This is a genomic window from Aquiluna borgnonia, assembly GCF_013283855.1.
Classification (GTDB): domain Bacteria; phylum Actinomycetota; class Actinomycetes; order Actinomycetales; family Microbacteriaceae; genus Aquiluna; species Aquiluna borgnonia.
The window spans coordinates 571581-629251 of sequence record NZ_CP054056.1; the positions used below are offsets into that span (position 1 = coordinate 571581).

54 protein-coding genes, 3 tRNA genes and 1 other RNA gene (2 of these 58 cut by a window edge) are annotated in these 57671 nt (G+C 54.6%); 39 read left to right on the forward strand and 19 right to left on the reverse strand.

Annotation, left to right across the window (positions count from 1 at the left end):
- Both HRU87_RS02975 and HRU87_RS02980 read right to left on the reverse strand, forming a co-directional pair.
- Positions 1-521, reverse strand: the 5' portion of a protein-coding gene (locus tag HRU87_RS02975) for an SOS response-associated peptidase (RefSeq protein WP_173493466.1). The gene continues 181 nt to the left of window position 1, outside the view; only the first 521 of its 702 coding nucleotides appear in the window; its start codon is at positions 519-521; its stop codon lies off the left edge, out of view.
- Between the two features lie 32 nt (positions 522-553).
- Positions 554-1348: an aminotransferase class IV gene (locus HRU87_RS02980; RefSeq protein ID WP_173493467.1), complete on the reverse strand. Its 795-nt coding sequence runs from the start codon at positions 1346-1348 to the stop codon at positions 554-556.
- A gap of 33 nt (positions 1349-1381) precedes the next feature.
- Between HRU87_RS02980 and pabB the strand changes: the two genes are divergently transcribed.
- The 5 genes from pabB to holA all read left to right on the forward strand — a co-directional run bounded on the left by pabB (position 1382) and on the right by holA (position 8590).
- Positions 1382-2656, forward strand: coding sequence for an aminodeoxychorismate synthase component I (gene pabB / locus HRU87_RS02985; protein WP_173493468.1), 1275 nt, complete (start codon positions 1382-1384; stop codon positions 2654-2656).
- 28 nt (positions 2657-2684) lie between these two features.
- A complete protein-coding gene (leuS, locus tag HRU87_RS02990; protein WP_173493469.1) occupies positions 2685-5153 on the forward strand; it encodes a leucine--tRNA ligase in 2469 nt (822 codons plus the stop codon).
- Between the two features lie 61 nt (positions 5154-5214).
- Entirely contained in the window at positions 5215-5784 is a 570-nt protein-coding gene (locus HRU87_RS02995) for a helix-hairpin-helix domain-containing protein (protein ID WP_173493470.1), read from the forward strand.
- Positions 5781-7640 (forward strand): ComEC/Rec2 family competence protein, encoded by a 1860-nt coding sequence (locus tag HRU87_RS03000; protein ID WP_173493471.1) that lies wholly within the window; start codon positions 5781-5783, stop codon positions 7638-7640. The genes HRU87_RS02995 and HRU87_RS03000 overlap by 4 nt, the downstream gene beginning before the upstream one ends.
- Positions 7637-8590, forward strand: a complete 954-nt coding sequence (gene holA, locus HRU87_RS03005) for a DNA polymerase III subunit delta (RefSeq protein WP_173493472.1) — start codon at positions 7637-7639, stop codon at positions 8588-8590. The genes HRU87_RS03000 and holA overlap by 4 nt, the downstream gene beginning before the upstream one ends.
- Positions 8591-8630: 40 nt before the next feature.
- Here holA and rpsT read toward each other — a convergent pair whose 3' ends face one another.
- Complete coding sequence (gene rpsT / locus HRU87_RS03010) at positions 8631-8891, reverse strand: 30S ribosomal protein S20 (protein WP_173493473.1); 261 nt, start codon at positions 8889-8891, stop codon at positions 8631-8633.
- 136 nt (positions 8892-9027) lie between these two features.
- Here rpsT and lepA point away from each other — a divergent pair, with 136 nt between their 5' ends.
- The 20 genes from lepA (at position 9028) to HRU87_RS03110 (ending at position 28655) form a co-directional block, all read left to right on the forward strand.
- Entirely contained in the window at positions 9028-10881 is a 1854-nt protein-coding gene (lepA, locus tag HRU87_RS03015; RefSeq protein WP_173494242.1) for a translation elongation factor 4, read from the forward strand.
- Positions 10881-12083, forward strand: coding sequence for a radical SAM family heme chaperone HemW (gene hemW, locus HRU87_RS03020; RefSeq protein ID WP_173493474.1), 1203 nt, complete (start codon positions 10881-10883; stop codon positions 12081-12083). Before lepA ends, hemW begins: the two co-directional genes overlap by 1 nt.
- Positions 12084-12125: 42 nt before the next feature.
- The gene (gene hrcA / locus HRU87_RS03025; protein WP_173493475.1) at positions 12126-13148 is read left to right on the forward strand and encodes a heat-inducible transcriptional repressor HrcA; all 1023 of its coding nucleotides are present in this window, start codon (positions 12126-12128) and stop codon (positions 13146-13148) included.
- On the forward strand, positions 13145-14194 hold the full coding sequence (dnaJ, locus tag HRU87_RS03030; RefSeq protein WP_173493476.1) for a molecular chaperone DnaJ: 1050 nt from the start codon (positions 13145-13147) through the stop codon (positions 14192-14194). Before hrcA ends, dnaJ begins: the two co-directional genes overlap by 4 nt.
- Complete coding sequence (locus HRU87_RS03035) at positions 14194-14883, forward strand: RsmE family RNA methyltransferase (protein ID WP_173493477.1); 690 nt, start codon at positions 14194-14196, stop codon at positions 14881-14883. Before dnaJ ends, HRU87_RS03035 begins: the two co-directional genes overlap by 1 nt.
- Before the next feature lie 25 nt (positions 14884-14908).
- Positions 14909-15223, forward strand: coding sequence for an HIT domain-containing protein (locus tag HRU87_RS03040; protein WP_173493478.1), 315 nt, complete (start codon positions 14909-14911; stop codon positions 15221-15223).
- Positions 15223-16170: a PhoH family protein gene (locus HRU87_RS03045; RefSeq protein WP_246247342.1), complete on the forward strand. Its 948-nt coding sequence runs from the start codon at positions 15223-15225 to the stop codon at positions 16168-16170. Before HRU87_RS03040 ends, HRU87_RS03045 begins: the two co-directional genes overlap by 1 nt.
- Positions 16160-16621: an rRNA maturation RNase YbeY gene (gene ybeY / locus HRU87_RS03050; RefSeq protein WP_173493479.1), complete on the forward strand. Its 462-nt coding sequence runs from the start codon at positions 16160-16162 to the stop codon at positions 16619-16621. The genes HRU87_RS03045 and ybeY overlap by 11 nt, the downstream gene beginning before the upstream one ends.
- Complete coding sequence (locus tag HRU87_RS03055; protein WP_173493480.1) at positions 16614-17687, forward strand: hemolysin family protein; 1074 nt, start codon at positions 16614-16616, stop codon at positions 17685-17687. Before ybeY ends, HRU87_RS03055 begins: the two co-directional genes overlap by 8 nt.
- On the forward strand, positions 17680-18564 hold the full coding sequence (gene era, locus HRU87_RS03060) for a GTPase Era (protein ID WP_173493481.1): 885 nt from the start codon (positions 17680-17682) through the stop codon (positions 18562-18564). Before HRU87_RS03055 ends, era begins: the two co-directional genes overlap by 8 nt.
- A 120-nt stretch (positions 18565-18684) precedes the next feature.
- Entirely contained in the window at positions 18685-20415 is a 1731-nt protein-coding gene (gene leuA / locus HRU87_RS03065) for a 2-isopropylmalate synthase (RefSeq protein WP_173493482.1), read from the forward strand.
- A 40-nt stretch (positions 20416-20455) separates the two neighbouring features.
- Entirely contained in the window at positions 20456-21172 is a 717-nt protein-coding gene (gene recO, locus HRU87_RS03070; protein ID WP_173493483.1) for a DNA repair protein RecO, read from the forward strand.
- Positions 21172-21930: an isoprenyl transferase gene (locus tag HRU87_RS03075; protein ID WP_173493484.1), complete on the forward strand. Its 759-nt coding sequence runs from the start codon at positions 21172-21174 to the stop codon at positions 21928-21930. Before recO ends, HRU87_RS03075 begins: the two co-directional genes overlap by 1 nt.
- 34 nt (positions 21931-21964) lie before the next feature.
- Entirely contained in the window at positions 21965-23341 is a 1377-nt protein-coding gene (locus tag HRU87_RS03080; RefSeq protein ID WP_173493485.1) for a glycine--tRNA ligase, read from the forward strand.
- The gene (gene dusB / locus HRU87_RS03085; RefSeq protein ID WP_281359132.1) at positions 23342-24496 is read left to right on the forward strand and encodes a tRNA dihydrouridine synthase DusB; all 1155 of its coding nucleotides are present in this window, start codon (positions 23342-23344) and stop codon (positions 24494-24496) included. It begins immediately after the preceding gene.
- A gap of 1 nt (position 24497) precedes the next feature.
- The gene (locus tag HRU87_RS03090) at positions 24498-25757 is read left to right on the forward strand and encodes a deoxyguanosinetriphosphate triphosphohydrolase (protein ID WP_246247345.1); all 1260 of its coding nucleotides are present in this window, start codon (positions 24498-24500) and stop codon (positions 25755-25757) included.
- Positions 25758-25767: 10 nt separating this feature from the next.
- A complete protein-coding gene (gene dnaG, locus HRU87_RS03095; protein WP_173493486.1) occupies positions 25768-27582 on the forward strand; it encodes a DNA primase in 1815 nt (604 codons plus the stop codon).
- 41 nt (positions 27583-27623) lie between these two features.
- Positions 27624-27699 (forward strand) — tRNA-Asn (locus HRU87_RS03100).
- A gap of 18 nt (positions 27700-27717) precedes the next feature.
- Positions 27718-28356: an AzlC family ABC transporter permease gene (locus HRU87_RS03105; protein WP_173493487.1), complete on the forward strand. Its 639-nt coding sequence runs from the start codon at positions 27718-27720 to the stop codon at positions 28354-28356.
- Positions 28353-28655, forward strand: a complete 303-nt coding sequence (locus HRU87_RS03110) for an AzlD domain-containing protein (protein ID WP_173493488.1) — start codon at positions 28353-28355, stop codon at positions 28653-28655. The genes HRU87_RS03105 and HRU87_RS03110 overlap by 4 nt, the downstream gene beginning before the upstream one ends.
- Here HRU87_RS03110 and def read toward each other — a convergent pair.
- A complete protein-coding gene (def, locus tag HRU87_RS03115; RefSeq protein ID WP_173493489.1) occupies positions 28644-29207 on the reverse strand; it encodes a peptide deformylase in 564 nt (187 codons plus the stop codon). The genes HRU87_RS03110 and def overlap by 12 nt on opposite strands.
- A 75-nt stretch (positions 29208-29282) precedes the next feature.
- Between def and HRU87_RS03120 the strand changes: the two genes are divergently transcribed.
- The 3 genes from HRU87_RS03120 (at position 29283) to HRU87_RS03130 (ending at position 31700) form a co-directional block, all read left to right on the forward strand.
- Positions 29283-30179: a DMT family transporter gene (locus HRU87_RS03120; protein ID WP_173493490.1), complete on the forward strand. Its 897-nt coding sequence runs from the start codon at positions 29283-29285 to the stop codon at positions 30177-30179.
- Positions 30180-30187: 8 nt separating this feature from the next.
- A complete protein-coding gene (locus HRU87_RS03125) occupies positions 30188-31603 on the forward strand; it encodes a glycosyltransferase (RefSeq protein WP_173493491.1) in 1416 nt (471 codons plus the stop codon).
- A 20-nt stretch (positions 31604-31623) separates the two neighbouring features.
- Positions 31624-31700, forward strand: a tRNA-Ile gene (locus HRU87_RS03130).
- Positions 31701-31704: 4 nt separating this feature from the next.
- On the opposite strand, the gene HRU87_RS03135 is transcribed toward HRU87_RS03130, so the two are convergent.
- On the reverse strand, positions 31705-32304 hold the full coding sequence (locus HRU87_RS03135) for a thymidine kinase (protein WP_173493492.1): 600 nt from the start codon (positions 32302-32304) through the stop codon (positions 31705-31707).
- 138 nt (positions 32305-32442) lie between these two features.
- Here HRU87_RS03135 and HRU87_RS03140 point away from each other — a divergent pair, with 138 nt between their 5' ends.
- Complete coding sequence (locus HRU87_RS03140; protein ID WP_246247347.1) at positions 32443-32886, forward strand: DUF3145 family protein; 444 nt, start codon at positions 32443-32445, stop codon at positions 32884-32886.
- On the opposite strand, the gene fabF is transcribed toward HRU87_RS03140, so the two are convergent.
- The 6 genes from fabF to aceE are packed head-to-tail and all read right to left on the reverse strand — an operon-like array spanning position 32883 to position 40170.
- Complete coding sequence (gene fabF, locus HRU87_RS03145; RefSeq protein ID WP_173493494.1) at positions 32883-34115, reverse strand: beta-ketoacyl-ACP synthase II; 1233 nt, start codon at positions 34113-34115, stop codon at positions 32883-32885. The genes HRU87_RS03140 and fabF overlap by 4 nt on opposite strands.
- A 6-nt stretch (positions 34116-34121) precedes the next feature.
- Positions 34122-34370: an acyl carrier protein gene (locus tag HRU87_RS03150; RefSeq protein WP_173493495.1), complete on the reverse strand. Its 249-nt coding sequence runs from the start codon at positions 34368-34370 to the stop codon at positions 34122-34124.
- 31 nt (positions 34371-34401) lie between these two features.
- Positions 34402-35400 (reverse strand): beta-ketoacyl-ACP synthase III, encoded by a 999-nt coding sequence (locus tag HRU87_RS03155; protein ID WP_173493496.1) that lies wholly within the window; start codon positions 35398-35400, stop codon positions 34402-34404.
- Positions 35397-36290: an ACP S-malonyltransferase gene (locus HRU87_RS03160; protein WP_173493497.1), complete on the reverse strand. Its 894-nt coding sequence runs from the start codon at positions 36288-36290 to the stop codon at positions 35397-35399. Before HRU87_RS03160 ends, HRU87_RS03155 begins: the two co-directional genes overlap by 4 nt.
- Before the next feature lie 3 nt (positions 36291-36293).
- Entirely contained in the window at positions 36294-37475 is a 1182-nt protein-coding gene (locus HRU87_RS03165; protein WP_425483686.1) for a PucR family transcriptional regulator, read from the reverse strand.
- Positions 37441-40170 (reverse strand): pyruvate dehydrogenase (acetyl-transferring), homodimeric type, encoded by a 2730-nt coding sequence (gene aceE, locus HRU87_RS03170; protein WP_173493498.1) that lies wholly within the window; start codon positions 40168-40170, stop codon positions 37441-37443. Before aceE ends, HRU87_RS03165 begins: the two co-directional genes overlap by 35 nt.
- A 127-nt stretch (positions 40171-40297) precedes the next feature.
- On the opposite strand from aceE, the gene HRU87_RS03175 reads away from it, so the two are divergent.
- From HRU87_RS03175 to rnpB, 7 genes are all read left to right on the forward strand, one after another.
- On the forward strand, positions 40298-40753 hold the full coding sequence (locus HRU87_RS03175) for a peroxiredoxin (RefSeq protein WP_173493499.1): 456 nt from the start codon (positions 40298-40300) through the stop codon (positions 40751-40753).
- 28 nt (positions 40754-40781) lie between these two features.
- A tRNA-Val gene (locus tag HRU87_RS03180) sits at positions 40782-40854 on the forward strand.
- Between the two features lie 25 nt (positions 40855-40879).
- A complete protein-coding gene (locus tag HRU87_RS03185) occupies positions 40880-42406 on the forward strand; it encodes a hypothetical protein (RefSeq protein ID WP_173493500.1) in 1527 nt (508 codons plus the stop codon).
- 2 nt (positions 42407-42408) lie between these two features.
- A complete protein-coding gene (locus HRU87_RS03190; RefSeq protein WP_173493501.1) occupies positions 42409-43206 on the forward strand; it encodes a Nif3-like dinuclear metal center hexameric protein in 798 nt (265 codons plus the stop codon).
- Positions 43203-43916: a zinc ribbon domain-containing protein gene (locus HRU87_RS03195; protein WP_173493502.1), complete on the forward strand. Its 714-nt coding sequence runs from the start codon at positions 43203-43205 to the stop codon at positions 43914-43916. Before HRU87_RS03190 ends, HRU87_RS03195 begins: the two co-directional genes overlap by 4 nt.
- Positions 43913-45025, forward strand: a complete 1113-nt coding sequence (locus HRU87_RS03200) for a histidine phosphatase family protein (RefSeq protein ID WP_173493503.1) — start codon at positions 43913-43915, stop codon at positions 45023-45025. Before HRU87_RS03195 ends, HRU87_RS03200 begins: the two co-directional genes overlap by 4 nt.
- 14 nt (positions 45026-45039) lie before the next feature.
- Positions 45040-45379, forward strand: an RNA gene (gene rnpB, locus HRU87_RS03205) — RNase P RNA component class A.
- Here the strand turns inward: rnpB and ppgK are convergent.
- Both ppgK and map read right to left on the reverse strand, forming a co-directional pair.
- Positions 45379-46137: a polyphosphate--glucose phosphotransferase gene (gene ppgK, locus HRU87_RS03210; RefSeq protein ID WP_173493504.1), complete on the reverse strand. Its 759-nt coding sequence runs from the start codon at positions 46135-46137 to the stop codon at positions 45379-45381. The two genes, rnpB and ppgK, sit on opposite strands and share 1 nt — an antisense overlap.
- Positions 46138-47001 carry a type I methionyl aminopeptidase gene (gene map / locus HRU87_RS03215; RefSeq protein ID WP_173493505.1) on the reverse strand — a complete coding sequence of 288 codons (864 nt, stop codon included), beginning with the start codon at positions 46999-47001 and terminating at the stop codon, positions 46138-46140.
- Positions 47002-47045: 44 nt separating this feature from the next.
- On the opposite strand from map, the gene HRU87_RS03220 reads away from it, so the two are divergent.
- Complete coding sequence (locus tag HRU87_RS03220; RefSeq protein WP_173493506.1) at positions 47046-47225, forward strand: methionine aminopeptidase; 180 nt, start codon at positions 47046-47048, stop codon at positions 47223-47225.
- Here HRU87_RS03220 and panB read toward each other — a convergent pair.
- Both panB and HRU87_RS03230 read right to left on the reverse strand, forming a co-directional pair.
- Positions 47222-48007, reverse strand: coding sequence for a 3-methyl-2-oxobutanoate hydroxymethyltransferase (panB, locus tag HRU87_RS03225; RefSeq protein ID WP_173493507.1), 786 nt, complete (start codon positions 48005-48007; stop codon positions 47222-47224). The genes HRU87_RS03220 and panB overlap by 4 nt on opposite strands.
- Positions 48004-49605 carry an NAD+ synthase gene (locus HRU87_RS03230; RefSeq protein WP_173493508.1) on the reverse strand — a complete coding sequence of 534 codons (1602 nt, stop codon included), beginning with the start codon at positions 49603-49605 and terminating at the stop codon, positions 48004-48006. The genes panB and HRU87_RS03230 overlap by 4 nt, the downstream gene beginning before the upstream one ends.
- Positions 49606-49640: 35 nt before the next feature.
- Here HRU87_RS03230 and glnA (HRU87_RS03235) point away from each other — a divergent pair, with 35 nt between their 5' ends.
- Complete coding sequence (glnA, locus tag HRU87_RS03235) at positions 49641-50981, forward strand: type I glutamate--ammonia ligase (RefSeq protein ID WP_173493509.1); 1341 nt, start codon at positions 49641-49643, stop codon at positions 50979-50981.
- Entirely contained in the window at positions 50981-53866 is a 2886-nt protein-coding gene (locus tag HRU87_RS03240) for a bifunctional [glutamine synthetase] adenylyltransferase/[glutamine synthetase]-adenylyl-L-tyrosine phosphorylase (RefSeq protein WP_173493510.1), read from the forward strand. Before glnA (HRU87_RS03235) ends, HRU87_RS03240 begins: the two co-directional genes overlap by 1 nt.
- A 43-nt stretch (positions 53867-53909) precedes the next feature.
- Here the strand turns inward: HRU87_RS03240 and glnA (HRU87_RS03245) are convergent, their stop codons facing one another.
- The 4 genes from glnA (HRU87_RS03245) to lipB form a co-directional block, all read right to left on the reverse strand.
- On the reverse strand, positions 53910-55334 hold the full coding sequence (gene glnA / locus HRU87_RS03245; RefSeq protein WP_173493511.1) for a type I glutamate--ammonia ligase: 1425 nt from the start codon (positions 55332-55334) through the stop codon (positions 53910-53912).
- An 82-nt stretch (positions 55335-55416) separates the two neighbouring features.
- On the reverse strand, positions 55417-56109 hold the full coding sequence (locus HRU87_RS03250; protein WP_173493512.1) for a DUF4191 domain-containing protein: 693 nt from the start codon (positions 56107-56109) through the stop codon (positions 55417-55419).
- Between the two features lie 13 nt (positions 56110-56122).
- Positions 56123-57115 (reverse strand): lipoyl synthase, encoded by a 993-nt coding sequence (lipA, locus tag HRU87_RS03255; RefSeq protein WP_173493513.1) that lies wholly within the window; start codon positions 57113-57115, stop codon positions 56123-56125.
- Positions 57102-57671, reverse strand: partial view of a lipoyl(octanoyl) transferase LipB gene (gene lipB, locus HRU87_RS03260; RefSeq protein ID WP_173493514.1) — the 3' portion only. The gene runs 66 nt beyond the window's last position; the window shows 570 of its 636 coding nt (coding positions 67-636); its start codon lies beyond the right edge, outside the window; it ends in the stop codon at positions 57102-57104. Before lipB ends, lipA begins: the two co-directional genes overlap by 14 nt.

The window sequence follows — 57671 nt, forward strand, 5'->3', positions numbered from 1 at the left end:
ACTGGATTTCGATCGTGAATTCCAGCGAGTTCAGGAGCCGAGTCCTTCGTCAAAAGTGAGCAGGTTAGAACCCAGCGGGCTGGATCGCTAGCTAGTTTGCTCGGGTCACGCCACCACCAGTAAATTCCTGCGAAGGCAAGCATGCCATCGCTTGGAAAAATGTAATAGGGAACCTTGCTGTTAGGAACTGTGCTCTGCCACTCAAAATAGCCATCTGCTGGAATGGCACAGCGTTTGGCCAGAGCGGCTTCCTTGAAACTGGGCTTTTCAAGCACTGATTCGATCCGAGCGTTTATCAGTGGGCTAGCCCCCGGGGACTTTGCCCAGGAGGGAATCAGTCCCCATCTGGCTGCGTGAATCTCTCTAGAGGGCAAACCGTCCACTTCTCGTTCAACGATTATCGGAACCTCAATGGTTGGGGCGATGTTGTAGCTGCGGAAATCCTGCTCAGGTGCTTCATCAACCTCGAAGTACTCGGTAATCAAATCCGTGGTCTTGGCGATTACAAATCTTCCGCACATCTAAGCGACTCTCCAGAGGCTAGCCCTGCACACTAGGCTGCCCAGCTAACGTTATCGATTGAGCTGGCTAGCAATGCCAGACGCTTTCGGAACGAGGACGCGTGACGGCTCTCACCGAGCTTCAGGTCTCCCCAAGCGGTCACGTATCTGATGCCCTGCAAGCTACTCAGGCTCCACACCTCGCAGTTTTCTAAATCTGAGGGCTTGGCTCTTTTTTCCAGGGTTTGATAGCCGGCTTCGCGGGCCAATTCAAAGACCAGCTGACGAGTTATGGAGGGTAGCCAATCGGTGGTGTCGTCTGGAGCGCAAAGTGTCTCCGACTCCCACCACATGATCGAACTAAGCGCTCCATCCGCGATGAAGCCATCCTGGCTCAGGATGACGGCTTCATCGGCCCCGTGAAGGTTTGCGGCTCTTCTGAGCCTTTGGCAGACCGACAAATCAGGTCCTTTTACCCCGGCTTGTTTTCTCGGATCTGGCTCATCAGAACTCCAAAGGCTAAGGGTTGCGGTTCGCTCGGGAGCCTCCCTTAGTCGCAATACAAGTCGTTCAGATTCGGGTTGATGTTCGCGGTATTCAAGCCTGGGGAACCAGCTCCCAGAGCGGGGTAGCTCAGCGAGCACGGCCGAAAAGAATTCGGGAAGCACCGCCTTGACCTCGGGGCTAGCAATGGACTTTTCAAAGCGTTCAAAGTGTCGATTTATTTGCCGAACTCGACCCTCCTGGATTAGAAAGCTGTCGGCAACGGTTAGAGTCTCGCTGAGCGTGTCATTGAGCGGGCGCAAAGCGCCATCGCTGAAGACGTAAAACTCACCGAAACTGCTCATCGCATCTAGATTAGGTCCAGAAAAGGAGGCTGAATGCCACTGCATCACGAATCTCTGCACTCATGGACTTCTGTGGCCGACACATTCAGCATTTTCTTTGCCCACCACCCAAATAGCTTCTGGCTGGACCGGGAGCACCACCCAACCGCACGGTTCTCAATTATTGGCGTTGGCACGATTAGCGACAGTCCAGATTTTTCATTCTCGGGTGAGGAAGCGGACTTACCCTTTCCTTTTAGGCCGCACCTGGTTGGCGTGGTTCACTACTCAACTGAACCCGGGCAAATCCAAGGGTTTGACCTCCTAGAGGTCGATCGGGCCTTTGTTTTTGATCACGATCGTCGGAGGCTGCATTTTGTGGGGCGCTTTGACACCAGAAAAGAATTTGAGGCTTGGCACCATGCCGCGCTGTTGAGGCTCGCTCTAATTGGTGGTGACTCAGCTGCACATCAGTTAAATCGTCCAGCCGCGACTTCTGCCAAGCTCGTGTGCCTTGACCAAGTAGCTGGCTATAAGCAAAAAATTGAGGCTTCAAAAGATGCGATTGCCAGGGGAGAGGTTTATCAGATTTGCCTCACCACTGCCCTCGAGGGGGACTATCAGGGGGATGAACTGTCATTCTTCCTAAGGCTCAGAAGGCAAAATCCAGCGCCCTATGCGGCGTTTATCCGAGTTGGGGGAAGGACCTTCGTTTCAATTTCTCCCGAACGCTTCATCACCGTCACCGGGTCAGCCGTAACATCCAGCCCCATCAAGGGCACCCGGCCCAGAGGAAACTCATCAGAGGCAGATGAGATTTTGCGCAGCGAGCTTTCGCTGAGTCAAAAAGAGCAGGCCGAGAACCTCATGATTGTGGACCTGGTCAGAAATGACCTGTCTAAGGTTTGTAAGCCCGAGAGCGTCGCGGTGTCAGGTCTCATGCAGGTTCAGAGTTATTCAACCGTGCACCAGCTAGTCTCCGATGTCAGAGCTGAGCTCAGAGATGGGCTGGATGGAACGGCTGCTCTCAGGGCTTTGCTGCCTGGAGGTTCAATGACTGGCGCTCCAAAGCGGCGTGCCATGCAACTTCTGGCAGAGCTGGAGTCTCGTGATCGCGGCCCGTATTCCGGTGGAATCGGATGGATTGGCTACGGCGGGGAGATGGATTTGGGCATGGTGATTCGAACAGCCATTTTCGAAAACGGTAAGGTCCGAATCGACATCGGAGGCGGCATAACCTCAGATTCCGAACCTGAGGCTGAGCACCAGGAAATTCAAGTAAAGGCCAGAGCCTTGGTTGCGGCCCTCTCAGCTTCAGTGGATTGGTAACCTTTACCAGTTGAAATAGAGGGTTTTAGTGAGCGCAGATTACAACTTCCAAGCAATTCAAGACAGGTGGCTTCCGGTCTGGGACCAGATCAAGCCTTTTGACTCTTCGGTGCCGGGCGATGACCGCCCCACCAAGTATGTGCTGGACATGTTCCCGTACCCATCGGGTGATCTTCACATGGGCCACGCTGAGGCCTATGCCCTCGGGGACGTGATTGCTCGCTACTGGGTGCAGCGCGGTTACAACGTCATGCATCCGATTGGCTGGGATGCCTTTGGCCTGCCTGCAGAAAATGCGGCCATAAAGCGCGGGCTTGACCCGAGAAATTGGACCTACGAAAACATCGACCAGCAAAAGTCTTCGATGCGCCGCTATGCCTGCAGCTTTGACTGGGACCGAGTGCTCCAGACTTGCGATCCGATTTATTACCGCTGGAATCAGTGGCTGTTTTTAGAGTTTTACAAGCGCGGACTCGCATACCGCAAGAACTCAAATGTGAATTGGTGCCCATCTTGCCAAACCGTTTTGGCTAACGAGCAGGTGGTTCAGGGGCTCTGCGAGCGCTGTGATTCCCAGGTAACCAAGAAGGCTCTGACGCAGTGGTACTTCAAGGTCACTGATTACGCCGATCGCCTCCTGGATGACCTCGACACCCTCGAGGGGAAGTGGCCCGGCAAGGTGCTCACTATGCAGCGCAACTGGATCGGAAGATCACAGGGGGCAAACGTCGAATTCGCGATTGACGGCTCCGAGCGCAAGCTTGAGGTCTTCACCACCCGACCTGACACGCTTTACGGAGCCACATTTATGGTGGTGGCTGTCGACAGTGACCTTGCGGCTGAACTAGCCTCCGGGGCTCAGCCAGAGACCAGAATGGCGTTCCAGGACTATCTGGATAAAACCAAGCAATCCAATGACATTGAACGTTTAGCAACCGACCGACCAAAAACCGGGGTGTTCCTGGACCGATTCGCAATCAATCCGCTATCGGGCGCCAAGATCCCAATTTGGGCCTCCGACTATGTGTTGGCAGACTACGGCACCGGCGCCATCATGGCGGTGCCGGCTCACGATGAGCGCGACATGGCATTTGCAAATGCCATGCAGCTTCCGGTAATTGACGTTTTGGACACCGGTGACCCGTTGCCCTCCGAGTCTCGAGTTGCTACCACCGGTGATGGCACAATCATCAACTCCGGTGAGCTGAACGGTCTATCCAAGGATCAGGCGATTCTTAGGGCCATCGAGATTCTCGAGGCTAAGGGGCTTGGTCGCGGGTCTAAGAACTTTAGGCTTCGCGACTGGCTAATTTCACGTCAGCGCTACTGGGGCACCCCGATCCCGATCATTCACTGCGAGGCTTGCGGTGAGGTGCCGGTTCCTCAGGAACAACTTCCGGTTGAGCTTCCAAGCAGTGCCGGACTAGATCTTTCACCAAAGGGGTCATCTCCGCTGGGGGCTGCTCAAGACTGGGTGAATGTTAGCTGCCCGAGCTGCGGTGGGGCAGCTAGACGCGATTCCGACACCATGGACACCTTTGTGGATAGCTCCTGGTACTTCCTGCGCTATTTGAGCCCAAACAGCACCGAATTCGCCTTTGACCCTGAGCAGGTCAAAAAGTGGGCACCAGTAGACCAGTACGTTGGGGGTGTAACCCACGCAATTTTGCATCTGCTTTACGCACGTTTCTTCACCAAGGTGCTTCACGACATGGGCATGGTTGACTTTGAGGAGCCCTTCACCAGGCTGCTAAACCAGGGGATGGTTCTAATGAACGGCTCCGCCATGAGCAAATCCCGCGGAAACCTAGTTCGTCTCTCTGAGCAACTTGATGAGCACGGTGTTGATGCGGTCAGGCTCACTATGGCCTTCGCTGGCCCTCCAGAGGATGACATTGACTGGGCGGATGTTTCCCCTTCGGCAAGCAGCAAGTTCCTGGCACGCGCATGGCGAGTCGCTTCGGATGTCTCGAGCAGTGTCGGGTCTGATGTGACCGCGGGAGATCAGGGAGTTAGAAAAGCCACACATCTGTTCCTGCAGCAGTTTGGTGAGGCTATCGAAAGTTTCAAGTTCAACGTTGGAGTCGCAAAGGCGATGGAGTTGACCAATTCTCTTCGCAAAGCGATTGACACGGGTTGTGGACCGGCAGATCCTGCGGTTCGCGAAGGTGCCGAAGAGTTGAGCAAGGCACTTTCTCTCTTTGCACCCTATGCGGCCGAGGATATGTGGTCGATTCTGGGTCACGAACCTGCGGTTGCCCTTGCTCAATTCCGCGCTGTGGAGAAATCCCTGCTGGTTGAAAGTTCGGTTGTGGCAATTGCTCAGGTAGATGGAAAGCTTCGGGATCGCTTCGAGGTGCCCGCGGACATCAGCGAGGACGCCCTCAGGGAGCTGGCGCTGGCCTCGGATGCGGTCAAACGAGCAATCGGCGATAAGGAGCTGGCTCAGGTAATTGTTCGAGCTCCCAAGCTTGTCAACATAGCCACCAAGGGTTAGTTTCTCCACGAGTATTCCAAGGCCCTGCAAGGAGCCCTAGGTTCTTGGCGAGGCTAACGCCATGAAAAATGCTTTGGAATGGTTTAGTCAGCTCTCCCTAATTCAAAAAGTTGTTATCGGGTCGCTGGCCGCGGGCCTAGTTGTGATTCTGGGTAGCTCATTCTCCAGTTCAGACCAGGCCTATGAATTTGAGAGCCCGGAGCTCGCAGATTCAACGACGCTGAATCTCGGGATGATTTACGTTCATGTTGCGGGAGAGGTAGCGAGCCCAGGTCTTTATCAACTTGAGGCTGGTTCCCGGGTCGAAGATGCCATTTCTGTCGCAGGAGGGATGACAGCCGAGGCTTTTGAGCAATCAGTTAATCTCGCCCGAATGGTCTCCGATGGCGAGCAAATTGTGGTCTTGGCCAAAGGCCAGATTGCCTCAGGTTCTGCTGGTGGATTCATCTCACTGAACTCTGCCGATCAAGAGCAATTGGAGTCGCTGCCCGGGGTTGGCCCCGCACTGGCGAGTGCGATTATCGAATACCGCAGCCAGATCGGTTCATTTGCGGATCTTGAGCAGCTTCGAGAGGTGAGTGGGATTGGACCAAAGCTGTTTGCGAAGATAACCACCCAGCTCACGTTGTGAACCTGGTAATCGCTTCAGCCCTTTGGCTATTTCTCTGGATTAGCGCTCCCGAAAACGATGCATCGGCTATCAAGAGCTCCTATCCAGACTTAGCCCCTATCGAGACGTTGCGGGCAAAGTTCCTGGCAAATTTGGCGGGCGTTTCTTCCGACGCGAAGGGTCTGGTCGCTGGTCTCACCATCGGTGAGCGGGGACTAATTTCTGAAGAGTTAACCGCTCAAATGAAGGAGCTTTCACTCACGCACCTCGTGGCAGTGAGCGGGGCAAATTTCGCGATTGTAACGGCCAGCATTTTCTTTCTAATGTCGGCTTTGGGTTTGGGCAGAAATCTTAGATTCGCCATTGCAGTTCTTGCCATGTTTGCCTATGTATTGCTGGTAGGTCCGGAGTCATCGGTGTTGCGCGCTGCAACGATGACGTTATTTGTCATCGTTGGTCTGTGGCTGGGAAGACGGGTAAATCCGATTCATCCGCTTTCCTGGGCTGTAATTTTTTTGCTCGTGGCCGACCCTGGACTAGCGGTCGACTTTGGATTTGGGCTATCAGTGTTTGCAACGTTGGGATTGTTGCTGTTGGCAACGGAGCTATTTGAGAAACTTGCGCCCAAAATGAATCGTTGGCTTGCGCTGGGCTTGGCGGCAACGATGTCAGCCCAGCTCTTCACCATGCCGATTCTGCTCATGTTGGAATCCAGCATTCCGGTTTATTCAATCATCGCGAACCTGCTGGTTGAGTTTGCAGTTGCGCCGGTGACTATTTTGGGGATTGCTGCGGTGGTAGCGGTAATACCGTTTCCCCCAGTTGCCCAACTGCTGAGCTTTTTGGCATCCTTGGGTGCCTGGTGGATAACGGAGGTTGCAGCGAGGCTCTCCGCATTGCCTCTCACGCGTTTACCCTTTGTCCCTGGACCTCATGGTGTTGCGCTAATGGTCTTGCTGGTTGCTGGGATAACTACCTGGTTACTTGGCAAAACAAATCGGCTGAGAATCATTGGTTCGACCGCAGCTTTCATCTCCATTTTGCTTCCCGTCGGCTGGGTTGGGAGCGCACTTTTTCAGAGAACAGCCCTCGCTGGAAACTGGACGGTGTTCAACTGCGATGTTGGCCAGGGGGACGCCCTACTAATCAAGAGTCGTGGAAAAGTCGCACTAATTGACGTAGGTCGCGAGCCCGAGCGAATTGACTCCTGCTTAGATTCGCTCGGTATATCAAAAATTGACCTACTGGTTCTAACTCACTTTGACGCCGATCACGTGGGAGGAATTTTCGGAGCGGTATCAAATCGCAAAATTGAACGCGCTCTGATTTCTGGATTTTCGGATGACCGACCGTTGGTAGGAAGTGTTGAGACTGCACTCGCAGCGCAAGGGGTGACCCCGGAGGTGGCTTTTCGAGGAATGGTGGAGATTTTTGGCGACGGTAAATTCACTGTTCTCTCACCGACATTTGAAGCAAGTGAGGCAGAGGATTCTAACGACGCATCCATAATCACCTATTGGGAGCTACCGGGCTTATCTATCCTTGCCCTAGGGGACCTTGGGGAGCCAGGGCAAATTAGGCTGATGCGGAATTCTTACGGATATCTCGAGCAGATGAGGGCGGAAACTCTACTGGTGAAAGTCGCTCATCACGGGTCTGCAGATCAGTCGAGAGAGTTTTACGAACTTGTGCAGGCTGAGCTGGCGGTGTTATCGGTGGGGGAGGGAAACGACTACGGTCACCCATCAGAGCGAATTCTTCGAATTCTGAATTCAAGCGCTACGGCCATTTACCGGACCGATACTCAGGGCCCGATTGCATTTGAGTTGGAGGCCACCGAGGTCAAGGTCCGGGCCGCAGGTAAGCTTTCGCTGTGATTGGAAAAACCGTCTATTGGCAGGATGCTGCACCCGCTCAATTAGTCCTAATCACCGGTTCCGAGTCTTATTTAGCCTCAAAAGCGATGGCTAGAATCAAGCAAATTTTGCGAACTGAATCTCCAGAGCTCGAAGTAACCGAAATTGACGAGGGTGAATACTCCCCGAGCCTGCTATTGACAGTTGCAGCCCCATCGCTTTTCGCGGAGCCGCGGCTCGTAATCATTCAGGGCGCTCAAGAGGGTCTCCTTGAGGATCTAACTAAGCTGACTGAAGATCCCATAGAGGCCTGCACCGTGGTGGTCAGAGTACCCAACAGCGTTGGGCACAACCAAAAGCTGAAGCAATCGCTCTCAAAGCAGGCTCTTGTCGTTAGCTGTGAGGAATTGAAGAAGGACAGTGAACGTGCAGACTTCGTCAAGCAAGAGCTGGCAAATTCAGGAAAGAAGATCGATGCCTCAGGTCTCAAGGCATTGCTGGCAGCTTTCAACCAGGACCTTGCCGAGCTTGGCGGTGCTTGCGCCCAGCTGGCTGCAGCTGCCGAGGGCACGATCACCCAAGAGGTGGTGGAGCGAAACTTTCAGGGGCGAGTCGAAACCAATGCTTTCAAAATTGCCGATGCAGCGCTTGCTGGAAACGCGGCTGAGGCGATTCGGTTGTTCCGCCATGGCTTCACAACGGGAATTGATCCTGTTGCCCTGAATGCGGCGTTAGCCATGCGAATTCGCCAATTGGCCAGGCTTTATAACGATAGGAATGCGTCTCCAGCAGCCTTGGGGATGCAGCCCTGGCAGTTGGACAAGGCTCGCAGGGAATTGCAAGGCTGGGATGAGTCTGCGCTGGTGTCTCTTGTGCAGCTTGCTGCCCAAACTGACGCGGATGTTAAGGGAGCAAGCCGGGACCCAGAATTTTCTATTGAGCGCCTGCTGATGGCCATGGCTAGGAAATAAAAAAACCGGGCCGAAGCCCGGTTTTCAAAGTTTCGAATCTTTAGAGAGCTGCAACCTTCTTGCTGATTGAGCTCTTACGGTTGGCAGCCTGGTTCTTGTGAACGACACCCTTAGAAACAGCCTTGTCTAGCTTGCGGGTAGCGTGTGCCAGAGCAGCAGTTGCAGCGGCCTTGTCTCCCGACTCAACGGCCTCACGGGCGGCGCGGACAGCAGTCTTTAGCTCGGAGCGGACAGCCTTGTTGCGCTCTTCAGCCTTACGGTTGGTGCCGATGCGCTTGATGTTCGACTTGATGTTTGCCATGTTTCACTTTCCTAGGCGAAAACTTTTTTGAGGTAGTGCACCTCAGAACAAGGGGAAATCCTATCAGTTGGACGTCTCAGGGGCAAGCTCCGTGAGAGAATACCTACATCCATTCACCCAGCAAATTGAGGTTAGCTTGTCGCCACGTGCTCAGAACGCCCTTGTGCCGTCGCAAACGCCGCCAAGCCTGATTCGCAATTTTTGCATCATCGCTCACATTGACCACGGTAAGTCCACCCTTGCCGATCGCATGCTTCAGCTGACCGGAATTGTGAACGATCGCCAAATGCGAGAGCAATACCTCGACCGCATGGACATCGAGCGTGAGCGTGGAATCACCATCAAGTCTCAGGCCGTGCGCCTGCCGTGGGAGGTTGACGGAACGACCTACGCATTGAACATGATCGACACGCCCGGTCACGTGGACTTCACCTATGAGGTTTCGCGGTCGCTCGCCGCCTGTGAGGGCGCAGTGTTGCTTGTCGACGCCGCACAGGGTATTGAGGCTCAAACGCTGGCAAACCTCTACCTGGCTCTTGAAAACGACCTCGAGATCATCCCGGTCCTCAACAAGATTGATCTGCCCGCGGCACAGCCTGAAAAGTATGCGGAGGAACTAGCAAGTTTGATCGGTGGTTCTCCAGAAGACTGCCTGCGGGTTTCGGGAAAGACCGGAGCTGGAGTTCCTGAGCTGCTCGATCGCATCATTAACCGAGTACCGGCCCCAGTGGGAGATCCAGACGCTCCGGCCCGAGCAATGATTTTTGACTCGGTTTACGATTCCTACCGCGGCGTTGTGACCTATGTTCGAATGATCGACGGAAAACTCCACCCGCGCGAGCAAATTCAGATGATGTCAACCAGGGCTGTCCACGAGCTTCTTGAAATCGGTGTTATCTCTCCTGAGCCAGAACCAACCAAGGGACTATCCGTTGGTGAGGTCGGCTATCTAATCACCGGTGTGAAAGATGTCCGTCAGTCGAAAGTTGGCGACACTGTAACCACCAAACTAAAGCCAGCCACCGAAGCGCTCAAGGGCTACGCAGAGCCAAAGCCCATGGTGTTCTCGGGTATTTATCCAATTGACGGAAGTGACTATCCAAACTTGCGCGAGGCACTGGACAAGCTTCGCCTTTCGGATGCGTCACTTGTTTATGAACCTGAGACTTCCGCTGCACTGGGATTTGGTTTCCGCTGCGGCTTCCTTGGGCTGCTGCACCTTGAGATCATCACTGAGCGACTTGAGCGAGAGTTCAATCTCTCGCTGATTGCAACATCGCCATCGGTGATTTACCGAGTTACAAAGGATGATGGCGGAGAGCACATTGTCACCAACCCTTCCGAATTCCCAGAGGGAAAAATTCGTGAGGTCTTTGAGCCCATGGTCAAGGCGACCATCCTCAGCCCCAAAGATTATGTTGGAACGATCATGGAGCTGTGCCAGTCTCGTCGAGGCTCTCTGATTGACATGCAGTACTTAGGTGAAGACAGGGTCCAACTTCGCTACAAGCTTCCGCTGGCTGAAATCGTGTTTGATTTCTTCGATCACCTGAAGAGCAAAACCCAGGGCTACGCATCCCTAGATTATGAGGACGATGGCTTTGCCGAAGGGGATTTGGTCAAGGTTGACCTGCTGCTCCAGGGTGAAAAAGTCGACGCCTTCAGCTCGATTGTTCACCGTGACAAGGCTTACGCGCAGGGCACCAGGATCGCAACCAAGCTTCGGGAGCTAATTCCTAGGCAGCAGTTTGAAGTTCCAATTCAAGCTGCCGTCGGAGCCAGAATCATCGCCAGGGAAACCATCAGGGCTATTCGCAAGGACGTTCTTGCCAAGTGTTACGGCGGTGACATTTCTAGAAAGCGCAAGCTTCTCGAGAAGCAAAAAGAGGGCAAGAAGCGAATGAAGATGGTGGGCAGGGTTGAGGTTCCCCAAGAGGCTTTCATTGCTGCGCTCTCTACCGAAGAAGCCAAGCCCGACAAGAAGAAATAGTGGCTGCCTCGTTGCCCCACGGCGACCCTTGGCCTGACGACAACAGGCTAGAGGTTGAGGTGAGAAACGACTCAACTTTTCATGTTTATCTTCATGTTCCTTTCTGCGTTGTCAGGTGCGGGTACTGCGACTTCAATACCTACACGGCAAATGAAATCGGTGACATTTCTCAGTCCACATTCCACGAGTCTCTAATTCGTGAGATTGAATTCGCTGACTCCGTCCTGTCAGGCTCCGGTATTCCAAAGAGAAAGCTGGAGACTGTTTTTATCGGTGGTGGCACCCCATCACTGTTTTCGCCGTCACAAATCGGGGCTCTGCTAACAAGGCTCGAAGAGGCGTTCGGTTTTGGGGAAGATGTTGAAATCACGATGGAGGCAAATCCTGAGGGGCTGACCAAAGAGCGGCTCGCAGGCTTTTACGAATCCGGGATCAACCGTTTCAGCATCGGGGTTCAATCTTTTGATGAGCAGGTTCTGAAGACACTGGACAGAGTGCACACGGCCGATAAGGTTCGGAGTGCAGCGCGAGATATTCGTGAGCTTGGGGCAAGGCTAAGTCTGGATTTGATCTACGGCGCCCCTGGCGAAAGCTTGGAAAGCTGGTCTAAAACGTTAGATCTGGCACTGGAACTAAAGCCCGAGCACGTTTCTGCGTATGCGTTGATCGTTGAAGAGGGCACTGCGTTAGCCCGGAGAATCTCCAGGGGTGAAATGCCTGACATTGATGAAGATCTCAATGCTGATAAGTACCTCCTAGCAGAGCAAAAACTAACCGAGGCTGGCCTGGAGAACTATGAAGTCTCTAATTGGGGGGAGCCGTGCAGGCACAATCAGGCTTACTGGCGTTCAATGGATTGGTGGGGATTTGGACCGGGCGCACACTCTCACATTTCAGGCACAAGATTTTGGAACCACAAATACCCGGCCAACTACTCGAAGCTACTGCTTCAGGGCAGTCCAATTCACTCGATGGAGAGCCTTGACGCTCGGACCCGCAGTGAGGAGCGGCTGTTGCTAGAGCTTAGGACATCGGATGGGGTTGATCGCAAACTTCTACGGGACCTTGGCGTCTCACCACAGCGCGTTTCGGAGCGGATCGCCTCTGGTCACCTGAGACTTGAACCCGGTGGTCAAATTGTCCCAACCCTGGAGGGAAGGCTACTGGTGGATGGGATTGTGCTGGATTTCCTGACCAATTAGCTCAGTTGTTTTAGACTTGGCACTCGAGGTAGGTGAGTGCCAATGATTCCAGAGAGATCCCTAGAGGTTCTTAGGGCTATTGTTCAGGACTTTATATACTCCTCACAGCCCGTGGGCTCAAAGTCACTGCTTGATAGACATCCCCTGGGAGTCTCAGCAGCCACAATTCGTAACGACATGGCGCTTTTGGAAGAAGAGCAGCTGATTGTTGCGCCTCACACCTCAGCCGGACGCATCCCAACCGAAAAGGGCTACCGCCTTTTTGTTGACAAGCTTTCAGACCTTAAGCCACTTTCGCAGGCCGAAAAGAGTGCAATTGAGAATTTCTTGGTGGGTGCAAACGACATCGATGACATCGTGGAGCGGACTGCAAGGCAACTGGCGCAGCTGACCAACACTCTCGCTCTTGTTCAGTACCCATCGCTCGGAAAGTCCCGCGTCCGCCACATTGAACTAATCCCGTTGAATTCAGCCCGCGTGCTACTGATGCTCATAACTGACTCTGGTCGGATTCAGCAGCACCAGGTTGAAGTTGCCGAGCTGGATGATGCGGTGGTTCAAGAGTTGCGCGGCAGGCTAAACGGAACCCTTGCCGGGTTGCCGCTGGCTGAGGTTAAGGCCAAGGTGTCGGGTTTGGTGACGGAGTTTTCTCCCGCGCGACGCGCTGCAATCGATGTTTTGATATCCGCTTTGCTGGAGCTGGTTGACGAGAATCGACTCGAAAAGATCATGATTTCAGGTGCTGCCAACCTGGTTAAGCAGGAGCAGGATTTCTCAGGCGATCTCTCACGCGTTTTGCAAGAGATTGAGGAGCAGGTTGTGCTACTCAAGCTCCTCGAGGAATTGAGTGCAGATCAGCACGGCGTGGGCTTGCGAATTGGCAGTGAAATCGGAAACGAGAATCTAAGGAGTGCCTCAATTCTGGTCACCGGCTATGAGAATAACGGTGCCGAGATAGCCAAGCTTGGTGTTTTGGGTCCCACGAGAATGGACTACTCGGGGAACATCGCGGCCGTCCGGGCAGTTGCTAGATACCTGACCAAAATTTTGGAGGGAAACTCTTGAGCGATCACTACGAGGTGCTCGGCGTCTCTCGGACCGCTTCCACCGATGAGATAAAAAAGGCCTATCGAAAACTCGCCCGTGAGCTTCACCCGGATGTAAATCCAGACCCTAGCGCTTCAGAAAAATTCAAGCTGGTAACGCACGCCTACGAAGTCCTCTCGGATGAAAATCAGCGGGCAAGCTACGACCGCGGCGGCGATGCTGGCTTTGGCCTGGGGGACATTTTTGAGTCATTCTTTGGGGGCGGGGCCCGTGGGCCTCAGTCAAGGGCTCAGCGTGGGCAGGACGCTTTGCTTCGGGTCGACCTAGAACTTGACGAGGCTATTTTTGGAGTCGAAAAGACTCTCAACATTGACACTGCAATCCTGTGCGAGACGTGCCACGGATCCTGTTGCAAACCGGGCACCTCTGCGCGCGTGTGTGACATATGTCGAGGGTCTGGTCAAATCCAACGACAGGTACAGTCTTTTATGGGAATGATGGTCACGACCACCCCTTGTGGATCCTGTCGAGGAACCGGTGAAGTCATTCCGGATCCCTGCATTTCCTGTCGCGGGCAGGGTCGAGTAAGAGCCAAGCGCGAACTCGACCTAGAGATTCCCGCCGGAGTGGCCGACGGAATGCGCCTCCACCTTGCCGGTCAGGGTGAAGTTGGTTTTGCCGGCGGTCCAGCGGGTGACATCTACCTTGAAATCTCTGTTCGGCCGCATCCTATTTTTGGTCGAGATGGTGATGACCTGGTGGCTGTATTGGAAGTTCCGGTGGCAGATGCCGCTCTCGGGTTCAAAACGGAGATTGACACATTTGACGGTTCCACATCCATTGAGGTCAAGCCGGGTGCCCAGCACGGTGACACCATCACTGTCAAGGGTTTGGGGGCGACTCGAATTCGAGGCCGAGGTCGAGGAGACCTGAACATCCAGCTCAAGGTGCTAACGCCGACCCGACTGGACTCTGGCGCCAAGGCGCTGTTTCAAAAGCTTCGCGAGCATCACCAGGAGGATTCACCAAGGCTCGGCTCTCGCAGGACCAAGGGCCGGTTCTAGTGCATTGGTTTTATGACCCCGCGCTGACCGTATCTTCCGTTCGGCTTCCCGAGCAAGAGGCAAAGCACGTCAAATCGCTGCGATTGGAAGTCGATGAGGAAATTGCCATCACAAACGGTCTGGGTTTGGTGTTGAAGGCACGCCACCAGGGAGATTCTGATTATCAGCCGCTCGACAACTACACAGTGCAGGAACCAAAACCTCGGTTTCATCTAGTTCAGGCCCTTGCCAAGGGGGACAGGGACGAAATGGCCCTGCAGGCTTCCGTGGAACTTGGTGTCAGCTCAGTAACACCCCTGCAGTCCGAGCGCTCTGTGGTGAGGTGGGACGGCAAAGCGGAAAAAAACCGTGAGCGTTGGCAGCAGATCGCGCTGGCCGCAATGAAGCAGTCCCAGCAAGCTCACCTATGCGCCATAAGAGAGCTACAAACAACCAAGACTGTTCGGCCAGTTGGGCTTGGTTTGGTCCTAGATCCTGCCGCCAGTCAGACGATTAGCTCGGTTAGATTCGAGCTTGATGACATTACTTTGGTTGTCGGGCCTGAGGGTGGACTTAGTGATGCCGAGATACAAAAGCTCTCAGAATCGGGTTTCACTCCGGTTCGCCTGGGAACCTCTGTGCTCCGCACATCAACTGCAGGTCCCGCTGCCATCGCCGCCCTCATGCTCGCTGTTGGGGCTTGGGACTAAGACCTAGGATTGGGCTGGAGGAAAAATGGACTGCATCTTTTGCAAAATCATCTCGGGGGCACTTGGCACTGAGTTGCTGGCCGAGAATGAGCAGGCGGTCGCCTTTGCGGACATCAATCCACAGGCTAAAACTCACATTTTGGTGGTTCCAAGACAGCACACCGTCAACATCTCCGAATTAGAAAACGACACCGTTCTTCTGGGTCTTTTCAGCCTCATCAGAGAGGTATCTGCTCAATTTACCGATGGTCAATTTAGATTGCAGTTCAACGCGGGCGAGCGCGAGGGGCAATCGGTGTTCCACACTCACGCTCACATCTTGAGTCAGTCGGGAAATTAGTGGCTCAGCTGAATTTTGAAATCTCAAGGGTCAATGTTGCAGACCTCCTCGGGCCGCAGGATCGACTCGTGAAGAAACTTGAAAAAGACTTCCCGGGACTCAGGGTTCAAAACCGCGGCAACGCGTTCATGCTCGAGGGCGAGCCTTCCCAGCTGGAATCCGCAAGGCAGGTCCTAGAGGAGTTAGCTGACCTTATCGCCCAGGGAGTGGTCCCGGATGAACGCTCGGTAACTGAGTCAGCGCGCATTCTGGCTTCAGGCTCGGAGGTTCCATCAAAGGTGCTCGGTGCAGGAGCGATTGTTACCCCTGGTAAAACCGTGCGAGCCAAGACCCTGGGTCAAAAGCAGTATTTGGAAGCCATAGACGAGCACACGATAACTTTCGGAATTGGCCCGGCTGGAACAGGAAAAACCTACCTTGCGGTAGCCAAGGCCGTGTCTGCGCTTTACGCCAGGCAGGTTAGTCGAATCATCCTTACTAGGCCCGCCGTTGAGGCTGGTGAGCGACTTGGTTTTCTACCCGGAACCCTAAGCGAAAAGATTGACCCTTACCTGAGGCCGCTATTTGATGCCATTCAGGAGATGTTGGAACCAGAGGCAACAGCCAGAATGCTTCAGGCCGGTGTGATTGAGGTGGCACCGCTGGCCTACATGCGTGGCCGCACTCTGAATGACTCATTCATTATTTTGGACGAGGCACAGAACACTACCGCCGAGCAGATGAAAATGTTCCTGACCCGACTTGGTTTTAATTCAAAAATGGTCATCACCGGAGACACCTCGCAGGTTGATCTTCCCGGTGGGAAATCTGGTTTGAGCATCGCAACCAAAATTCTTTCGGGGGTGGAGGGGCTGCACATTTCGAAACTCTCCAGCAAAGACGTGGTGCGCCACGAGCTGGTGACTCGAATTGTTGAGGCATACGATAGGGCCCAAGATGAGCATTGAAATTTCCAACGAGTCCGAGGTAGCGGTCGACACTGACCGCGTGCTCGCGCTTGCCTCGAGTGTCCGGGATGCCTTGAAGCTTCACCCAATGGTTGATGTCGGCATCATTTTCGTTGACGAGGGTCCAATGACCGATCTCCACATCAAATGGATGGATGAAGAGGGGCCGACAGACGTGCTCAGTTTCCCCATGGATGAATTGCGTCCGGGGTCTGATCTGGTTCCCTCCCCAGAGGGAGTCCTCGGCGACATTGTGGTTTGCCCGCAGGTTGCAACCAGGCAGGCCATAGCCGCTGGTCACGAGCCGATCAACGAGGTGCTGCTTTTGGTGACCCACGGCATGCTGCACTTGGTTGGCTTTGACCACGCCGAACCAGAGGAGGAGCGCGAAATGTTCGCCCTTCAGAAAAAGCTCCTTGAAGAGTTTTATCAAGGGGAGTCGCTTGCTTGAGTTTGCGATTGGGCTGGTGGCGCTGGTATTGCTAGTTCTTCTGGCTGCCGCCCAAACTCATCTGGAAGCCGAGTCAGATCCTCGAGCCGGCTCGCTTTCCTTGGCCAGGGCGCTGCTGCTGGCCGGCGTGGCCGCCAGTTGGCTTGTTGCCTTAGCTCCGCAGGCACCGTTTGCTCTTATCCTTGCGGTCTTCATTCTTGCTATCTGGTTCATCCAGCAGGCCCTTGGGAAACTGATTGGAAACCGGAACCCGGGAAAGCGCTTGGCGAGTTGGCTTGACAGCTTTATTTCGCGGTGGTCGAAGCTTGTAGAACCGATTCGCTTGAGCGCACCGCAGATCGTTGAGGACTACGAGGCTGAACTGATCGAGTCCGTTGAAGAGTTCGGCGAGCGCATCGTCCGTGAGGTGATGGTTCCCAGGGTGGACATGGAGGTGGTTCAAGCGGATGATTCGCTTGAACGAGCACTCGCTGTATTCATCTCCTCCGGTTTCTCACGTCTTCCTGTTATTGGGGAAGACGTTGATGACGTGGTTGGAATTCTTTATCTAAAGGACCTTGCCCGCTACATGCATCAAAACCCCCTGCAACTCTCCGAGGTAAAAGCCAGCGAGGCCTCCAGGCCAGTGCTCTTTACCCCAGAGTCAATCCCGGTAGCTCAACTTCTGCAGCAAATGCAGCGCAGCGGAACTCAGATTGCTGTGGTTTCCGATGAGTACGGTGGGGTGGCTGGAATCGCGACGATCGAGGACCTGCTTGAGGAACTGGTTGGTGAGATTAGCGATGAGCACGATCGAGAAACAGCTGACATAGAACTAGTCGGCAGCGACCTCTTCCGGGTTAACCCCAGAGTTACGCTCGATGAGCTCTCGGAGCACTGCGAACTTGAGATTGAAGATGAGGACGTTGACACCGTTGGAGGATTGCTAATCAAGGCGCTGGGAAATTTGCCCAAAGGTGGTGAAGTGGTCAGCTCATCGGGTCTGGAACTGACTGCGGAGCGGGTCGATGCCAAACGAGGCCGTATTCTTAGCGTCTTGGTGCGCAAGCAGGAGATCAATGACTAATCGCCATTCTGGGTTCGTTTCCTTTGTCGGTCGGCCCAACGTTGGGAAGTCGACTCTGATGAACGCGATGGTGGGGCAAAAATTCGCCATCACCAGCTCCAAGCCTCAAACCACTCGTAAGGCGATTCGGGCGATTTTGAATCACCCCGAGGGCCAACTTGTCATCGTTGATCTCCCAGGGGTCCACCGCCCTCGAACACTCCTTGGGCAACGCCTAAACGATTTGGTAACCTCGACCCTTACCGATGTCGACGTGATTGCCTTCTGCACGCCAGCTAACGAAAAAATTGGCCCGGGGGACGCTCACATTGTCGCGGATCTCTCACGCTTTCCAAAGGCTAAGAAGATCGCCCTGGTTACCAAGGTTGACACGGTGAGCAAGCAGCGTCTGGCCGAGCACCTGATGGAAGTTTCTGGCATGGCGGATTGGGCTGAAATCGTGCCGGTCTCGGCACTGACTGGAGATCAGGTTCACTTGGTTTCCGACATCATTGTGAAGCTACTTCCAGTCGGCCCAGAGCTCTACCCGGACGACATTGAGACCGAGGAGACCTCCGAGGACCTGATTTGCGAGTTTGTTCGAGAGGCCGCTCTGGAACTGGTAGATGATGAGTTACCGCACTCCCTAGCCGTAACCCTGGATGAGATTGTTGACGGGGAGAACAAGCCCAATGTCCACGTCAGCCTTTGGGTTGAGCGAGACAGCCAAAAGGGCATCGTGATTGGAAAAGCCGGGTCGATGCTGAGAACAATCGGCGCAGCCGCCCGAAAGCAAATTGAAAGCCACCTGGGATATCCAATCCACCTCTCAATTCAGGTGAGAGTAGCTCAAGACTGGCAAAGAAGCGCAAAGCAGCTGGGCAAACTCGGGTTCTAGTGCTAGCGTAGGAACATGCGTTTCGCTCTCCTGCTTAGCGGCCGCGACGAGGCCTAATCCGGCCCCCTCTCGTCGCGGAGCCTTCTAGCGGCCACCAAACCAATCAGGCGGAGAGAAATAATGCAGAACAATCAGAAAACTTCGGGAATGCCCTTTGGGCGCTACCAGCCATACCACGAGCAAATTCAAGTCAATCTTGCGGATCGAACCTGGCCTTCAAAGCGCATTGAGGTTGCGCCGAGATGGTGTGCTGTTGACCTTCGGGACGGCAACCAGGCACTTATTGACCCCATGAGCCCAGAGCGCAAGCTCAAGATGTTCAAGCTTCTGGTCGACATGGGCTACAAAGAGATTGAGGTGGGTTTTCCCTCTGCATCTCAGACCGATTTTGACTTTGTGCGGATTCTGATTGAGGACAAGCACATCCCCGAGGACGTCACGATTCAGGTCCTGACCCAGGCCCGGGATCACCTTATCGAACGCACTTACGAATCTCTGCAGGGGGCAAATCGAGCAATTGTTCACTTCTACAACTCGACCTCAGTCCTTCAGCGCCGAGTTGTCTTCGGTCAGGACAAGGAGGGCATCAAGCAAATTGCCTTGAATGCGGCACGAAAGTGCCTCTCGCTAGAGGCAACCCTGCCCGACACCGAGATTTTTTACGAGTACTCCCCAGAGTCATACACCGGCACAGAGCTGGAATATGCAGTTGAGGTTTGCAACGCGGTGGCCGAGATAATTCAGCCAACCCCCGAGCGCAAGTTGATTATCAATCTGCCCGCAACCGTCGAAATGGCAACCCCGAACGTTTACGCAGATTCGATTGAGTGGATGTCTAGGCGTCTTGCTCCCAGGGACAGCATTTTGCTTTCGCTGCACCCGCACAATGACCGCGGCACAGCTGTCGCTGCAGCTGAACTGGGTTACATGGCAGGTGCAGACCGAATTGAGGGATGTCTGTTCGGCAACGGAGAGCGAACCGGAAACGTTGACCTGGTAACACTCGGCCTCAATCTTTTCTCTCAGGGAATCGACCCTCAGATCAACTTCAGTGACATTGACTCAATCAAGAGAACCGTGGAGTACTGCAATCAGCTTCCAGTCCCAGAGCGCTCTCCATACGGTGGCGACCTGGTCTACACAGCATTCTCTGGAAGCCACCAGGACGCCATCAAGAAGGGCTTCGAGCATCTTGAGCGGGATGCGGCTGCGGCTTCTATTCCAGTTTCGGAATTCACCTGGGCAGTTCCCTACCTGCCAATTGACCCTAAGGATGTGGGCAGAAACTACGAGGCGGTAATTCGGGTTAACTCACAATCAGGTAAGGGTGGCGTTGCCTACCTGCTGAAAACTGACCACCAATTGGATTTGCCGAGAAAACTGCAGATCGAATTCTCCAAAGTTGTACAAAATCACACCGACTCCCAAGGTGGGGAGGTCACCAGCGAGGAACTTTGGTCGATCTTCCAGGACGAGTATTTACCCTCTAAGGCGCAGGAGCAGAAGTGGGGTCGTTTTGAACTAAAGCGTCTCAAGACAGCCTCTGACATGGACGGCGTGGTTAATCTCGAAGCCATTTTGCGTGACGGCACCGGTGAGCTATCGGTCAGCGGAGTCGGTAACGGCCCAATCTCTGCCTTCTCCGACGTGCTTCGAAAGCAGGCTGTCGATGTGAAGGTAAACGACTACCTTGAGCACACCCTCAGTGCCTCCGGTGACGCTCTAGCTGCCGCCTACATCGAGCTAGAAGTACACGGCCAGAGTCTCTGGGGTGTGGGAATTGATGGTGACATCACGATTGCCTCCATCAAGGCGCTGATCTCTGCTGTGAATCGAGCCCTAAGGGCCTAGCCTGAGGGTAAAAGCCAATCGCGATTGAGATACTTCTTTCATGCCTCACTACCGCGATGAAGGGATTGTGCTTCGCACCCACAAGCTGGGCGAAGTCGATCGAATTCTGACCATCCTCACCAAGGATCATGGTCAAGTTCGTGCGGTCGCGAAGGGTGTTCGCAAGACCTCAAGCCGCTTCGGTGCTCGACTAGAACCCTTTATGGTTTGCGACCTCCAGCTTTTCGAGGGCAAAAATCTGGACACGGTTTCTCAGGTGGAGCAGCTTTCCAATTACGGCGCCGCTATTGTCGCGGATTACCCGCGATACACCGCGGCCAGTGCAATGGTTGAGGCTGCCGAACGTTTGACCCGTGAATCGTCTAATTCTCAGCAGTATCTGCTTCTGCTTGGCGGGCTCAGAACTCTCGCGGCCGGTGTTCATCAGTCCTCTCAGGTCTTGGACTCTTACCTGCTTCGCGCGCTTGCACTCTCTGGTTGGGTGCCTGAGTTCGACCGCTGTCAGGGATGCGGTGGCGAACCCATTTCCTTCTCAGTTCATACCGGGTTTGTAAGCTGCAGCACTTGCCTTGCTCCGGGGTCCGTCCGGTTGGGGGCCTCTGGCTTGGCTCACATGACCGATCTGCTCGGTGGTAATTGGGAGGGTGTCGGTAAAGCGAAGCAGGAGACCAAGGAGGCAGTTTCTTCGGTAATCTCTGCATACCTGCAGTGGCAAATTGAGCGAGGTCTGAGATCTATGAATCTGGTTGAGCGCTAATGGTGCAGCTATTTGATCCACAGCGCAGACCGCCGGTTTTCTCCAAAGTACCAAAGCACATTGCGGTCGTGATGGATGGGAATGGGCGGTGGGCCAACGCCCGGGGACTCACCCGCACCGAAGGTCATAAGGCCGGTGAGGCTGCACTTCTGGAGGTCATTGCAGGGGCCATTGAAGCCGGAGTAACCCACGTCACTGCGTATGCGTTTTCAACCGAAAACTGGAAGCGTTCTCCCGACGAGGTTCGATTTCTCATGGGCTACAACAAGGAAGTGCTCAGGAGAAGACGTGACCTGCTTGACAGCTGGGGTGTAAGGATCCGCTGGGCGGGCCGCAGACCCAAACTCTGGCCTACGGTCATCAATGAATTGCTTGAGGCTGAAAAACGAACCAGGTCAAATTCGCGACTCACGCTAACGATGGCGGTCAACTATGGCGGTCGTCAGGAGATCTTAGATGCCGTGAATCGAATGGCAGATGAGGTTTCCGCCGGAAAACTCAAGCCCGGTTCAATAACTGAAAAAACTATGCAGAGGTTTCTTTACGTCCCGGAGCTACCAGATGTCGATCTCTTTCTGAGATCTAGTGGTGAAATGCGCACTTCTAATTTCCTGCTGTGGCAATCCAGCTATGCCGAAATGATGTTTCTTCCGACTCTCTGGCCTGACTTCACAAGGGAGACCATTTGGGAAGCCATTGATTCCTTCGCGAATCGGGATAGGCGCTTCGGCCAGGCCACTGATGCGCCGCTAAACTAGCACTTCAGCTCATAGCGCTACCCACTGGAGACCAATGGCAACCCAAAAATTAGATCAGGTTATTTCGCTTGCAAAGCGTCGCGGTTTTGTCTTTCAAGCCGGCGAGATTTACGGCGGGTCCCGTTCTGCATGGGATTACGGCCCGCTCGGTGTTGAACTCAAAGAGAACATCAAACGGCAGTGGTGGCGGTCGATGGTCTCTGGTCGCGAAGACGTCGTTGGTTTGGACTCCTCAATCATCCTCCCCAAGAAGGTTTGGGAGGCATCCGGTCACGTTGAGGCGTTCGTTGACCCGCTTATTGAGTGCACCAGCTGTCACAAGCGTTTCCGTGCCGATCACCTGGAGGAGGCCTTCCAGGAGAAAAAGGGTCGAGCTGCCACTTCGATGGCGGAAATCCCCTGCCCCAACTGTGGAAACAAGGACATTTGGACCGAGCCTAAGAATTTCAATGGGCTACTAAAGACCTCGCTTGGACCAGTCGAGGATGAATCGGGTCTGCACTATCTTCGACCAGAGACCGCCCAGGGCATCTTCGTCAACTTCAACAACGTTCTCAACGCCTCGAGAATGAAGCCCCCGTTCGGTATTGGGCAAATGGGCAAGAGCTTCCGTAACGAAATCACCCCGGGAAACTTCATTTTCCGCACCCGTGAGTTCGAGCAAATGGAAATGGAATTCTTTGTCAAACCTGGTGAGGATGAGACCTGGCACGAGTACTGGATTCAGCAGCGCTACAACTGGTACGTCGACCTCGGTATCAATCCCGAGAACCTTAGGCTGTTTGAGCACCCCAAGGAAAAGCTTTCCCACTACTCAAAGCGCACCGTAGACATCGAGTATCGATTCGGATTCCAGGGCAGCGAATTTGGCGAGCTCGAGGGCATTGCCAACCGAACTGACTACGACCTCAGAACCCACTCCGAAGCTTCCGGTGTTGACCTGAGCTACTTTGACCCGCAAGAGGAAAAACGTTGGACGCCTTACGTTATCGAGCCGGCTGCGGGTCTAACCAGGTCACTCATGGCATTCCTGGTTGATGCCTACGCCGAGGACGAGGCTCCAAACGCAAAGGGTGGCGTTGACGTCCGTACGGTTCTAAGACTTGATTACCGTCTTGCTCCCGTGAAGGCTGCGGTTTTGCCGCTCAGCAGAAACGATGAGCTAAACCCAATTGCCAAGAATTTGGCCGCTGAGCTAAGAGGAATCTGGAATGTGGATTACGACGACGCCGGTGCCATTGGTCGTCGCTACCGCAGACAAGATGAGATCGGCACGCCATTCTGCATCACAGTTGACTTCGACACTCCCAACGATCAGTCAGTAACCATTAGGGAGCGAGACTCGATGGCTCAGGAGCGCGTGGCGCTTTCTCAGGTCAAGTCCTACATGTTTGAAAGAATTAACGGCTAGTTGGCTCTGAAATATGGCAAGCACGAGATAGCCATCCCGGTGGTTTTGGCCCCGATGGCTGGAATCACCAACACCGCGTACCGAAGGCTGTGCCAAGAATACGGTGGCGGTTTGTTCGTCTCGGAAATGGTCACCTCAAGAGCTCTGGTCGAGCGGACCCCTGAGTCCATGAGGCTGATTGGCCATCACGAGAGTGAGAAAATCCGCTCCGTTCAGCTCTATGGAGTTGACCCAAAGACAATCTCTGAGGCCGTAACCATGTTGGTCGCAGAAGACCGAGCTGATCACATTGATTTGAATTTTGGCTGCCCGGTCCCGAAGGTTACCCGCAAGGGCGGGGGAGCTGCACTGCCTTGGAAGTCAGATCTGTTTAGCTCAATCGTTACATCTGCCGTGAAGGCAGCCGGGGATGTCCCCGTGACAGTCAAGATGCGCAAGGGCATCGATGCTGATCACATCACCTACTTGGACGCCGGTAAGTCCGCCCGTGATGCAGGTGTGGCTGCGGTAGCGCTGCACGGCAGGACCGCAGAGGAGTACTACTCGGGAATCGCGGATTGGGATGCAATTGCCCAGCTCCGAGCAGCGCTTCCTGATGTTCAAGTGCTAGGTAACGGTGATATTTGGTCCGCTGAAGATGCGGTGCGAATGATGGAGCAAACCGGCGTTGATGGAGTTGTAGTGGGCCGTGGTTGCCTAGGTAGGCCTTGGCTTTTCGGTGACCTCGAGCAAGCGATTGGGCGGTATCTCCAGGGGGAGAAATCGCCTGAGATAGCTACCGCGATGCCAACTCTCGGCGAGGTGGCTGAGGCCTTCTATCGTCACATCGAGCTCCTGGTTGAATTTTTTGAGGATGAGGGTCGGGCCTGCAGGGATGTTCGTAAGCATGTGGCTTGGTACTTTAAAGGATATCCGGTCGGTGGTGACTTCAGGGCTCGTCTAGCCCAGGTTGAATCGTTAGAGCACGCCAGGGAAATCCTCGGTGAACTGGATGGCACAGTGGCTTATCCGGGAGAGGATGCGGAGGGTCCAAGGGGTAGGCTCGGCTCCGTGAAGAGCTGTGCGCTACCGGAGAACTGGCTTGATTCGAGAGAACTCAGCCCCAGCCACAAGCTTCAGCTTCAGCAGGCTGAACTTTCGGTTTCGGGGGGCTAGCGTGAAGCCCATAACTCCAGAGGAACCTGGTTACAGCGATCTAGATCGCGAACGATTTGTGCCTCAGGCGTCTTCATCGATGGTCAGGCGCGGTGAGTTTGCCAGAGATCGCGCCCGGGTGCTGCACTCCGCCGCCTTCAGGAGATTGAGCGCGAAGACGCAGGTGCTTTCACCGAGCTCGGGTGATTTTGCCAGAACGCGACTTACTCACTCTCTGGAAGTAGCACAGGTTGGCCGGGAGCTGGCGAGTGTGCTGGGCATAGATCCCGATTTGGTAGACATGGCCTGCCTGGCACATGACCTAGGTCATCCACCCTTCGGACACAATGGTGAATCAGCTTTGAACTTCTGGTCTGCGGAGATTGGTGGCTTCGAGGGAAACGCCCAGACCTTCCGAATCCTCACCCGCCTGGAGCCCAAAATTTACGATGAGCAGGGTAGGGCCAGGGGTTTGAATCTAACCCGCGCCTCCCTTGATGCTTCGACCAAATACCCCTGGCGGCTGTCCGAAGCTCATGAGTTTGGAAACGCCGTCAAGTTTGGCGTCTACGAAGATGACCTAGAGGTTTTCCAGTGGATGAGGGCCGGGGCTCCTGAGGGCGCCAAATGCGTTGAGGCTCAAATCATGGATTTCTCGGACGATGTCGCCTATTCCGTGCACGATTTTGAGGATGCAATTGTTGAGGGTTTCATAGACCCAGCCACTATTTCAGACCCTCAGGCCCGAGAGGCTCTGATTGAAGAGGTTGGGAAGTGGTCCGGGGGAATGCTCGCGAAGGTCCAGCTCGAAGAAGCGTTTCACTTGCTGATGGAATCCAAGTACTGGCTCTACAGTTTTGATGGCTCACCCAGGGACCTTGCTCAACTGAAGAATCTCACGAGTGACCTAATCGGATCCTTTGTTTCTAGGACCACGGATTCGATCTTGGAGAATGCTTCAAGGGCGAAACTCACGCGATTCCGTGCTGGAGTAATCATTCCTTCAAAGGTTCGGAGCGAGATAGCTGTCCTGAAGGGCATTGTCGCTTCTGCGGTCATGACGCACAATTCCAGAGCGCGCTACTACGAGCAGCAGCGTGAACTTCTGATTGAGCTTGCGGATCGACTATTTGAAACCGGCTCTGAGCATCTCGATTCAATTTCTCGTTCGGCATGGCAGCAGGCGTCGAGTGAGATTGCGAGGCGCCGAGTAATTGTGGATCAGGTGGCTTCACTGACAGATCCTGCTGCCATGGCACTGCATGCCAAGCTGACAGCCTAGGATTCCTTACATGGCAGGCCGAGTAAAGCAATCAGACATCGAGGAGCTCAAGGCCAAGCTCGACTTGGTTGAGGTGGTCTCTGCCTACGTTTCTCTGAAACCTGCCAGTGCGGGCTCCTTCAAGGGGCTTTGCCCGTTTCACTCGGAAAAATCCCCGAGTTTTAACGTTCGCAGCTCACCGGCCTTCTACCACTGCTTTGGATGCGGCGCGGGAGGCGATGTTTATAAGTTCGTTCAGGAGATAGAACACGTCGGTTTTACCGAGGCCATCGAGAAACTAGCGGAACGCTCTGGCTTCACCCTTACTTACGAGGATGGGGGAAACCAGGAAACCAGTGGAAGAGCACGACTGCTTTTAGCGAATAATGCAGCGGCTACCTTCTACCAATCGCAGCTTCAGACTCCTGAAGGGGAAACCGGATTCAAATTTCTGCTTTCACGAGGTTTTGATGCCAAGGCAATAGAGCAATTCGGCATTGGCTACGCCCCAAAGGGCTGGCAGTCGCTATTGGAGCAGCTAAAGAAACAGGGCTTTTCCTTGGAAGAGTTAGTCACGGCTGGTTTGGCCATGCCCAGTGAAAAGGGTGGCTATGACCGTTTCAGGGGTCGAGTGCTCTGGCCGATCCGGGACGCGAATGGTCAGGTTCTGGGATTTGGCGCCCGAAAGCTTTACGAGGAGGATCAAGGGCCAAAATACCTCAACACCCCCGAGACGCCGGTATACCACAAGGGGTCGGTGCTCTACGGGCTGGACTTTGCGAGAAAAGAGATCATCAAGCGCAAGGAAATTGTCGTCGTTGAGGGTTACACCGACGTCATGGCCTGCCATTTAGCCGGGTTTCCAAATGCCGTCGCAACCTGCGGAACTGCTTTTGGTGAGGATCACATCAAGTTAATTAATCGGCTCTTTGGCACCTCTGACGAACCGGCTTCGGTGGTGTTCACTTTTGACCCCGATGCCGCCGGGCAAAAGGCCGCCCTACGAATGTATTCCGACACTTCTAAATTCAATGCCCTCACCTTCGTGGCATCGGGTCCCGATGGTTTGGACCCTTCCGATCTTCGTCAGCAGCGTGGGGATGCTGCGATTGGCCAAATGCTGGAGGCAAGAAAGCCGCTGTTTGAGTTTGTCATCAGGCACCGCATCGCAAAGTTCTCGCTCGCTGACCTCGACTCAAGGGCTGCTGCGGCTCGCGCTGCCGCACCCGTGGTCGCCGAAATTGTAGATCCGGCTTTGCGTGCCGGTTACACAAGACAGTTAGCCGATTGGGTTTCACTGGACATCTCAGAAGTGTCTCAGCTGGTCTCGCAGGTTGGTAGAAGTCAGGTTGTGGAGCGGGTGACCCCATTGAGGGCCGAGGCAAAGCCGGTGCAAGATTCGCCAGCTTCCAAGTTTGAGCGGCAGGTATTAGAAGTCTTGGTTCAGGCACCAAAGGCGTTTGACGGGGACAAATTGGCTCGCATCGTTGGGGCGGGTTTTCAAAGCTCCAGCTACCAACTTGTCGCTGACGCCGCTAACCGAATTTCTCAGAATTTAGGATCGCCGGATTGGGTCAACCAGCTCGCCAATCAGCTCTCAGGTGAAGAGTTAGACCTGCTCAGAGCACTCGCCCTTGCACCCCTTCCGGCCTCGACCGCAGCGGAAATTGAGCGCTATGCCAAAGGTGTCGTTGCTGGGGCCATGTTGCAAGCCCTTGCAAGGGAGAAGACTGACTTGCTAGCAGCCCTCAAACGCATCGACATGTCTAATCAAGCGGACGCGTATGCCATGGTTCAGCGTCAGCTCGTTGAACTTGAGACAGAGCGCAGAACCTATATGCAGTAGCGAAAATTCTGCTAATGTTGTCGGGCACCCAGCGGTGCTTTTCCTCGGTAGCTCAATTGGCAGAGCAATCGGCTGTTAACCGATAGGTTCTTGGTTCGAGTCCAAGCCGGGGAGCCACTTCCCTAAGGAATCTCCTTGAAGAGTGTTCTCTCCACATCAATCTCCGTGGGCCTGGCAACGGGTCTCTATGGAATTTCCTTTGGTGCTTTGGCTGCGGCAAGCGGTCTCGATCTTCTCTCGGTAATGCTCTTGAGCACGCTGATGTTTTCAGGTGCCTCGCAGTTCGCTTTCGTCGGTGTTATCGCATCTGGGGGCAGTGATCTTTCAGCCATAATCAGCTCCTGGTTGCTGGGTGTGAGGAATCACTTCTACGCGTTGCGACTTAACCCAGTGATCTCACCCAATGCTTTTTGGAAGCTGCTGGCTGCTCATCTCACCATCGATGAATCCAATGCCGTCTCTGCAGCCCAGGATGATTTGAAAAAGCAACGCGTTGGTTTCTGGGCGACGGGGCTGGCTGTATTTGTCTTTTGGAACCTGGCCACTTTGATGGGTGCACTGCTCGGAGACTTCTTGGGCTCAATTGAAACTTGGGGTCTCGACGCAGCAGCAGTAGCTGCATTCTTAGGTTTGGTTTGGAATCGCCTACGCGGAAACGAGCTCTTGGCAATCTTGGCAGTAGCAGTTGCGCTGCTGGGGTCGCTGTTTTTGCCAGCGGGAGTGCCAATTCTCCTGACTGTGGTGGTCGCACTTCTGCCGGTGGGTAAGAAATGATCTGGGCGGTTGTGGCAGCAAGTCTCGCGGTTTTTAGCTGGAAATACCTCGGATACCTGGTTCCTGAGAGGTACATAAAAGGTTGGGTCAGAGATTTTGCCTCGAGGGTGACTGTCGTAATGCTGACGGGTTTGGTTGCGGTTCAGACCTTCGCTGTTCAAGGGGGCCTGGCGATCGACGCTCGAGCTGTTTCCCTCGCACTGGCGGCTGTTCTGTTTGCGTTGAGGGTGCCCTACATCGTTGTCGTGGTAGCTGCTGCGGCAGTTGCAGCGATTCTGCGCAACTTCCTAGGGCTCTAGGTAATCCTCGCCAGGCATCCAGCTCTGGTCAGGAGTACCCCAGCCTTCGTACTTGATGGTTTTCTTGACCTCGCGAGCGTATGGCTTGAGAAGGCGATCCGCATAAAGCAGACCGTCCAAATGATCAAACTCGTGTTGGAAAATTCTTGCAAGCCAGCCTTTGGCATCAATCGAATACTGCTCACCCTGCAGGTTTGTGGCGGTTAGCTTTGCGGTCATTGCCCTCTTGAGCGGATAGCGCTCTCCGGGGATCGAGAGGCAACCCTCTGATTCGGAATCTTCGTCTGGCCAATCGGCTGAAACAGGTCCAAGTTCGAGCGTCGGGTTAATGGCTTCACCCCGATAGCGATGCTCGCCGTCGTGCCAATCAAACACAAAAATGCGAAGCCCAACACCAACCTGCGTTGCTGCCAAGCCAACCCCGGGAGCTTTCTCCATGGTCTCGTACATGTCCTCAACGAGGGTGACAATTTCGGGCGTGATTTCACGGACCTCGGCCGCTCTTTGGTGAAGAACGGGGTTACCGGTTATTACAATTCTGCGCACTGACACGCAGCAAGATTACTCAAGGTTTTCCAAGGTAGGTGGTTTAGGCTTGCCAAGCTGCACTTAGACAAGGAGAGCAGTTTGTTGATTCCCGAGTTCGCTCGCCCAATTGCGATCGGCCTAGCGGTCATGGGTGCAGTGTTTTTAGCCCTCGGTGCACAGTTCCAGAATGATGCCGTGACCGAGCATCATGCCCCCAAACAATTCAAGCTTCGGTCTCTCCATCTCAGGCAAGTTTTGGATTTGCTGAGACGTCCGAGGTGGCTCACCGGAACAACGTTTATGGCCCTGGCGATAATCGTGCAACTAGGTGCTCTAGCGTTGGCACCCCTGATTGTCGTCCAACCGATTGGAGCCATCGCCCTAATTATTACTAGCATCCTCAACGCTCGCATTTACAAGCTAAAGCTCGACCCAAAGACCTTTGGCGCAATTGCTCTAACAATGCTTGGAGTTGCCGGTTTCGTCTTGTTTGCAGCCACAAGTGCAACCCAGGTAAAGCTCGATGACGCCATGCTGTTGCAAGTTGTCGGTGTCTTGATTGTCGTCTTGGTTATTTTTGGATCACTCTTTTATTTTTCCAGGGGCAAGGTAGGGCCGCTTCACTACATCTTTGGGGCCGGCGTCCTCTATGGTTTCGTCGCTTCCTTAGCCAAGGTTGTAATTCAGAGAGTCATTCAAGCCGACATCAACTGGCTAACCCTGCTCGCCCTGGTGGCACTAGCCGCCGCAGCAATTTTGGGGGGCTGGTTCGTGCAAAATGCCTACGCGGCTGGCCCACCAGACCTTGTTATCGCAGGCCTAACGGTTATCGACCCAGTCGTTGCTGTGGGAATAGCCATCGTGATTCTGGGGGAGGCCTCGATGGCGGAACTTGGCCAGGTGCTAGGGTTCGGTGTGTCCGGATTGGTGGCCATAGCTGGGGTTTTAGTACTCTCTAAAGTCCACCCTCAACTATCCAAAAAGTTAGAGGTTTAGTTTCGCATATGAAGGTTGTGATTGCCTGCGATACCTTCGCCCCAGACATAAATGGAGCGGCTAGGTTTGCCGAGCGACTCGCTGCCGGGCTTGTAAGGCATGGCCACGAAGTCCACATAATTGCTCCAAGCTATGACGAATCCGCCGGTATGCGAATCGAGAACCACGACGGCTCAAAAATGTTTGTTCACCGGATGCGCAGTCATCGCATGCCTCAGCACAAGTCCTTGCGCTGGCCGGAACCATGGGGCCTTACCGGGAACATTCGTAAGGTACTAAAGGACGTCCAACCTCAAGCCCTTCACATCCAATCTCACCTGATTATGGGCAGATTTGCGGTTCGGGCAGCTAGGGGCACCGGGGTAAAGCTCATTGCCACCAACCACATAATGCCTGAAAATCTCGTCAAGTATTCACTCCTCCCTAAGTTCCTGCACCCTTTGGCTATGAGAATTACTTGGGCCGACGCAGGCAGGATTCTGAAGAAAATGGACGCGCTAACAACTCCAACCAGGCGAGCCGCTCAACTCTTGGAGCGCGCTGCCGGTGTTAGCAACGTGCTGGCAATTAGCTGCGGGATAGATGCTTCGCGATTTGCTAACGAGACCCCAGTGGACAACACATCAAACCAAAGGTTTCTATTCCTTGGTCGGTTGGACGATGAAAAACGCATTCACATTCTGCTTGAGGCTGTAGCTATGTTGACCGAGCACCCAAACGTCTTGGTTGAGCTGGTTGGGGACGGTGGTGAGCGTGAGAATTTGCAACGTTTGGCTAAGTCACTGGGCATTGCAGACCGAGTTATTTTCACTGGTCACATTTCTGATGCCGAACTACCCAAGGCCTACGAGCGTGCAACCGCCTTTGTCATGCCATCAATTGCTGAACTGCAGTCAATCGCAACAATGGAGGCCATGGCCTCGGGTCGTCCTGTGATCGGCGCAAACGCCATGGCGCTACCTCACCTGGTGCACGACGGCGATAACGGATACCTATTTGAGCCTGATGACCCTGCAGATCTCGCATCAAAGCTTCGACTTATTCTTGAGGCCGACTCTGAAGAGCTGCAGCGTTTGAGCGATAACAGCCTGCACCTAATCCAGTCCCACGACATTGAGAAAACTCTTCGGATTTTTGAGGGCCTGTATCTGGGAACTTCGGATGATGAAAAAACTACGGACGATAACTCCGAGGGTTACCTGCTTCCGATTGGAAGACTCAACGATGCAGTAAGTGAGCGCTTGCGGCAGTTGCGACACTCAGCTGTAGAACTTCGGCAGCGGGCCGAGGAGATTGGCCTTGAGGCCAGGGAAAAGATTGCCGAGGTCCGCGAGGATGTCATTGAGCAGTTAGAAGAGCTGAAAGATGAAGTCAAGGAGCAGATTTCCGAAGCAGCGAAACGACTCCGCAAGAAGCGCGATTAGCTAGACTTACTCAGTCGCAAGGGGCGTTAGCTCAGCCGGTTAGAGCAGCGGACTCATAATCCGTCGGTCGCGGGTTCAAGTCCCGCACGCCCCACCAAAACCTACAGCGACCCTCTGCGAGACAGATAGCAGCTGGCACATAGAGATTCATAGCTGACCTGGTCGCCGTCGATGGCTACCTGCTCCCCGTCAAAAGTGAAATCACCATTGATCAGGCGCCCGTTGAACATGGCCTTGCGGCCGCAACGGCAGATTGTTTTCAATTCCTCAAGTGAGTGACTGATCTCTAATAGACGCCTTGAGCCGGGAAAAGCTACGGTTTTGAAGTCTGTTCTGATTCCATAGGCAAGAACCGGAATGCCATCTAAAACCGCAATCTCAAGACATTGATCGACCTGCTCGGGAGTCAAAAACTGGGCTTCGTCAATTAGTAGGCACGCGATTTTCTCTCCAGTTGCCGAGTGGAAGTCATCGGCACGTTCCCTGAGCTTTTGTCGAAGGTTCTCTGCTGGTTCGACCAGGAAGTCAACCTCTCTTGTGACGCCGAGTCTCGAGACGATGTTCCGATCGCCTTTGTAGTCAACCGCTGGTTTTGCAATCAGAACGTGTTGGGAGCGCTCCTCGTAGTTGAAGGCCGCCTGCAAAAGCGAGGTTGATTTGCCGGAATTCATGGCTCCGTACCGAAAATAAAGTTTGCTCATCGACTCAAATGCTAGTTACTGAGGCAGCTGTTTGTTTGACAACTCACAGATTGGTGTTTTATCTTTTTCGAACCGGTTCAGGACGTTTGGGAAGACGGCACTGGATCGGAGGAAGAGCTGCCTACCGCACACCTGTGGGTGTTTAGCGCACCTAATGAGCAATTGGCCCAGATTGATCAAATCTTGGGGGAGTTCGGTGCGTCTGGAACGTGGAGGGTGCAGCCCCTCGAAATCTCTGGTTACCAGTTGAAAGCTGAAATTGCCTTTTCACCGCTCCAGGCTGCCGAACTAGTTTCGCTGCTAGCCCGAACGAAGTCGATCTTTGAGCTTGAATTCAACACATTGCCATCGGAGCGCTACCTGCACCATCCTGCCCTTGGTATTTGCCGCCAAGAATTAGATGAGGCTGGTGAGCAGCTAATTCGAGCAGGTGTAATTGAGAATCTTCTTATGGAGACTGCCGGAAATCTATCCGAATTTTCCCGAGGATTCAGGCGCCTAACCGGGGTGGCATGGATGGATCTAATTGAGCCTTACCGAAAGAGTGCTGAGTACCTGATCGCCCTTCCCAGGGCTGTCTAGAGGTTTCTGAAGGCCAACACGGCGTTGTGACCCCCAAAGCCAAAGCTGTTACTGATTGCGACCGCATTTGGTCTAGAGAGTTTTGTTGGGACCCTGGGAACATTAAGTTCAATTGCAGGATCTTGATTGTCCAGATTGATGGTCGGGGGAGCGAGCTGCTCTTTCAGGGCAAGGATTGTGAAGATCGCCTCAATAGCCCCGGCACCACCCAGTAGGTGGCCGGTGGCAGCCTTGGTTGCAGAAACAATAAGTTCGCCGGTGTGGTCACCGAATACCCGCTTAATCGCGGTGTACTCCGCAATGTCTCCGACCGGAGTTGAGGTTGCATGGGCGTTCACGTGCTCGACATCCGTAACCGAGGCTCCAGCCTGCGACAGGGCTGCAAGCACAGCTCTGGCTGCCCCGGAACCCTCTGGGTCTGGAGCAGTGATGTGATAGGCATCCGATGTTACGGAGCCACCGACAATTTCGCAGTAGATTTTGGCCCCGCGTGCTTGAGCTGATTCGAGTGTTTCAAGCACCAGCGCACCTGCGCCTTCGCCCATGACGAAACCATCGCGATCGGTGTCGTAGGGCCTGGAGGCCTTGGTTGGGTCTTCGTTGCGCTTGGATAGTGCGTGCATAGCTGCAAACGCAGAAATTGGTAGCGGGTGAATGGCCGCTTCAGCTCCGCCGCAAACTACGACGTCGGCTTCACCCGTTTGAATTCGGTGGAAAGCATTCGCGATCGACTCGTTGCCCGAGGCGCAGGCGCTGACTGCGGTCCTAACGCCGGCCCTTGCTCCCAGATCCATTCCGATTGCTGCCGCTGGACCATTTGGCATGAGCATTGGAACGGTCATGGGTAAAACGCGCCTGGGTCCGCGCTCCTTGAGAGTGTCGAAAGCATCCAGTAGCGTCCAAACACCGCCGATTCCGGTGGCAAAGTCAACGGCTAGTCGCTCAGGTTCAACCTCAGGTGAACCTGCGTCCTCCCATGCCTGTCGCGCAGCTATCAGAGCGAATTGGCTGGAGGGGTCTAGCCTTTTAGCCTCCTGAGGGGTGAGCACTTCGCTCGCTAGAACTTTTGCTTGGCCTGCAAAGGTCACTGGGATTTCATACTGCTGCACCCAGCTCTGGGTCAGTGTGGAAATGCCCGACTCTCCAGCTAGAAGTGCGCTCCAGGTGCTCGCGACGTCGCCACCCAGGGGAGTGGTGGCTCCCAGTCCGGTAACGACGACGCGACGCATTGGGAATTAGGCCTGAGCTGCGGTGATGAAGTTGACAGCGTCTGCCACAGTGATGAGGTTCTTTACTTCCTCGTCTGGAATCTTCACGCCAAACTTGTCCTCGGCGTTGACCACGATGGTCATCATGGAGATCGAGTCGATGTCTAGGTCATCGGTGAACGACTTTTCCATTTGTACCGCGTCAGTTGCGATACCAGTCTCGTCGTTTACGAGTTCTGCAAGTCCTGCTAGGACCTCTGCTTGTGAAAGAGCCATTTTTCTCCTTGGGTGATTTATTCGCTTTATTTTAGGGCAGTTCAACGACTTGAGCCGCGAAGGCGAGGCCCGCGCCGAAGCCGATTTCAAGTGCGTAGCCGCCGGATTTCACTTGCCCCTCGGCGAGTAGTCGGTGCATTGCAAGCGGGATTGAAGCCGCCGAAGTATTACCGGTATCGACTATGTCCCTCGCTACCACCACGTGCTCAGGAAGCTCCAGTTGCTTAGCAAACTCGTCAATTATTCGAATGTTGGCCTGGTGGGTTACCAGCGCACTTAGATCGGCAGCTTCTAACCCTGCCTCAGCTAGTGCTTGCTTTGCGACTTTAGCCATTTCCCAAACCGCCCAGCGAAAGACCGACTGTCCTTCCTGCACCAGGGTTGGCCATGCTGCTTTGCCGTCTCGGAAATCGATAAGGGATCCTGTCATTCCAACCTTGTCCCAGTTTGCCCCGTCACTGCCCCAGACGGACTTGGAGATTCCGGGATGGTCACTTGGTCCAACAACTGCGGCGCCGGCACCATCACCGAGCAAGAAGCTAATGGACCGGTCGGTTGGGTCTATAAAGTCACTGAGCTTCTCTCCACCCACGACCAGGACATACTTTGCCGCTCCACTTCGGACCAGGGCATCCGCCTGGGCAATCCCATAGCAGTAGCCGGCGCAGGCCGCGGAGATGTCGTAGGCAGCGGCCCCGTGGGCCCCAACCAGCTCTGCCAGCAGCGAAGCTCCGGAGGGGGTTGAGTAGGGGAAAGTAATGGTGGCCAGGATAACGGCATCTATTTGGGCCGGGGCTATGCCGGATTTCGCAATAGCCTCATTGGACGCTTGCAAGGCCATGTCCATCAAGCTCTGCTCTGCGCCGGCACGCTTTCTGGTAACAATCCCAGTGCGCTGACGGATCCACTCGTCTGAAGAGTTGATTGGGCCCGCGATGTCATCGTTTGTGACTGTGGTGTTACCCCTGCTTGCTCCGAGGGCATAGATTCGGGTAAACGGGACCGGCTCAGTCTGATTCAAAGTCTTCATTGTGCAATCTTCTCAAGGTCGGCCGGGGTTTTAAGCGCAACCGCTACGGTATTTGGCATTCCACGCTTAGCCAATCCGGCAAGCGCCCCAGCAGGAGGAAGCTCAACGACCTGCACACCCTCGGCATCAATGCTCGCCATGCACAGATCCCAGCGCACCGGACTAGCAACCTGGCTCACTAATAGTCGGAGAAATTCGTCCCCGGACTCCACCAACTGGCCCGAGTTATTGCTCCAAAGCTGGAGCGTTGGGTTGCCGGTTTGAATACCCTGGGCCGCATCTCTCAGTTCAGTTTCGGCAGATTGCATGAATGTTGTGTGGAAAGCTCCAGCGACCTTTAGCTCAATCGCACGTGAACGCTCTGGGGGAGCTTCCAGCAGAGCTTTGATAGCTGAGACCGGGCCGGCAACCACTATTTGGCCGGCACCGTTGTAGTTAGCAACTTGGAGTCCGAGTTGCTCGGATACAGCTTCAACAACCTCTACTTCAGCGCCTAGGATGGCAGCCATTGAGGTTTGGGTTAGCTTCGCCGCCTTGGCCATTGCATTTGCTCGCACGGCCACCAGCTCCATGGCCTGCGCATCGGTTAGCACGCCGGCGATTGCGGCAGCTGCAAACTCTCCGACCGAGTGCCCCACCACTGCATCAAAATCCTTCACGTGCAGTGCACTTCGGGCCGCTGCCAGGCTTGCTCCGACTATTAGAGGCTGGGCATTGGCCGTGTCCTTAATCTCCTCCTCACTAGCTAAAGTTCCAAGGTGCACAAGGTCACGCTTGCAGTACTCCGAGAGCACCTCTAACTGGTCCTTGAAGCCTGATATCTCGGCGATCCAAGGATTGAGGAAGCCTTCGGATTGTGAACCCTGGCCCGGACACATCAAAACTCTCATTGTCTATCTCTTCATTCCGTATTCGTTGTCGTTGATTGATCCAAGCAGCAGTGCGACCTGGAGCACGAAGGCCGTTCTGGGTTCTGTCGCGTCTGCGGAGATCTCTTCGAATATGCGTTTTAGGCGATAGCGAACAGTGTTGGCGTGCACAAACAAAGTTTTTGAGGTTTGCTCCAACGACCTGCCGCATTCGAGGTAAGTCTTGAGGGTCTCCAGCAGCTCCGGATTGCTTGCTGCCAGTGGGTAGTAGTAACGCTCAAGCAACGTGCTCCTGGCTAGCGAATCGCCAGCTAGAGCGCGCTCTGGAAGAAGTTCGTCAGCCAGTAATGGCCGAGGCTGCTTTGAACTTGCCTTTGCAACGGCATGTGCTGCCAAGGCGCTTTTTGCACTTTTTGGCGCCTCAGAAATTGTGCCGACAGCAGTGCCCAGAATCAGTGGACCTGATCCGAAGAACTCCTCGAGCTTTAGGGCAACCTCGTGGATTGCAGCTGCTGCCTCGTTGGCTCTGGTTAGAAGACCAATAACTACGACTTGCCTTCGTCCCTGAATACCAATCAGGACATCGCATCCGGCCTTCCTGGAGACTTTTCGCAACCCATCAGGATCGGGACTGGCCTGAGCGCTTCCTAGAAGAACTGCTACCTGGCCATCTGAGCGCCAGCCGAGGGCTGCCACTCGTGAGCTAATCTCTTGGCTGGTTTCACCCGAGATAATGCTGTCAACGACCAGAGCCTCAAGCCTGGCATCCCAGAGGCCCCTTGCCTCGGCAGCCCGGGCATAAACGTCGGCTGCGCTGAACGCTATGTCTCGGGAGTAGCGCAAGACGGCCTCGGTCAGATCTGGATGCTCATTGACCACCCGCTCCTCAACCATTTGCACCACAACCTGAATCAGCTGCAGGGTTTCTTGGAGTGAGATTGAGCGCAGCAACTCTCGGGGGGCGTTTCCAAACACATCGGCGGCGACCCAGGGTTGGCTATTTGGGTCCTGATACCACTGAACGAAGCTTGTGATACCGGCTTGGGCGACAGATCCGATGGCCGCCCGCCGTGCCGGTGGCATGGCACGATACCAAGGCAGCGTTTCATCAAGGCGACCAAGAGTCGCTGTTGCTAACTCGCCGGCAATCGACTGCAGCCAGGCGAGGTGCTTAGGCGTCTCCACCGGCCGATCCGCTGGTTCCAGCGTTCACATCGTGAAGGCGGTATTTGTCAATTGCCTGCTGCGGAACAGAAGGGGCGATCTTCTCCTTTTCGACGAGCTGCTCAAGCACACGTACCGCGATTGATGGACCGTCAATCTTGAAGTGGCGTCTGGCTGCTGGGCGAGTGTCCGAGAAGCCGAAACCGTCAGCACCAAGGGTTGCATAGCTGCCTGGCACCCATGGCCTGATCATGTCTGGGACCGCATGCATGAAGTCTGAAACTCCTAGCTTTGGACCCTTGGAATCTGCTAGCCGCTGAGTCACGTAGGACATCGGGGCGACCTCGTTCGGGTACAGGAACTTCTTCTCGTCGCAAACAAGTCCATCGCGGCGCAGCTCTCCCCAGCTGGTGACCGACCAGACGTCTGCCGATACGCCCCACTCAATAAGCAACTGCTGAGCCTCCAACGCCCAAGGAACCGACACTCCGGAGGCAAGGATTTGCGCCTTGTGTCCATCTGCCGGGTTTTTGGAGATTAGGTGCATGCCTCGAAGGATGCCTTCGACGTCCACATTTTCAGGCTCTGCAGGCTGAAGCATAGGCTCGTTGTAGACGGTCAGGTAGTACATGACGTTGGGGTCCGGGTGGTTTCCGCCGTACATGCGCTCCAGGCCAGCCTTGGTGATGTGCGCAATTTCGTAGCCGTAGGCCGGGTCATAGGCGACAACCGCCGCGTTTGTGCTCGCGATAACGAGAGAGTGCCCGTCGGCGTGCTGAAGCCCCTCACCGGTAAGGGTTGTCCTACCGGCGGTGGCACCAATCATGAACCCTCTAGCCATTTGGTCCCCGGCTAGCCAGACCTGGTCTGCGGTGCGCTGGAAGCCAAACATCGAGTAGAAGACGTAAATTGGAATGATTGGCTGGCCGTGCGTGGCGTAGCTGGTTCCGGAAGCGGTGAAGGCAGCCATTGAACCGGCCTCGTTGATTCCGGTGTGGAGGATCTGACCGTTGTTGGCCTCCTTGTAGCTCAGAAGTAGGTCTCGGTCGACCGACATGTACTTCTGACCGTTCGGGTTGTAAATCTTTGCAGTTGGGAAGAATGCATCCATTCCGAAGGTGCGAGCCTCATCCGGGATGATCATCTGGATTCGCTCACCGGTGCCATCGGCTTTGAGAAGGTCCTTGAGCATTCTCACGAAGGCCATTGTGGTCGCTACTTCTTGGTTGCCGCTTCCTGCTCTTGGAACGGCGTATGCCTTTTCCTCTGGGAGTGCAAAGCTCACAAAGTTGGTGCGGCGCTCAGGAAGGTAACCACCCAGCTCGCGGCGACGCTCGTGCATGTACTGCAGCTCTGGTGAGTCCTCACTCGGCTTGAAGTAAGGGGGCTGGTAAGGATCGGCTTCCAGCTGGGCGTCAGAAATCGGCACCCGCATGGCATCCCTGAAGTCCTTGAGGTTCTCCAAGGTCATTTTCTTCATCTGATGGGTTGCGTTGCGACCCTCGAAGCTCTTTCCCAAACCGTAACCCTTGATGGTTTTGGCAATGATGACAGTGGGCTGACCCTTGTGGTTTACCGCTGCCTGGTAGGCGGCGAAGATCTTGTTGTAGTCGTGGCCACCGCGCTTTAGATCCCAAATGGCGTCATCGGTCATGCCCTCAACCAGCTTCAGGGTCCTTGGGTCACGAGCAAAGAAGTTCTCGCGGACGAAGGCTCCAGACTCGGTCTTGTAGGTTTGGTAATCGCCATCCGGGGTCCGGTTCATTAGGTTGACGAGCGCGCCATCGTGGTCATTCGCCAGAAGGGCGTCCCATTCACGGCCCCAGATCACCTTGATTACGTTCCAACCTGCACCGCGGAAGAAGCTCTCGAGCTCTTGGATGATCTTTCCATTGCCGCGCACTGGTCCATCCAATCGCTGCAAGTTTGCATTCACGACGAAGGTTAGGTTGTCGAGGCCCTCGTTTGCCGCCAACTGAAGTGCGCCGCGGCTCTCAACCTCATCCAACTCACCATCACCCAGGAAGGCCCAAACGTGCTGAGCCGAGGTGTCCTTGAACCCACGCCCCTGCAGGTAGCGATTGAACTGCGCCTGGTAAATGGCGTTTATCGGACCAAGGCCCATCGACACCGTCGGGAATTGCCAGAAGTCCGGCATCAACCTGGGGTGCGGGTAGCTCGGTAACCCTCTTCCCGGCTTTGGACGTGACTTTTCCTGGCGGAAGTTATCCATTTCATCCGCAGAAATGCGACCTTCTAGAAATGCGCGGGCGTAGGGTCCGGGAGATGCGTGCCCCTGAACAAAAATTTGGTCAGCACCCGCTGGGTGATCGTGACCGTTGAAGAAGTGGTTAAAGCCAACCTCGTAGAGCGAGGCGCTCGAGGCGAAGGAAGAAATGTGTCCACCCACGGCGATGCCAGGCCGCTGTGCCCGGTGCACCATAACCGCAGCATTCCAGCGCATCCAGGCGCGGTAGGTGCGCTCGATAGCTTCATCGCCCGGGAATTTGGGTTCGTCCTCTGGGCTGATGGTGTTGATGTAATCCGTGGTGGGCACCAGTGGAACGTTGAGTTGAAGTTCGTGGGAGCGTCGAAGCAGAGACTGCATGATCTCGCGGGCACGGCCGCGACCATGCTTGGCGGCAACTGCATCGAGTGACTCAAGCCACTCAGCAGTTTCCTGGGGGTCGAGGTCTGCGGTGACGGGGGCGAATGGATCCTGGTCGTTAAACGACATGAAAGCCTCTTTTCGTGGCTGCTTTACCGATTGAGCTCTTTGTAGGAGCCCTACAAGTCTAGGAGGTTTGGGAACAATCAATTTGCAAGGTAGGTTGGTTTTCAAGACTTATTCCAAAGGAGAACCAATGCTGACCATCGGAGACTTCGCTCCCGACTTCACCCTTTCCAACCAGCACGGCGAGGATGTGAGCCTCAGTCAGTTTCAGGGAATTAAGCCAGTCGTCTTGGTCTTTTATCCGCTCTCCTTCAGTGGTATTTGCACTGGTGAGCTTTGTGAGCTGAGGGATAACTTTGATTTGCTCCAGCGTGATGGTGTGGAACTCTTGGCAGTAAGTGTCGACTCAAAGTTTGTGCAGGCCAAATTTGCAGAGCACGAGGGTTATAAGTTTTCCGTTCTGGCAGATTTTTGGCCTCACGGACAGGTTGCCAAGGACTACGGAGTCTTCATCGAAGAGCGAGGCATCGCGACTCGAGCAACCTTCGTGATCGACACCCAGGGAAAAATTATCGCCAAATTCGAGACTGCTCCGGGTCAACCAAGATCGCTTGACGATTACAAAAAAGCTCTTGAATTGATTTAGCAGAGAATTTTCCACTAAGATTCTCGGCGGGCCTTTAGCTCAGTTGGTAGAGCGCCACGCTTACACCGTGGATGTCATCGGTTCGAGCCCGGTAGGGCCCACTCGACCCCCCCTGTTAGGCAGACTATGGTGGAATTCGAGCCACCCAAGCCAAAGGCGCTTGGTGAGTCTGAATTACATCGCGTCATCGCCAGCCTCGGCACCAGCGCAGAGGCTTTGGAAAAAGCCCAGCAAATAATCGCAAACCAGGCCATGCTCAGACAGCGCGACGCCGATGCGCTGGCAACTTGGATAAAGTCCATGCAGCAGGATGGCTCGGCAGCAGCTCAAGCGGCACTTCGAAAAATAGTCCTCGATACTGTGCCTGTTGAGCTTCCAAAGCCGCTCCCGGATCTTGCGTCGGCACCCTTGTCCACTAACTTCCAGGAGGCGCTGTTCACCTCGGAGTTGTCGCTTATCAAACGGCGTGAGCTATCACAGCGCGCTCAGCTGCTCAGAAACGTCATTCCATCGCTTGCCAGCTGGATTATGGTCGGTTTGGTCAATTGCATAATCGCTGTGTGGCTAAAGCTCAATGACCTTGAGGCGCTCATAAGTTTTGCCATTGGAGTTACAGCGGCTGGCTTGATACTGCTGGTTCTAAAGACCCACACCCTGCACCCGCTGACGAGATCTGCGGCTGTCTTTGGAGGATGGGGAGTCTACTTAGGAGCCGCTCTTGCTATTGCCCTGAGCACTCTGATCGTCCTGGAAGGAACGGAGGCGACGTCAGATTTTGTGCCAATTGAGGAGTTCCTGGGTTATGACAATCGAGTTTTAGGCATGGCTGCAATCGCTCTGATGGTAGCCCAGCTGGTTGGTCGTGAGATTCAATTCTGGGTGCTGGCTGCGGGCGGGATTGGAGTGCTTGTTTTCGGCGCTCAGGAAAACGGCGGATTTTCACCAATCTCAGTCGGCTCCCTGGTCTCTCAGGGCAGTTGGGATTTACTACAGTTCGACCAAGTGATCTGGGGTTCTCTTGCCGTCGCATTCAGTACGGTGACATTATTTGCCTTTTCAATGCCGCATGTCCAAACTCGTGCCTGGTCATTTTCACTTCAGATTCCACTGGGTATTGGCGTAAGTGTGCTCGCTCTCACTATCCAAGGCGTTGAGTGGGTAACTCTCTTAACCTTGGGACTGATGATGCTGAGTGCCTCCTTTTCTGGACGCGACCTCGCGGCTGGCTGGCTTGGCCGACTCGCGGGGCTTGCCTTCCTCATTCCCGTGGTCTTGATGCCGCTTCGGGACTTCGTTGCCGGGCCAGCTGTTTCGTTGGTGATTGTGCTGGTCACCTTGTTATTCGGTGATCAGCTAGTTCGAAGGTCGGCTCTGCATATTCCCTCTCTGGACACCAGCTACGGCTTTTACGGCGCCTTTCACTGGCCGACCTGGCTGGCGCTAGCCATTTCAATTCCTTTAGGCACAGAGGCCGTCCAAAGACTTCTTGTTCCAAACTCCGAATTTAGTGAAACTGAGCTCGCGCTCATCTTTGGTTTGGTTGTCGGGATCGTTTTTGCCCTAATTCGCATCCCCTTCATTAGAGCCCAAGATACCGAGATCAAAAATGTCGAGTTTCGCAACTTGAACCTCGATAATCTGCTTGGCTTGTAGCTATGTTGCTGTCTGACCTTTTGAATCACTTTGAATTAATCTGGCCCTCATCAGCTGCCGAAGCATGGGACAGGCCAGGTTTAATGCTCGGTGCGCCCGGGAATTCGGTCTCCAGAGTTCTGCTAACAGTTGACGTGACCTCCGAGGTCATTGCCGAAGCGGCCGACTTAGGTTGTCAGTTGATCGTCTCGCACCACCCGATGTATCTGAGGGGAGTAACTGAACTGGGGGAGTCAAGACTCAAAGGTCAGCTCACCGCTGCGGCAATCAGGTCAAATCTGGCAGTATTTTCGGCCCACACCAACGCTGACTTTCAGCCGCATGGGGTTACTAACACGCTGGCTCGAGCTTTAGGCCTGGGAAAACTGCGCCCGATGAATGAGTTTGGTCACGGAGCTATAGGCGAGCTCGAATCCCCAGAGTCACTTCTTGAATTTGCTCGGCGGGTTTCCAGGGCGCTGCCTCCTGTTGCCCAGGGGGTGAAGGTAAGTGGTGACCCCGGTAAAGAGATAAATACGGTCGCGGTTTTAGCTGGCGCGGGCGATAGCTACCTTGATTCAGTGCAACTTTCGGGGGCTGACGTTTATGTGACCAGTGATCTAAGGCACCATCCGGCTCAGGATTTCACGGAGCAATCTAAACTTACGAGCGGACCGGCGCTAATTGACATCTCCCACTGGGCGGCTGAATGGCTCTGGTTGGATGTTGCCAGCGGGCAGTTGTCCGAGGCCTTCCCGGAATTAGAGGTAATCGTGAGTGAATTGAAGACTGACCCCTGGACCTTTGTGGTGATGCAGTGAAGGTAAGTGCCCATGCTCTGCAAATCCTGGCGGAAATCCAAGACCTCGTTCTCGCTAACCGCCGCCTTGAGCACGATGCCAAGGCACTTGCCTCAGGGGGAGAGTTAGAACGGGCGCGCGAAAGCTTGCTAAATAACTCCCAGGAGCTCTCGGCCAAGCGCTCTGCGCTGGAGGAGATTCAGCGTGACATTGCCCGACTTGAGCAAGATCTAGCGCTTGTTGAGAAGCGGGCCGCTACCGACCGGGAACGCTTGCTGAAAACCGCCGTGTCGCGAGATGTTGCCGGATTGCAACACGAACTCGAGACCTTGGACAAGCGAAGAAATGAGCTTGAGGAAGTTGAACTGAACCTTCTTGAGCGTCGGGATGAGTTATCCAACCAGCTCTCAGAGCTGGAAGCGCTCAACGAAGAGCTGGAGGCTTCGCTTGCGAGGACCAAGCTTGACGTTCAAGGTCGATTAGCCGAGCTCAAGAATGTGCACGCTGAGCAAACTAATCAGCTGAAGTCGCAGCGAAACTTAGTGCCCGAAGACCTGCTTCAGCTGTTTGACCAGAAACTGGCCCGGGGTGTGGCCATCGGCAAACTCCAGAAGAACTCCTGCGGGGCATGCAACATGTCAATCACTGCGACATCTCTGGCAGCGCTTCACGCCGTCCCGTCCGATGAGCTTGCCACCTGCCCAGACTGCACGGCAATCCTGATTCGATGAGACTCACTCTTTTTGCTGACGGCGCCTCAAGGGGTAACCCCGGCCCCGCCTCCTACGGGGCAGTGGTTGTGTCTGAATCCGGCCAGATTCTCGCCGAACTGGGAGAGCAATTAGGGGTACGAACCAACAACTACGCCGAGTACCAGGCCGTAATTGCTGGACTGCGACACATTCAAGACAACTTTCCGGGAGCGGAAGTAGCTGTTCGGATGGACTCCAAGCTCGTGATCGAGCAGCTTTCGGGACGCTGGCAGATCAAGCACCCTGAACTACGAGAGCTTGCCAGCGAGGCCTTCCGGGTCATAAGAGCCCTAAAGGTTGACCTGCAATGGATTCCTCGTGAGGAGAACCACCTTGCCGACGCTGCAGCCAATCGAGCTTTGGACGAGGGTGATTTCGGAAACTCCCAAGAGTTGAAGCTATCTGCCATTCAACCAAAGAGCATCCGTGCCCCGCGACAGAGTGAGGAACCGACTGTGCTGGTTGTTATCCGCCACGGTCACACCGCACACACCGAGGCAAATCTAATCAGCGGGAGCGATGGTTCTGATCCAAGCCTCAGCGAGGCTGGCTTTGCCGAGGCAGAAGCCGCCTCAGTCGCCTCCGAGCGTCTGCTGAAGCGTTTCGGGCTCCCTCCCATAACTTCTGTCTACCACTCGCCGATGCTGCGGACCACTCAGACTGCATCAGCGCTAGCGAATCGTGTTGGCGTAGAACTCAAACCAGATGCTCGATTGCGGGAAATTGGTTTTGGCGAGTGGGAGGGACGTTCGATGGCGGAGATGGAAATCTCACAGGCTCACGAGATCTCCTCCTGGCGGGGTTCAATGGCAACAAAGCCCCCGGGGGGAGAATCGGTTTCTGATCTAGAGTCGAGAGTTATACCCGTGATGCAGGAGGCCATTCGAAATCACGCTGGGGAGAGCGTTGCCATCGTTGCTCACATGATGCCGTCCAGGGCAATCGCTCGGCGGCTTATGGGGGCAAGTGATTCGATGAGTTGGACCATGCAGTTTCAACCCGCATCAATAAGCATTTTTAGATGCTTCGGAGAAAATTTGGTCGAGGTATTCACGCTCAACTCTTGCGAACATCTTCCAGCTAACTAGGCTTGGTTCGGTAGAGGGTCAACCAGACGGCCGCGACAGATGTCGAGGAACGTCCGGGCTCCACAGAGCGCGATGGTGGGTAACGCCCACCCGAGGAAACTCGAGAGACAGTGCAACAGAAAGTAAACCGCCCGCAAGGGTAAGGGTGAAACGGTGGTGTAAGAGACCACCAGCAGATCAGGTGACTGGTCTGGCTATGTAAACCTCATCGGGAGCAAGACCAAGCAGAAGGTGCTACAGCTGCTCGCTTAGCCTTCGGGTAGGTCGCTAGAGCCTGCGGGTAACTGCAGGCCGAGATAGATGGCCGTCAGTGCTTCGGCACTACAGAACCCGGCGTATCGGTTGACCCTCTACTAATTTGTCCCAGAAGCGTATGCCAGCGCTGCCGCTCCAATAATCCCTGCAGAATTTTTGGTTGTCGCCGGAACGATTGGGGTCTTGAGGTTCAGCAAGGGGAGAAACTTCTCATGTTGTTTTGAGATGCCGCCACCAACTATGAACAGATCCGGTACAAGAAGCCTCTCAAGAGCCGAGTAATACTTCTGAAGTCGCTCGGCCCAGCTTTCAAAACTCAGGTTCTCGCGCTCCATGGCGCTGTAGGCCGCTTTGGTTTCATAGTCGACACCTTCTATTTCAAGGTGACCGAGTTCGGCGTTGGGAATCAGGACTCCGTTGTAAAACAGAGCGGTGCCAATCCCAGTACCCAGGGTGGTCATGATGGTGAGACCGTGTGAGTTTTGTCCTGCTCCAAACTTGATTTCTGCTACACCGGCGGCGTCCGCGTCATTGATCACATGAGCGTGGCGTCCGAGATTGGTTTCAAATAGTTCGTCCGCATTCAGCCCAATCCAGCGCTTAGAAACATTGGCTGCTGACTGGGTGAAGCCATGCTTCACAACGGCCGGGAAGCAAACTCCAACCGGGAAGTTTCTGACGTTGACCCCCAGGTCCTCGAGGATTCCTTGGCACGCTTTGGCAATGTCCTCGGGTTCACCGCCCTCAGGGGTGGCAATGCGGATTCGCTCGGAGAGCAGCGCCCCTCGCTTGATATCAACCAGGGCCGCTTTGATGCCGGTCCCGCCAACATCGATGCCGATCGCTTTTTTGGCCAACTACGCCTCCGTTAGAATCTCTGGACCATCTTCGGTAATCAAGATGGTGTGTTCGAATTGTGCGGTGTGCTTCTTGTCCTTGGTTGTCACGGTCCAGCCGTCCTGCCACATGTCCCAATCAGCTGTGCCCAGGGTAATCATGGGTTCAACCGTGAATACCATGCCCGGTTCGATGATGGTGTCGTATTCGGGGTCATCGGTGTGCGGGATTATCAGTCCGGTATGAAAACTAGGTCCGACCCCGTGGCCCGTAAACTCTTTGACCACCCCGTAACCGAAGCGCTTTGCGTAGCTCTCGATGGCTCTACCGATGATGTTTACCTGACGCCCGGGTAGGGCGGCTCTGATTCCCCTGAGCATCGCTTCCCTGGTTCTTTCAACAAGCAGCTCTAGCTCCTGCGATGCGGAGCCAATCAACACTGTGCCGTTGGTGTCGCCGTGGACCCCGTCAAAAAAGGCTGAAATGTCTATGTTTAGAAGGTCTCCGTCTTGCAAAACGGTATCGTCTGGGATTCCGTGGCAGATGACTTCATTGAGTGAGGAGCACAACGACTTTGGGAATCCTCGGTAGCCCAAAGTTGAAGGGTAGGCACCCTGACTGACTAAAAATTCATGCCCGATCACATCTAGCTGATCCGTTGTTATGCCGGGCTTTGCAGCCGCGAGAACTACGCTCAGAGCCTGGGCTGCAATTTTCGAAGCTCGGCGTATCCTCACAATCGTTTCTTCGTCATACCGATCGCCGCCTTCATGTGGCTTTGGTCCGGGGCGACCTACATACTCGGGGCGAACAATCTCCGTCGGCACCTGTCTCATCGGGCTTAGCTTTCCGGGCGTGAGCGCTCCAGATGAGTCTTTAGGCATGAGGGTAAGTCTATTTTTGAATAAGGGTTCACTAGAGTCATTCCGTGGAGAAAGTCGAATATTGGTTCAACACCAAAACCAAAGCGGTTGAGCAGGGGAAGCTTTCCCTGTCGGTTGATCGCCTAGGTCCCTTTGAAACTTATGAGCAGGCCAAGCTCGCGGAACAAACTATCGCCGAGCGAGCCAGACAAATTCGCGAGCAGGACGACGAGGATTGGGCTTAGCTGAAACTCTGCTCATCGCTCGGGAATGAGCCTGAGCGAATCTCGTCCCGATAGTTTTTTGCTGCCTCTCCCAATTGTTCTCTTAGGTTTAGATACTGCTTGGCAAACTTTGGGATTTTTGAGCTAAGACCTGCAAAGTCTGTCCAAACCAAAACCTGAGCATCAGTGGCGTTGCCAGCTCCGATGCCGATGGTTGGAATGGTTAGTGCCTTCGTAATTCTTTGGGCTAAGTCAGCGGGAACCATTTCTAGGACGATGGCGAAGGCCCCAGCTTTCTCAATGGCGAGACACTGCTCGTAGATGTCCTCGGCACCTTCGCCACGCCCTTGAACCTTGAAGCCGCCAAGGGCATGCACCGACTGCGGTGTGAAGCCGACATGGCCCATGACCGGGATACCTGCTCCCACCAGGGCTTTGATTTGCTCTAGTTTGGCACCTTCGAGCTTGACTGCTGCCACGCCGGTTTGCTTCATTGCGGTGATGGCTGATTCCAGAGCCTGCTCAGCTGAGATCTCATAGCTTCCGAAGGGGAGATCTAAAACGACTAGGGCATTCCTTGCCGACCTTGCGACAGCCTTGCCAAAGGCAATCATTTCGCTGAGCGTAATCGGGATGGTGCCATCGTTTGCCAAGACCGTGTTACTGGCGGAGTCGCCAACCAATAGGACTTCGATCCCGGAAGCGTCAAAGATCTCTGCGGTCAAAGCGTCATAGCTAGTCAAGACGGAGAATTTCTGCCCCTGAGCCTTGAAATCTCTTAGGGTCTGGGTGCGTATCTTCATAGTTTCCCAAATCTAGTGGTAAGCGGGACCCTGCGACCCCGGCCGAAAGCCAGGTCGGTGGTCTTGGTTCCAATTGCACCTTGAGACCGTTTCCACTCAGCAGCCCTAACCAGCTGATCGATTCGGCTCGCCGTTTCTCTTGCGTGACCCGCCCTTACCACTTCCTCCAGGGTGGCATTGCCTTCGATGAGCATCTGCAGAATCGCGTCTAACTCAAAGTAATCCGGGAGGGAATCCTGATCGACCTGCCCTGGCCTAAGTTCCGCGCTGGGGGGCTTTGAGATTGAGTTTTCGGGAATGATCTCTGATCCCCTCAGCTCGTTGTACTTTCTTGCCAGAGCCCAGACGTCGGTTTTATAGACGTCCTTGATTGGGGCAAAGCCACCTGCGGAATCTCCGTAAATAGTTGAGTAACCAACGGCAACCTCGGATTTGTTGCCGGTTGATATCAGCAAGTAGCCCTCGGAGTTTGAAATTCCCATGAGGATGACGGCTCGAATTCTCGCCTGGATGTTTTCCGACGCTAACGGGCTGAGGTCCAAAAGGTTCTCAAAGCTCTGGTGTGGCTCATCTATTTCAACCACTCGGTGTTCAATTCCAAGTCTTTCCGCCAGTGCAACGGCGTCGGTAATTGAATGATCTGATGAATACCTTGATGGAAGCAGCACGCCTAAAACATTCTCTACTCCGACTGCCTCTGCGGCCAGGGCTGCGCAGACAGCCGAATCAATACCCCCACTTAGTCCCAACACGATCTTCTTCTGCCCGGTCTTGCGCAGGTAATCCCGCAAGCCAATAACCAAGACGTGCCAGAGTTTTTCCAGTGGATCTGACTCAGGTACTTGGTTCTGGAAGTAGAGACCGGGTTCAAGCCCCGCGCTGATTACCTCATTTCGGCCATCTAGCAGGAAGCTGTCCCCGTCGAAAACCAGCTCATCCTGTCCGCCGGCAAGATTCACATAGGCGAGGGCAAGGCCTGAGCTGAACCTCTTGGCAACTTCCCTGCGCTCCTTGGATTTGAGTCTCGTGTAGGGCGAACCGTTAGGAACGACAACGAGCTCTACGCCCATTGCCTCGAGTCGGACCGCTCTCTCAGAATTGGGATCCCAGATGTCTTCGCAAATGGCGATTGCGCATTTGGTGTCACCAACTTCGAAGACGAGTTCACTTTGTCCGGGGATAAAATTTCGCCAGTCATCAAACACGTCATAGTTTGGTAGCCGTTGTTTGTCGTAGACGCCTAGAATCTTGCCATTTCTGATGACCGAAGCGCTGTTGTGGGCAATCGCGTTCGATGCCTGCAACTGCAGTTTTTCACTCCGGGCAAATCTGGCATGTCCAACCACGATGGTTAGCTCTGGAAACGAAAGACTTTCCCGTGTCAATTGTTCTAGGGCGGTTTCCCCGGCTGCAATTACATCCCTGCGATAGCTAAGGTCCCCAAGCGGGTAGCCATTGATTGCTAGTTCGCCGAACACCACGAGATCCAGTGAGTTCTTGGCGGCCTTAGCTAAAAGTTCTTTGATTTCATCAACGTTGTGCGCGTAGTCACCCACCACCGGGTTTGTCTGGGCTAAACCGACCTTTATTCGCAACACAGCCACTAGCCTATTAGCTAGTAGCAGGAGGGTTTATGGACAAGCAGCAAGAGTTCGTACTTCGGACCATTGAAGAGCGCGGTGTCAAGTTCATCAGGCTCTGGTTTACCGATGTTGCCGGAACCCTAAAGTCCGTTGCTGTTGCCCCGGCTGAGGTCGAGGGTGCTTTCGCTGAAGGTATCGGTTTTGATGGCTCTGCCATCGAGGGGCTGGCCCGCACCAGTGAGGCCGACATGCTTGCGATGCCTGACCCATCCACCTTTCAAATTCTTCCCTGGCGCGGGACCGTAGACCCCGCTGCAAGGATGTTTTGCGACATCGCGACCCCCGATGGAAAGCCTGCCAACGCGGACCCCAGAAATGTTTTGAGGCGTGCTCTGGACAAGGCAGCCAAAATGGGTTTCAGCTTCTACGTTCATCCAGAAATCGAGTTTTACCTGCTCAAGGGAACTGAGTTGGGCCCTGATGGCCAACCTGTGCCGGTCGACAATGCTGGGTATTTTGACAACGTTCCGGGTGGAACGGCACATGATTTTAGAAGGCGCGCCGTCACCATGCTCGAGCAGCTGGGCATCTCGGTCGAGTTCAGTCACCACGAGGGCGGGCCCGGTCAAAACGAGATCGATCTACGTTATGCCGATGCGCTTTCGATGGCCGACAACATCATGACCTTCCGCACCGTGATCAAGGAGGTGGCGATTGAGCAGGGTGTCTACGCAACTTTCATGCCCAAGCCCTTCACTAACCACCCCGGCAGTGGCATGCACACTCACTTCTCGCTATTTGAGGGAGATCGAAACGCGTTTTTTGATGCCGCTGCACCGTATCACTTGAGCATTGTGGCCAGGCAGTTCATAGCGGGAATCCTCAAGCACGCTCCAGAGCTAACTCTGGTTACCAACCAGTACGTAAACAGCTATAAGCGACTGTGGGGCGGTGGAGAGGCTCCAAGTTACGTGAGCTGGGGACACAACAACCGTTCCGCGCTAATTCGTGTGCCGCTTCACAAGCCTGAGAAGAGTCAGAGCACTCGCATCGAGTATCGAGCGATGGACTCAGCCGCAAACCCATATCTGGCTTACGCGCTGCTTTTGAGTGCCGGCCTGAAGGGAATCGAAGAGGGTTACGAGCTCGGCGCAGAAACCGAAGACGATGTGTGGTCGCTGAGCGACATGGAACGGCGAGCCATGGGCATAGAGTCTCTCCCGCAGTCTCTGGACCACGCCATTCGAAAGCTTGAAACTTCCGACTTGGCGGCAGAGGTGCTGGGAGAGTCCGTCTTCAGCTACGTTTTGGCTAACAAGCGCAACGAATGGGCTCAATACCGCTCGCAAGTGACCCCATTTGAAATTGAGCAAAACCTCCGCACTCTCTAATGGCTGAGGCAAGAAGCGGCAGTCTGTCTGAACTGGCAAGGCTCGGTTTCGAAGAGCTCTCGCAGACCATACCGAAGTTAGAGCGCCTGGTCTCATTGGTCGGAGACCGTGGACGATCCGCCATGTCTTACCTTTCGGCTGCTGCATCGCCCGACTTAGCGCTTGATGGGTTCATCAGGCTGTCTGAGATCGCCCCAAAAGAGATCTCCAAGTTGCTTGCAAAAGAGGAAAATGCAACCCGTTTGGCTCGGGTCTTGGGCTCGTCCATGGGACTTTCCGACTACTTGGTCAGGAACACCTCCTCCCTGGACACATTTCTCAATCCGGTTCAGCTTCCTATCGAGTCTGAGTTACTTGTTCTGAAGGCCAATAGCGACGATGAGTTGAAGCGCAACTACTTTGCGAAGCTCCTTCAGATTACGGACTTTGACCTAAGCCACACCGATTACCGGGAGCCGATCAAGGCGGTCACAGCAGCGCTAAGTGATCTCGCGGCTGGAGCCTTGGAGGGTGCTCTAAAACTTGCCAGGGAGCAAACCCTCCAAGAGGGTCGTTTCGACGCCCAGGCTATAGCCCAAACCAAGCTTGCGGTCATTGCCATGGGTAAATGTGGAGCGCGAGAGCTCAACTATGTGTCGGATGTCGACGTTATTTACGTAGCGGACGGTGATGCTGAACAAACCATTGAAATCGCCACCAAACTAGCCACCAAGTTGGCTCGAATAATCTCTGAGCCCTCGCTTGAACCTGGATTATGGCAGGTTGATCCGAACCTCAGGCCTGAGGGAAAGTCCGGCGCGCTGGTTCGTAGAGTGGAATCTCACCTCGCCTACTACGAGAAATGGGCTGAGGAGTGGGAGTTCCAGGCATTACTCAAGGCCCGTTTTGTGGCCGGGGATAGCGAGCTTGGAGCCCGCTACGAATCCACGATTAAACCGCTCGTTTGGAGTCGAACCAACCGCTCCGCAATTGTTGAGAGCGCGAGGCATCTCAGGAAACGGGTTCTAGACCTTATCCCAGCCGGGGAAAAAGATCGTGAGATCAAACTCGGTCGCGGCGGGCTCAGGGACGTTGAATTCACGGCGCAATTGATGCAGTTGGTGCACGGGGTGACAAACGAGTCAGTCAGGGTTCCAGACACGTTATCGGCCCTTGAGGCACTGGCTGAAAGCGGATTTATTTCGCGAAAGGATTCGGCCGCATTCTCTCGGCACTACCAGACCCTAAGGGCAATCGAGCATCGGGTTCAGCTCTCCAGGCTTCGGCGCGACCACTTGTTTCCCAACTCCGAAACCGAGTTACGCAGGGTCGCCAGGGGGCTGGGGCTGAAGACTCAGGAACTCGAGCAGATCTGGCGAAGTGTCCGTCTAGAGGTTGCCGCCCTGCACGACAGTGTTTTCTATCGACCGCTGCTGATGGCCATGGCGAATCTAGAGCCAGGGGACATCTCTCTCTCGGAGCGAGAGGTCCAAGAGCGTCTAAGTGCTCTTGGATTCCGGGATCCCAAGGGCGCCCAAGCTCACATTTCCGCCCTCACCTCTGGTGTGTCAAGAAGGGCCACTATCCAGCGCACATTGCTGCCAGTTCTAATTCGCTGGATGGCAGATGGGGTTGATCCCGATCGCGCGCTAATTAGCTTCCGTAGGCTAAGTGAATCGCTGGGGGAGACCCACTGGTTCCTGAGGATGCTTAGGGACTCATCTGGGGCAGCGGAACGCTTGATGCGTGTGCTGTCTTCCTCCGAATACATTGCAAAATTGCTTGAGCACATTCCTGATTCCTCGGAGTGGTTTGGGGACGAGGAGGCGCTCAGGCCAATTCCTCTAGAGGGCATAAGCAGTGAAATGGCATCGGTCGCGGAGCGGGCTGGGGATGTCGGTTCGGCAGCGGAGGCGATAAGAAACATTCGTCGCCGCGAGGTGTTGAGAGTTTCCATTGGAGCTGTTCTCGGAGTGACAACACTGGAGGAGATTTCTCTCGGCCTTTCGGAAATCACAGACGCCTACATTACGAACATGCTCGAGCTCGCCAAATCTGAGGTCAACGCCGAGTTTGATGTGGCCGTGGTGGCAATGGGTCGCTGGGGTGGAGAGGAACTTGGATTTGGTTCGGATGCCGACGGCATGTTGGTTTACGACTCTCAGGAACTAACCTCTCAAGCTCACGGGGAGCAGATCGCCCAGCGGCTGCTAACGCTGGTGCGCGATTACCTGTTGGAGTTTGAATTAGATCTGGGATTACGGCCTGAAGGGAAAAATGGCCCCCTGATTCGCTCTCTTCAGGGCTATGCCGGTTACTACGAGCGCTGGGCAGAGCCGTGGGAGTTTCAGGCTCTGCTCAGAGCGAGGGTTGTGAGCGGTTCGGTCAAGCTCCAGGATTCGTTCAAATCACTAATCGATTCCTATCGCTACCCAGAAAGCGTTCCGGCAAAGACTCTGATTGAAATTCGTCGTATTAAGGCCAGGGTCGAGCACGAGCGACTGCCCCAGGGAGCTGACCCCGCCCGCCACCTCAAGCTCGGTCGAGGATCACTCTCAGATGTTGAGTGGCTGGTCCAGCTGATGCAAATTGCTCACGCTGCCACTCACCCTAGCCTCAAGACCATTTCAACCGTCAAGGCGCTTAGAGAGCTGGGGGAGCTCGGCATCATCGACAGGGAATCCAGTGATCGGCTGCTGGCCGGCTGGATGATTGCGTCCAGGTCCAGAAGCGCCCAGGTGCTGGCATCGGATAAACGCTTGGATGTCTTACCCACTGACCTTCGTCAGTTGGAGGCCATGGCTCGGATTTTGGAGTATCAGCCAGGTGGCGCTAGTCAATTTGAGCAGGATTACCTGGCTGCCACGCGCAAATCCCGCAGTGCTTTCGAGAAGTACTTCGCGTAAAAAATAGGCGGGCCCTTTCGGACCCGCCTTCTCTGTTTGATTCTTAGACGCCGTAGTAGAGCTCGAACTCGTAAGGGTGAGGGCGCTGCGCCAGTGGCTTTAGCTCCTTCTCACGCTTGTAGTCGATCCAGGTCTCAATCAGGTCGTCTGTGAAGACGTTGCCCTGCTTCAGGTACTCGTTGTCCTGCTCTAGGGCTTCGAGAACTCCGCCTAGCGAACCTGGAACCTGAGGAATGGACTTCGCCTCCTCTGGTGGCAGCTCGTATAGGTCCTTGTCGACCGGAGCGTGTGGCTCAATGCGGTTTTTGATTCCATCTAGACCGGCCATCAGCATTGCCGCGAAAGCCAGGTATGGGTTTCCTGAGGCATCTGGAGCACGGAACTCAATGCGCTTAGCCTTCGGGTTAGATCCGGTCATTGGGATACGGATAGCAGCCGAGCGGTTACCGGCTGAGTAGACCAGGTTCACTGGTGCTTCAAAGCCTGGGACTAGACGGTGGTAAGAGTTCACGGTTGGGTTTGTGAAAGCCAGCAAACTTGGGGCGTGCTTCAGCAGACCACCGATGTACCAGCGAGCCAGGTCAGAGAGACCACCGTAGCCGGACTCGTCATAGAACAGCGGCTTGCCGTCCTTCCACAGTGACTGGTGAACGTGCATACCGGAGCCGTTGTCGCCAAAGAGTGGCTTTGGCATGAAGGTCGCAGTCTTTCCATACTGGTGAGAGACGTTCTTGACGATGTACTTAAACTTCAGGACGTCGTCAGCAGACTTCACCAGGGTGTCAAAGCGGTAGTTGATCTCGCACTGTCCAGCAGTTCCGACCTCGTGGTGGCTGCGCTCTACGTCGAGGCCTGCAGCCTCAAGCTCAAGCACGATTGCATCGCGAATGTCGGCAAGGTGGTCAACTGGAGACACTGGGAAGTAGCCACCCTTGAACGGGGTCTTGTTTCCTAGGTTCCCACCCTCTTCGTGACGAGCAGAGTTCCAGGCACCTTCAACCGAGTCCACGATGTGGAATGCGGTATTGGCCTTAGTCTCGTAGCGAACCTCATCGAAGATGAAGAATTCTGCCTCTGGGGCAAAGAATGCAGTGTCTGCAATACCAGTTGAGGCAAGGTAGCGCTCAGCCTTGTGAGCAACCTGGCGAGGGTCGCGGTGGTAGAGCTCACCGTTTCTCGGGTTGTAGATGTCGAAGGAGATGATCAGAGTCTTCTCAATGCGGAATGGGTCGATGTACGCGGTGGTGACATCTGGAATCAACTGCATGTCTGATTCGTGAATTGAAGCAAAGCCGCGAATTGACGAAGCGTCAAATAGCTGGCCATTTGCGAAGAAGTCTTCGTCAATCTGGGAAACCGGCAGGTTGAAGTGCTGCTGGACGCCTGGTAGGTCGGTGAAGCGAACATCTAGGAATTTGACATCGTTTTCCTTGATGTAGGCAAGCACCTCGGAGGCAGTTTTGAACATGAAAGTGCCCTCTCTTGGGTTTGCTTAGCGCGACATTCCGGGTGGAATGTTCACAATTTACTGCGGTTTTGTTTCGGGAATGTTAAGCCTTGCGCTTTGGGGCACGCATTTTCATCGGGTCAATACCCTTTGGAATCGGCAGCGCGGAGCCGGCAAGCGCATCCAAGCGGTTTGCAACGGTGGTGACCTCAGAGCGATTTAGCGACTTCTTCACCTTGTAAACGGTTGAAAGGAGAGCGTGCAGTCTCACCCCACCATCGATGTGGACATGCAGCTTCGTTACTGGGACTCCAGGTGCACTGCGGGAAATCTTTCTTGCCTCATCGTCCAGCATTTGCTTGATCCTGACGCCGGAACCTTCTCCGATTAGAACTACACCAGCTGGGCCAATCATTCGGTAGACGGCCTCTCTAGTTTTGGCATTCACCGCTACTGGGGTGGAAGATGCGCGCCAGCTGCGTCTGATTTGCGAATCTAGCACTGCGCCAACGGCACCTGCCTGACCCTCAATCTGCATGTAGGCGTTGCGCTCTGCACGCTTTGACATGATGATCATGAAGACCAGTGCTCCGCTGACCACGGATGTGATTACCCAAAGCCAGAACCCGAAAGTGTTGAGTCCATTGACCAACCAACCAACCAATAGACCGAGAGCAATTACTCCCAGGAAGCTCAACAGCGAGAGCCACAGGGCGGCGGGGTCATTCTTGGCAGTTATTTTGTAAACGCGCATCAACTGGCGCATTCTGCCTGGATTCTTCGGGTTCTTAGCCATCCCAGTAGTTTACTCAGGCAATGGCGCTGGCTTGCGCGAACTCAACTTTGTCGGCGAGGTGTTTCAGCTCCTGAGGAATGGGCCTACCCTTCGCGATCATGCTTGTAGCCCACAGGCGTCCCGCTCGGTAACTGGAGCGAACAAGGGGTCCGGATAGCACGCCGAGGAATCCGATTTCCTCGGCCTCCTTTGCCATTTCGACAAACTCCTCAGGCTTCACCCAGCGCTCAACCGGATGGTGTCGAGGGGAAGGTCTTAGGTACTGGGTGATTGTGATGATGTCCGTGCCGGCATCATGCAGGTCCTGGAGCGCCTGGGAAATTTCAGAGCGCTCCTCGCCCATGCCGAGAATTAGGTTGGACTTTGTGACCATTCCGGCATTTCTGGCTTGTGTGAGCACATCAAGCGATCGCTCGTAGTTGAAGGCCGGTCTGATTCTCTTGAAGATTCTTGGAACTGTCTCCACGTTGTGAGCGAAGACTTCGGGGCTGGCGTCAAAGACCTGCTGGAGTAGCTCTGGTTTGCCACTGAAGTCCGGAACTAAAATCTCAACGCCCGTCCCGATTGACTGCTGGTGAATTTGCCGAATGGTCTCTGCGTAAAGCCAAGCGCCTTCGTCCTCTAGGTCGTCTCTGGCAACGCCGGTCACGGTCGCATACCGCAGCTGCATGCTTTTGACTGATTCGCCAACTCGGCGAGGTTCATCAGCATCGAAGTCGGCCGGTTTACCTGTGTCAATCTGGCAGAAATCACAGCGCCTGGTGCACTGAGATCCTCCGATTAGGAAGGTCGCCTCGCGGTCCTCCCAGCACTCAAAAATATTTGGGCAACCTGCCTCTTGGCAAACGGTGTGGAGGCCTTGCTCCTTGACGTGAGACTGCAGCTGACGATACTCCGGACCCATCTTGGCCGTGGTCTTGATCCAGGCGGGTTTACGCTCGATGGGAGTGGAGGCGTTGCGCACCTCAAGACGGAGGAGTTTGCGCTCGGGCTTAGATTCGGACATTCGGTATTTCTCCCAATATTTGCTTGATAAGGCTAGCCGTATCTCGCGGTGAAATGTTCCCGCCGGTTAGCTTTGAAAGTGTCGTGGTTCGAGCATCCGAGATTCCGCAGGCAATGATGTGTTCATAGGGATCTAGCGAGTTATTGCAGTTGAGTGCAAAGCCGTGCATGGTGACCTTTTCGGATACGCGAATCCCAATCGCAGCAACCTTTTCGTACTCGCCTGCAACGTCTACCCAGACGCCGGTGCGCCCGATCACCCGCTCGCCCCTAACCCCAAAGTGTGCAATGGTGTCAATTAGGACCTGCTCCATCCATCGCACGTAGTTGACGACGTCAATTGGCTGCGGGAGGTGCATGATCGGATAGCCAACAAGTTGCCCAGGGCCGTGCCAGGTAATTTTGCCGCCCCGGTTGGTTTCCACAAATTCACTGCCATCATTTGGCAGCTCGCTGGCGTCAGTCCGCTTCCCCGCAGTGTAAACCGAGGAGTGCTCCAAAAGCAGAACGGTGTTGGGCCTTTTCTCCGCAACCACATCGGCGTGAACCTTCAGCTG

Bases quoted from the DNA above. Each gene is read 5' to 3' on its own strand.
- HRU87_RS02980 (WP_173493467.1), bottom strand. From the start codon at position 1,348: ATGAGCAGTTTCGGTGAGTTTTACGTCTTCAGCGATGGCGCTTTGCGC.
- HRU87_RS03110 (WP_173493488.1), top strand. From the start codon at position 28,353: ATGATCTGGGCGGTTGTGGCAGCAAGTCTCGCGGTTTTTAGCTGGAAA.
- era (WP_173493481.1), top strand. From the start codon at position 17,680: ATGACTAATCGCCATTCTGGGTTCGTTTCCTTTGTCGGTCGGCCCAAC.
- HRU87_RS03135 (WP_173493492.1), bottom strand. From the start codon at position 32,304: ATGAGCAAACTTTATTTTCGGTACGGAGCCATGAATTCCGGCAAATCA.
- HRU87_RS03155 (WP_173493496.1), bottom strand. From the start codon at position 35,400: ATGAAGACTTTGAATCAGACTGAGCCGGTCCCGTTTACCCGAATCTAT.
- aceE (WP_173493498.1), bottom strand. From the start codon at position 40,170: ATGTCGTTTAACGACCAGGATCCATTCGCCCCCGTCACCGCAGACCTC.
- lipA (WP_173493513.1), bottom strand. From the start codon at position 57,115: ATGTCCGAATCTAAGCCCGAGCGCAAACTCCTCCGTCTTGAGGTGCGC.
- dnaG (WP_173493486.1), top strand. From the start codon at position 25,768: ATGGCAGGCCGAGTAAAGCAATCAGACATCGAGGAGCTCAAGGCCAAG.
- HRU87_RS03160 (WP_173493497.1), bottom strand. From the start codon at position 36,290: ATGAGAGTTTTGATGTGTCCGGGCCAGGGTTCACAATCCGAAGGCTTC.
- glnA (WP_173493511.1), bottom strand. From the start codon at position 55,334: ATGTTCAAAACTGCCTCCGAGGTGCTTGCCTACATCAAGGAAAACGAT.
- HRU87_RS03150 (WP_173493495.1), bottom strand. From the start codon at position 34,370: ATGGCTCTTTCACAAGCAGAGGTCCTAGCAGGACTTGCAGAACTCGTA.
- HRU87_RS03185 (WP_173493500.1), top strand. From the start codon at position 40,880: ATGGTGGAATTCGAGCCACCCAAGCCAAAGGCGCTTGGTGAGTCTGAA.
- HRU87_RS03075 (WP_173493484.1), top strand. From the start codon at position 21,172: ATGGTGCAGCTATTTGATCCACAGCGCAGACCGCCGGTTTTCTCCAAA.
- HRU87_RS03040 (WP_173493478.1), top strand. From the start codon at position 14,909: ATGGACTGCATCTTTTGCAAAATCATCTCGGGGGCACTTGGCACTGAG.
- HRU87_RS03250 (WP_173493512.1), bottom strand. From the start codon at position 56,109: ATGGCTAAGAACCCGAAGAATCCAGGCAGAATGCGCCAGTTGATGCGC.
- leuA (WP_173493482.1), top strand. From the start codon at position 18,685: ATGCAGAACAATCAGAAAACTTCGGGAATGCCCTTTGGGCGCTACCAG.
- ybeY (WP_173493479.1), top strand. From the start codon at position 16,160: ATGAGCATTGAAATTTCCAACGAGTCCGAGGTAGCGGTCGACACTGAC.
- HRU87_RS03125 (WP_173493491.1), top strand. From the start codon at position 30,188: ATGAAGGTTGTGATTGCCTGCGATACCTTCGCCCCAGACATAAATGGA.
- rpsT (WP_173493473.1), bottom strand. From the start codon at position 8,891: ATGGCAAACATCAAGTCGAACATCAAGCGCATCGGCACCAACCGTAAG.
- fabF (WP_173493494.1), bottom strand. From the start codon at position 34,115: ATGCGTCGCGTCGTCGTTACCGGACTGGGAGCCACCACTCCCCTGGGT.
- HRU87_RS03240 (WP_173493510.1), top strand. From the start codon at position 50,981: ATGGCTGAGGCAAGAAGCGGCAGTCTGTCTGAACTGGCAAGGCTCGGT.
- recO (WP_173493483.1), top strand. From the start codon at position 20,456: ATGCCTCACTACCGCGATGAAGGGATTGTGCTTCGCACCCACAAGCTG.
- HRU87_RS03190 (WP_173493501.1), top strand. From the start codon at position 42,409: ATGTTGCTGTCTGACCTTTTGAATCACTTTGAATTAATCTGGCCCTCA.
- HRU87_RS02995 (WP_173493470.1), top strand. From the start codon at position 5,215: ATGAAAAATGCTTTGGAATGGTTTAGTCAGCTCTCCCTAATTCAAAAA.
- hrcA (WP_173493475.1), top strand. From the start codon at position 12,126: ATGATTCCAGAGAGATCCCTAGAGGTTCTTAGGGCTATTGTTCAGGAC.
- HRU87_RS03175 (WP_173493499.1), top strand. From the start codon at position 40,298: ATGCTGACCATCGGAGACTTCGCTCCCGACTTCACCCTTTCCAACCAG.
- glnA (WP_173493509.1), top strand. From the start codon at position 49,641: ATGGACAAGCAGCAAGAGTTCGTACTTCGGACCATTGAAGAGCGCGGT.
- HRU87_RS03080 (WP_173493485.1), top strand. From the start codon at position 21,965: ATGGCAACCCAAAAATTAGATCAGGTTATTTCGCTTGCAAAGCGTCGC.
- HRU87_RS03200 (WP_173493503.1), top strand. From the start codon at position 43,913: ATGAGACTCACTCTTTTTGCTGACGGCGCCTCAAGGGGTAACCCCGGC.
- map (WP_173493505.1), bottom strand. From the start codon at position 47,001: ATGCCTAAAGACTCATCTGGAGCGCTCACGCCCGGAAAGCTAAGCCCG.
- panB (WP_173493507.1), bottom strand. From the start codon at position 48,007: ATGAAGATACGCACCCAGACCCTAAGAGATTTCAAGGCTCAGGGGCAG.
- pabB (WP_173493468.1), top strand. From the start codon at position 1,382: ATGCCACTGCATCACGAATCTCTGCACTCATGGACTTCTGTGGCCGAC.